Annotated in this window: 39 protein-coding genes (2 of these 39 running past the window's edge); 17 read left to right on the plus strand and 22 right to left on the minus strand. The window is 74.8% G+C overall.

The features are described 5' to 3' along the window. Positions 1-917, minus strand: the 5' portion of a protein-coding gene (locus CP977_RS03845; protein ID WP_152369611.1) for an ArsB/NhaD family transporter. The gene continues 382 nt to the left of window position 1, outside the view; only the first 917 of its 1,299 coding nucleotides appear in the window; its start codon is at positions 915-917; its stop codon lies beyond the left edge, outside the window. A gap of 349 nt (positions 918-1,266) precedes the next feature. Here CP977_RS03845 and CP977_RS03850 point away from each other — a divergent pair, with 349 nt between their 5' ends. The 5 genes from CP977_RS03850 (at position 1,267) to CP977_RS03870 (ending at position 4,844) form a co-directional block, all read left to right on the plus strand. Further along, positions 1,267-2,235: an LLM class F420-dependent oxidoreductase gene (locus CP977_RS03850; RefSeq protein ID WP_062757505.1), complete on the plus strand. Its 969-nt coding sequence runs from the start codon at positions 1,267-1,269 to the stop codon at positions 2,233-2,235. Between the two features lie 114 nt (positions 2,236-2,349). Continuing rightward, positions 2,350-2,592, plus strand: coding sequence for a DUF6479 family protein (locus CP977_RS03855; protein WP_152369612.1), 243 nt, complete (start codon positions 2,350-2,352; stop codon positions 2,590-2,592). A 103-nt stretch (positions 2,593-2,695) separates the two neighbouring features. After that, a complete protein-coding gene (locus CP977_RS03860) occupies positions 2,696-3,418 on the plus strand; it encodes a HemK2/MTQ2 family protein methyltransferase (RefSeq protein WP_152369613.1) in 723 nt (240 codons plus the stop codon). Positions 3,419-3,516: 98 nt separating this feature from the next. Next, positions 3,517-3,807, plus strand: a complete 291-nt coding sequence (locus CP977_RS03865) for a CDGSH iron-sulfur domain-containing protein (protein WP_152369614.1) — start codon at positions 3,517-3,519, stop codon at positions 3,805-3,807. After that, on the plus strand, positions 3,804-4,844 hold the full coding sequence (locus CP977_RS03870) for an iron-containing redox enzyme family protein (protein WP_062757510.1): 1,041 nt from the start codon (positions 3,804-3,806) through the stop codon (positions 4,842-4,844). Before CP977_RS03865 ends, CP977_RS03870 begins: the two co-directional genes overlap by 4 nt. 6 nt (positions 4,845-4,850) lie before the next feature. Here CP977_RS03870 and CP977_RS03875 read toward each other — a convergent pair whose 3' ends face one another. Then, positions 4,851-5,858: a TY-Chap domain-containing protein gene (locus tag CP977_RS03875; RefSeq protein WP_152369615.1), complete on the minus strand. Its 1,008-nt coding sequence runs from the start codon at positions 5,856-5,858 to the stop codon at positions 4,851-4,853. A gap of 110 nt (positions 5,859-5,968) precedes the next feature. Between CP977_RS03875 and CP977_RS03880 the strand changes: the two genes are divergently transcribed. Continuing rightward, positions 5,969-6,427: a hypothetical protein gene (locus CP977_RS03880; protein WP_062757517.1), complete on the plus strand. Its 459-nt coding sequence runs from the start codon at positions 5,969-5,971 to the stop codon at positions 6,425-6,427. Positions 6,428-6,545: 118 nt separating this feature from the next. On the opposite strand, the gene CP977_RS03885 is transcribed toward CP977_RS03880, so the two are convergent. The 3 genes from CP977_RS03885 to CP977_RS03895 all read right to left on the minus strand — a co-directional run bounded on the left by CP977_RS03885 (position 6,546) and on the right by CP977_RS03895 (position 9,652). Continuing rightward, complete coding sequence (locus CP977_RS03885) at positions 6,546-6,824, minus strand: helix-turn-helix domain-containing protein (RefSeq protein WP_229991547.1); 279 nt, start codon at positions 6,822-6,824, stop codon at positions 6,546-6,548. After that, positions 6,824-7,321, minus strand: coding sequence for a DUF2975 domain-containing protein (locus tag CP977_RS03890; protein ID WP_030213580.1), 498 nt, complete (start codon positions 7,319-7,321; stop codon positions 6,824-6,826). Before CP977_RS03890 ends, CP977_RS03885 begins: the two co-directional genes overlap by 1 nt. A gap of 90 nt (positions 7,322-7,411) precedes the next feature. Beyond that, positions 7,412-9,652 (minus strand): PP2C family protein-serine/threonine phosphatase, encoded by a 2,241-nt coding sequence (locus CP977_RS03895; protein WP_152369616.1) that lies wholly within the window; start codon positions 9,650-9,652, stop codon positions 7,412-7,414. A 467-nt stretch (positions 9,653-10,119) separates the two neighbouring features. Between CP977_RS03895 and argC the strand changes: the two genes are divergently transcribed. From argC to CP977_RS03915, 4 genes are read left to right on the plus strand one after another with little or no spacing between them, the layout of a single operon-like run. Further along, entirely contained in the window at positions 10,120-11,157 is a 1,038-nt protein-coding gene (gene argC / locus CP977_RS03900; protein WP_062757527.1) for an N-acetyl-gamma-glutamyl-phosphate reductase, read from the plus strand. Next, positions 11,154-12,305 (plus strand): bifunctional glutamate N-acetyltransferase/amino-acid acetyltransferase ArgJ, encoded by a 1,152-nt coding sequence (gene argJ, locus CP977_RS03905; RefSeq protein WP_152369617.1) that lies wholly within the window; start codon positions 11,154-11,156, stop codon positions 12,303-12,305. The genes argC and argJ overlap by 4 nt, the downstream gene beginning before the upstream one ends. Then, positions 12,302-13,294: an acetylglutamate kinase gene (argB, locus tag CP977_RS03910; RefSeq protein WP_079131381.1), complete on the plus strand. Its 993-nt coding sequence runs from the start codon at positions 12,302-12,304 to the stop codon at positions 13,292-13,294. The genes argJ and argB overlap by 4 nt, the downstream gene beginning before the upstream one ends. A 47-nt stretch (positions 13,295-13,341) precedes the next feature. After that, positions 13,342-14,472, plus strand: a complete 1,131-nt coding sequence (locus CP977_RS03915) for an acetylornithine transaminase (RefSeq protein ID WP_208421460.1) — start codon at positions 13,342-13,344, stop codon at positions 14,470-14,472. Positions 14,473-14,556: 84 nt separating this feature from the next. Here CP977_RS03915 and CP977_RS03920 read toward each other — a convergent pair whose 3' ends face one another. From CP977_RS03920 to CP977_RS03940, 5 genes are all read right to left on the minus strand, one after another. After that, positions 14,557-15,711, minus strand: a complete 1,155-nt coding sequence (locus CP977_RS03920) for a serine hydrolase domain-containing protein (RefSeq protein ID WP_152369619.1) — start codon at positions 15,709-15,711, stop codon at positions 14,557-14,559. Between the two features lie 316 nt (positions 15,712-16,027). Further along, positions 16,028-17,608 (minus strand): amidohydrolase, encoded by a 1,581-nt coding sequence (locus CP977_RS03925; RefSeq protein ID WP_062759184.1) that lies wholly within the window; start codon positions 17,606-17,608, stop codon positions 16,028-16,030. 83 nt (positions 17,609-17,691) lie between these two features. Continuing rightward, complete coding sequence (locus CP977_RS03930) at positions 17,692-18,546, minus strand: ABC transporter ATP-binding protein (protein WP_062757537.1); 855 nt, start codon at positions 18,544-18,546, stop codon at positions 17,692-17,694. After that, positions 18,543-19,625, minus strand: a complete 1,083-nt coding sequence (locus CP977_RS03935) for a FecCD family ABC transporter permease (RefSeq protein WP_152369620.1) — start codon at positions 19,623-19,625, stop codon at positions 18,543-18,545. Before CP977_RS03935 ends, CP977_RS03930 begins: the two co-directional genes overlap by 4 nt. Continuing rightward, a complete protein-coding gene (locus CP977_RS03940; protein ID WP_208421381.1) occupies positions 19,622-20,701 on the minus strand; it encodes a FecCD family ABC transporter permease in 1,080 nt (359 codons plus the stop codon). The genes CP977_RS03935 and CP977_RS03940 overlap by 4 nt, the downstream gene beginning before the upstream one ends. Positions 20,702-20,960: 259 nt before the next feature. Between CP977_RS03940 and CP977_RS03945 the strand changes: the two genes are divergently transcribed. Next, positions 20,961-22,658, plus strand: a complete 1,698-nt coding sequence (locus CP977_RS03945) for an ABC transporter ATP-binding protein (protein ID WP_167308993.1) — start codon at positions 20,961-20,963, stop codon at positions 22,656-22,658. Between the two features lie 62 nt (positions 22,659-22,720). After that, positions 22,721-24,577, plus strand: coding sequence for an ABC transporter ATP-binding protein (locus CP977_RS03950; protein ID WP_079131455.1), 1,857 nt, complete (start codon positions 22,721-22,723; stop codon positions 24,575-24,577). 120 nt (positions 24,578-24,697) lie between these two features. Here the strand turns inward: CP977_RS03950 and CP977_RS03955 are convergent, their stop codons facing one another. From CP977_RS03955 to CP977_RS03965, 3 genes are all read right to left on the minus strand, one after another. Further along, entirely contained in the window at positions 24,698-38,953 is a 14,256-nt protein-coding gene (locus CP977_RS03955) for a non-ribosomal peptide synthetase (RefSeq protein WP_152369621.1), read from the minus strand. A gap of 133 nt (positions 38,954-39,086) precedes the next feature. Then, positions 39,087-40,142: an iron-siderophore ABC transporter substrate-binding protein gene (locus CP977_RS03960; protein ID WP_062757544.1), complete on the minus strand. Its 1,056-nt coding sequence runs from the start codon at positions 40,140-40,142 to the stop codon at positions 39,087-39,089. Between the two features lie 162 nt (positions 40,143-40,304). After that, positions 40,305-41,657, minus strand: a complete 1,353-nt coding sequence (locus CP977_RS03965) for a lysine N(6)-hydroxylase/L-ornithine N(5)-oxygenase family protein (protein ID WP_152369622.1) — start codon at positions 41,655-41,657, stop codon at positions 40,305-40,307. Between the two features lie 265 nt (positions 41,658-41,922). Between CP977_RS03965 and CP977_RS03970 the strand changes: the two genes are divergently transcribed. Further along, positions 41,923-42,870, plus strand: coding sequence for a methionyl-tRNA formyltransferase (locus tag CP977_RS03970; protein ID WP_062757549.1), 948 nt, complete (start codon positions 41,923-41,925; stop codon positions 42,868-42,870). A gap of 149 nt (positions 42,871-43,019) precedes the next feature. Beyond that, positions 43,020-43,718: a MarR family winged helix-turn-helix transcriptional regulator gene (locus tag CP977_RS03975; protein ID WP_183953340.1), complete on the plus strand. Its 699-nt coding sequence runs from the start codon at positions 43,020-43,022 to the stop codon at positions 43,716-43,718. A 36-nt stretch (positions 43,719-43,754) separates the two neighbouring features. Here the strand turns inward: CP977_RS03975 and CP977_RS03980 are convergent, their stop codons facing one another. The 3 genes from CP977_RS03980 to CP977_RS03990 are packed head-to-tail and all read right to left on the minus strand — an operon-like array spanning position 43,755 to position 47,663. Next, positions 43,755-45,821 (minus strand): iron ABC transporter permease, encoded by a 2,067-nt coding sequence (locus CP977_RS03980; protein WP_152369623.1) that lies wholly within the window; start codon positions 45,819-45,821, stop codon positions 43,755-43,757. Between the two features lie 4 nt (positions 45,822-45,825). After that, positions 45,826-46,806 carry an iron-siderophore ABC transporter substrate-binding protein gene (locus tag CP977_RS03985; RefSeq protein ID WP_152369624.1) on the minus strand — a complete coding sequence of 327 codons (981 nt, stop codon included), beginning with the start codon at positions 46,804-46,806 and terminating at the stop codon, positions 45,826-45,828. Further along, complete coding sequence (locus CP977_RS03990) at positions 46,803-47,663, minus strand: ABC transporter ATP-binding protein (protein WP_152369625.1); 861 nt, start codon at positions 47,661-47,663, stop codon at positions 46,803-46,805. The genes CP977_RS03985 and CP977_RS03990 overlap by 4 nt, the downstream gene beginning before the upstream one ends. A 150-nt stretch (positions 47,664-47,813) precedes the next feature. Here CP977_RS03990 and CP977_RS03995 point away from each other — a divergent pair, with 150 nt between their 5' ends. Beyond that, positions 47,814-48,572: a uracil-DNA glycosylase gene (locus CP977_RS03995; protein ID WP_109186452.1), complete on the plus strand. Its 759-nt coding sequence runs from the start codon at positions 47,814-47,816 to the stop codon at positions 48,570-48,572. Between the two features lie 33 nt (positions 48,573-48,605). Here the strand turns inward: CP977_RS03995 and CP977_RS04000 are convergent, their stop codons facing one another. After that, a complete protein-coding gene (locus CP977_RS04000; protein ID WP_062757566.1) occupies positions 48,606-50,015 on the minus strand; it encodes an amidase in 1,410 nt (469 codons plus the stop codon). Between the two features lie 187 nt (positions 50,016-50,202). Here CP977_RS04000 and CP977_RS04005 point away from each other — a divergent pair, with 187 nt between their 5' ends. Next, entirely contained in the window at positions 50,203-50,847 is a 645-nt protein-coding gene (locus tag CP977_RS04005) for an isochorismatase family protein (RefSeq protein WP_062757568.1), read from the plus strand. Between the two features lie 43 nt (positions 50,848-50,890). Here the strand turns inward: CP977_RS04005 and CP977_RS04010 are convergent, their stop codons facing one another. The 5 genes from CP977_RS04010 to CP977_RS04030 form a co-directional block, all read right to left on the minus strand. Beyond that, positions 50,891-52,753, minus strand: coding sequence for an SIP domain-containing protein (locus CP977_RS04010; protein WP_152369626.1), 1,863 nt, complete (start codon positions 52,751-52,753; stop codon positions 50,891-50,893). A gap of 96 nt (positions 52,754-52,849) precedes the next feature. Further along, a complete protein-coding gene (locus CP977_RS04015) occupies positions 52,850-53,908 on the minus strand; it encodes an ABC transporter substrate-binding protein (RefSeq protein ID WP_152369627.1) in 1,059 nt (352 codons plus the stop codon). A gap of 2 nt (positions 53,909-53,910) precedes the next feature. Beyond that, positions 53,911-54,759, minus strand: coding sequence for an ABC transporter ATP-binding protein (locus tag CP977_RS04020; protein WP_280117709.1), 849 nt, complete (start codon positions 54,757-54,759; stop codon positions 53,911-53,913). After that, positions 54,756-55,832, minus strand: coding sequence for a FecCD family ABC transporter permease (locus tag CP977_RS04025; RefSeq protein ID WP_062757573.1), 1,077 nt, complete (start codon positions 55,830-55,832; stop codon positions 54,756-54,758). Before CP977_RS04025 ends, CP977_RS04020 begins: the two co-directional genes overlap by 4 nt. Beyond that, entirely contained in the window at positions 55,832-56,902 is a 1,071-nt protein-coding gene (locus CP977_RS04030) for a FecCD family ABC transporter permease (protein ID WP_109186456.1), read from the minus strand. The genes CP977_RS04025 and CP977_RS04030 overlap by 1 nt, the downstream gene beginning before the upstream one ends. Positions 56,903-57,039: 137 nt before the next feature. Here CP977_RS04030 and CP977_RS04035 point away from each other — a divergent pair, with 137 nt between their 5' ends. Continuing rightward, positions 57,040-57,671, plus strand: the 5' portion of a protein-coding gene (locus CP977_RS04035) for a helix-turn-helix transcriptional regulator (protein WP_229991546.1). It continues 115 nt past the right edge of the window; 632 of the gene's 747 nt are visible here — the first part of the coding sequence; the start codon lies at positions 57,040-57,042; its stop codon lies beyond the right edge, outside the window.

The raw sequence follows: 57,671 nt of genomic DNA on the forward strand, positions 1-57,671 counted from the left end.
CCGATGTCGGTGATGACCCCGGTCTGCACCATGGCCCCGACCATGACGAAGAGCCCGGCGAAGAACGCCAGCGTCTGCCACTCGACGTCCGCCACCACCTTCTCGGGCTTCAGCCGGGAGACGGCGAGCAGGATCAGCCCTCCGCTGACGGCCACGACGGAGGGCTCCAGGTGCAGGGCGGTGTGCAGAACGAAGCAGACCATCACCAGGCCGATGACGACGCCGCTGACGATCAGCAGCCGCTTGTCGGTGATCGCCTCCCGTTCGTTCATCGCCATGACCTCCTCGGCCCGTTCCGGGTCGTAGGAGAAGGACTTGCGGAACATCCAGCGGGCCATCACCGCGAACACCAGGACCAGGAAGGTGGTGATGGGTGCCATGTGGAGCAGGAAGTCGTTGAAGGAGAGGCCGGCCCGCGAGCCGATCATGATGTTGGGCGGGTCGCCGATCAGGGTGGCGGCGCCCCCGATGTTGCAGGCCATGACCTCGGCGATCAGATAGGGCACGACGGGGAGGCCGAGCTTGCCGCAGACCGCGATCGTGACCGGGGCGATCAGGAGGACGGTGGTGACGTTGTCCAGCCACGCCGACAGGACGGCGGTGGTGAGGATCAGGAGCACCATGAGGCGGTACGGGCGTCCCCGCGAACGTTTCGCCGCCCAGACGGCGACGTACTCGAACACGCCGGTGCGTTTGAGGACGGAGACGATCAGCATCATGCCGAGGAGCAGGAAGAGGACGTTCCAGTCGATGCCCGTGTGCTCGGAGAAGAAGGCGTCCTCCGGACTGGTCGCCCCGATGAGCAGCATGGCGACCGCGCCGCCGAGGGCCGCGGCGACCCGGTGGATCCACTCCGTGGCGATCAGTACGTAGACGGCCGCGAACACCGCGACGGTCGCCCACGTGGTCACGCTCACGGCGGACCCGCCCGGCGGGGGCGGCGGCCGGGCGCGGGCGGCGCGTCCGGCGCGGCGAGGGGGCTCCGTGGTCTCCGGGAGGGACGTGTCATGGGCGCGGACTCCGTTCGTGCCATGGCGCGGAACACCGGCGTCACCGGCCGGCCCCGCGCTCCGCGCGTCCCGCCCCGCGCTCCGGCGCGGCGACCGGGCCGCCGGGTACTCCTCCACCCCACCGTCCCCCGGGGCACCACCCGCCCGCATCGGGGTCGGCACCCATTTTCGACCGTCGCGCGCCGTTGCGGACACCCTCGACAGAAGTGTCCGTCATGCCCGTTTCAAGGGGCGTGTTCGCGGCAAGTCGCCCGGCATGATGCAGATCGGCTACACGATGATGACCGAGCAGGCCGGGCCCCGTGAGCTGGTGGAGCACGTGGTCGAGGCGGAGCGCGTCGGGTTCGACTTCTCCGTGATCTCGGACCACTCCTTCCCGTGGCTGGACTCCCAGGGCCACGCCCCGTACGCGTGGAGCGTCCTGGGGGCGGCGGCGCAGGCGACCTCCCGCATCCCCCTGATGACGTACGTGACCTGTCCGACCTTCCGCTACCACCCGGCGGTCGTGGCGCAGAAGGCGGCGACCGTGCAGCTGCTCTCCGAGGGCCGGTTCCGGCTCGGGCTCGGCTCGGGCGAGATCCTGAACGAGCACGTCGTCGGCGAGGGCTGGCCCTCGGCGGGCGTCCGCCTGGAGATGCTGGACGAGGCGGCCGGGATCATCCGCGACCTGTTCTCCGGCGAGTACGTGACCCACCGCGGGACCCACTTCCAGGTCGAGAACGCCAAGCTGTGGGACGTCCCCGACGCTCCCCCGCCCATCGGGATCGCCGTGTCGGGCCCGCACTCCTGCAAGGTGGCCGGGCGCCGGGCGGACCTGGTGATCGCCACGGAGCCGAAGGGGGAGCTGCTCGACGCCTTCGACGAGCACGGCGGCGCGGGCAAGCCGCGCGTCGGCCAGATGCCGGTCTGCTACGACCCCGACCGGGACGCGGCGGTGGCGCGCGCCCACGACCAGTTCCGCTGGGCGCTGGGCGGCTGGGGCGTCAACTCCGAGCTTCCGCTGCCCTCCGGCTTCGCCCAGGCCACCGAGACGGTCCGCCCCGAGGACGTGGCGGAGGGCATCCCGTGCGGCGACGACGTCGACGCGTTCGTGGAGGCCGCCCGGCCGTACGCCGAGGCCGGGTTCACCGAGCTGGCCCTCGTCCAGATCGGCGGCGGGCACCAGGAGCCGTTCTTCCGCTGGGCGGAGAAGGAACTCCTCCCGGCCCTGCGCGACCGGCTCTGAGGGCGGATCGCCCCTCCGGGGGCGGGGGCGCGGACCGTGAGCGAATGGATCTTCTCCGGGCGGGTACCCGCCGTTCCGAACCGGACTGCCCCGTCTCCGACAGGAAGGGCGATCATGCTTCTCTCCCCTCTGGCCGCCGTGCCGGCCTCCCCCCTGGCCGCCGAAGGCTCCTCCTCCCTCCTGCTGATCGCGGTCGGAGTGGTGGTGGCGGCCCTGCTCCTCGGCGCTTTCTGGTGGGGTTCCCGGCGGGTGGCCCGGCGGAAGCGGACCGCCGGCGTGGCCCAGCCCCCGGCTGCGGAGGCGCGACGGGAGTCCTGGCAGCCGCCGGAGGAATCCCAGCGCGGACGGGACCGCTGAGGAGCCGGGCCATGAGGATCCCGACGCGGAACGCCACGAGCGCCCCGATACGGAACTCCGGGGAGGCGCCCGGCGCCCCGTCCCGGGCGGGAGGTCGGCCGCGATGACCCAGGTGACCCCTCCCGTCGGCGGGGACCTCGCCGACGCACCGTCCGGGGACGGACGGGCGGACGTGCCGCGCGTCTACCGGCTCCCCGGGGTGTACGCCCCCCAGGGGGACACCGAGCTGCTGCTCGCGAACCTGGCGCGCGAGGAGCTCCGGGCCGGCGCGCGGTCGCTCGACCTGTGCACCGGGACCGGTGTCGTCGCGGTCGCCTCCGCCCTGCGGGGCGCGCGGGCCACCGCCGTGGACGTCTCGCGCGCCGCCGTCACCGCGGCCCGGCTCAACGCGCTGCGGCACCGCTGCCGGGTGCGGCTGTTCCGGGGCGACCTGGAGGCCCCGGTGGCGCACGAGCGCTTCGACCTGATCACCGTGAACCCGCCGTACGTGCCCTGCGAGGACCCCGCGCTGCCCGCGCGCGGCCCCCGGCGCGCCTGGGACGCGGGGACGGACGGGCGACTCCTCCTCGACCGGGTCTGCGTCCGGGTGCCCCGGCTGCTCACCTCCTCCGGGACCCTCCTCGTCGTGCAGTCGTCGCTCTCCGGCGTCACCGCCACCCTGGACGGTCTGCGCCGGGCCGGGCTGCGCGCCCGGGTGGCCGACCGCCGCGCCCAGCCCTTCGGCCCGGTGATGTCCTCCCGCGAGGACTGGTTCGCCGCCCGGGGGCTCGTCCCGCCCGGGACGCGCACGGAGGACCTGGTCGTGATCCGCGCGTCCCGCGCGTGACCCCCGGCCCCCCTCCCGCCGCACCGCCCGCGCATGGGCGCGGCCCGGCGGGGCAGCCGCGCAGCAGAGGAAACGAGACAGCCGATGGGCGGTGTGTGATGTCCCCTTCCCCGGACGTACGGCCCGGGGCCGTGCCCCCGGCGCGGGCGGAAGGCCCCGCGCGGGGCGCGCCGACCCTGGTCCGCCCCCTGGACGACGGGCCGATGCTCGTCGAGGGGCCGGTGGACGTCGTCATGCCCGACGGGTCGGTACGGCACTGCGAGCGGCCGATGGTCGCCCTGTGCACGTGCCGGCGGAGCAAGCGGGCCCCGTTCTGCGACACCAGCCACCGCCACCGGCAGCGGCGCCCCCGCCCGGCGGCCGACTCCCCGGAGGACCCGACCCCATGACCGTCGCCCCGCAGACCGTCCGTACGACCTCCGGCGCGCCCGGGGTCCCCGAGGCCCGCGGCGAGGTGTCGCGGGCGGTCCGGCAGCGGCTGCTCGGCGACCCCGGGACGCTGCCGGACGGCCCGGAGATCGCGCGCTGCGACCCGTACGGCGAGGACCTCCAACTGGCCCTGCACCTCTGCTACGCCCTGCACTACCGGGGGTACGACGGGGTTCCCGAGACCCTCGAATGGGATCCGCACCTGCTGAGGACCCGCGCCCTCCTGGAGCACCGCTTCGAGAGCGCGCTGCGGCACGACTGCCGGCACCGGGGGGACGTGGACGAGGAGCTGGGCGCCCTCCTGGTGGAGCCCGCCGAGGCCACCGGCGTCTCCGCGTTCCTCGCCTCGCGGGGCGAGCGGTGGCAGGTGCGGGAGTACGCGGCGCTCCGCTCCGTGTCGCAGCTCCGGGAGGCCGACCCGTACCTCTGGGTGATCCCCCGGCTGCGCGGCCGCGCCAAGGCGGCGATGGTGGCGATCGAGTACGACGAGTTCGGCTGCGGACGGGCCGACCGGATGCACGAGCGGCTCTACGCCGACCTCATGGTCGACCTGGGGCTCGACCCGGAGTACGGGCGGTACGTGGACGCGGTGGGGGCCGAGACGCTGGCGGCCGTGAACCTGTCGACCTTCCTCGCCCTGCACCGGCGGCTGCGCGGCGCGCTGGTGGGGCACTTCGCCGTGGTCGAGGTGACCTCGCCGCCGGCCGCCGCCCGGCTCGTCGCGGCGATGCGGCGGACGGGCGCGGGTCCGGCGGCGGAGCGGTACTACGACGAGCACGTGGAGGCCGACGCCGTCCACGAGCAGCTGGTGCGCCGGGAAGCCGTGGGCGGCCTCCTGGAGGACGAGCCGGACCTCGCGTCCGACGTCGCCCTCGGCGTCGCGGCGACCGTCCTCCTGGAGGACCGGCTCGGGGACCGGGTGCTGGCGGCCTGGGCGGAGGGCCGGAGCGCGCTCCGGACGCCGCTCGATCCCGCGGAGCGCGTCCGGAGCGCTTAGGGCCGGTCAGGCCCGGGGGTCGCGGCGGGCGCCCAGGCCGGGCAGGTCGAGGTGGAAGTTGTGTCCGCGGCCGGACACGGTCCCGCTGTGGACGAGATCGGCCGGGTCGACGCCCAGGTTCCCGAGTTCCCCGACGAGCATGTGGGCGGCCGTCTTCGCGCAGCTCGCCTCCCCCATGGCGTCGGGGAAGCGGCGCTGCCAGAGCGAGTGGGGCGACTGCCAGCCGCTCTCCGCCAGGCGGGCGGGGTCGGCCAGCTCCGGGTGGTGCAGGTAGCCGGTGGCCTCGATCACGAGTTCCAGGCCTTCGTTCCAGCACTGGACGAACCGCTGGGGGTCTTGGGCAGACCCCAGGTGCAGGATGAACATGCCGGGGAGGAACGGGGTGTCGTGAGCGAGGGCGCGCAACGCCCGGTACAGACGCTTCTCCATCGCGTCCCAGTCGGCGGCGGGGTCGGCCGGCGCGGCGGGGGGCAGGTGCTCCGGGTCGGCGGCGCGCCAGGAGCCGCGGGAGTCGGTCCGCCCGGCGGCGTCGGGGTCGGCGTCGGTGTTCACGAGCTCGAAGTCCACCTGGCCCTCGGAGTCCGCGTGCACGACGAGGCTGCTTCCGGGGCGCCGCCACAGCATCCACGGCCCGACGCCCCCTCCCCAGAGGGTCGGCGGGCCCAGCTCCTCCTCCATGACCCACCAGGCGGCGCGGACCATATCGGCGGCGGTGCGGACGTCCTCGGGAGGCATGTCCACGACGGGGACGCGCAGTTTGAGGATCCGCTCGGGCTCCTCGGGGTCGGAGTCCACGCTGCCGTAGCCGCCCCAGGGGCCCTTCCGGAAGACGAACCGGCGCCGGACCTGGCCCGCGAACTCGTCGGGCTCGTCGAGTTCCCAGCCGAGGGCCGAGACGGCGTCCTCGAACTCCGGAAGGCTCCACCCGCCCGGTCGCAGGGGAACGGTCTGCCGCACCAACTCGCGGAAGGCGTCGTCTTCGAACCAACTCCCGCGCGGAATCCTCTTGTCCATCCGGCAGACGATAACAACCCTCCTCGCGGCACCGCGCCGCCCGGGCCGGCACGTGCGACGATCGGGGGCGGGTGGACGGACGACCGACGATCTCTTGGGGGCGGGCCCGGATGGACGACGACGCGGTGCGCGCGAGTTTCGACGGACGGAGCCGCGTCGAGCTGCGGCCCCACCGCGTCACGGCGGCCGGGCGGCAGCGGATCGAGGAGATCGCCCATGCGCTCGGCTACCGCCTGCTCGCGGTCGAGCCCAACGGTTTCTACGGCGTCCGGCTCGTCTTCGAGCGCGACGAGGCCCCTCACACGCGCCGCCGGCGCGAACTGACCGTCGCCCGGCTGCGCGCGGGCGGTCCTCTCCTGCCGGCGTCGGAACCGCCGTCCCCGCCCCCGCCGTCACCGCCGCCCCCGGCCCCCTCGTCGCCGCCGGTGCGGCAGCGGCGGCCCGGGGGCATCCCCTCGGGGCCGCCTCCGCCGCCGCCCGTCGCGGCTCCCGCCGGGCCGCGGATCCCGCCCCCGCCGGCGTACCCTCCGCCGCCTCCTCCCCCGCCGCCCGTCGCGCCGGGCACCTGACGGAACCGGCCGCGCGGGCCCGGGGCTCGGCCGGCCGGGCCCCGGTCCGGGGCGGTACTCGCGACCGCCGCCCGTCCCTTCTCGCGTACGGCTCCGGATTCGGTGGGCCGGCCCTCCGTCAGGCGTTCTCCCCGACCGCCGCCACGGTGTCCCCGGCCGTGCCCGCCTCCGTCCGGGTCTCCTGCTGCCCGGTCTCCGGCTCCCAGCGGAGCAGGTCGCCCGGCTGGCAGTCGAGGACCTCGCAGAGGGCGGCGAGGGTGGCGAAGCGGACCGCCTTGGCGCGCCCGTTCTTGAGCACGGCGAGGTTGGCCGGGGTGATGCCCACGCGTTCCGCGAGTTCGCCCACGGACATCTTGCGCCGGGCCAGCATCACGTCGACGTCCACGACGATCGGCATCAGATCACCTCGGCGAGCTCGGCCCGCATCCGCTTCGCCTCGGCCTCGCGCTCGACGGCCTGGGCGAGCAGCATCCGCAGCACGAGCACGATCAGGGCCACGCCCAGGACCGCCAGGCTCGCCCCGCAGATCAGGAGCACGACGCCCGGGGCGGCGGCCTCGCCGGGCGCGAGGAGCACGGCGAACGCGAAGACCAGGGCGGCGCCCGCGGCGAAGGCGCCGGTGACGACGTCCACGTACCGGAAGGCCGCGTGCGAGAACACCGTGCCGCGCCGCACCATCGTCACGAGCCGCCACACGCAGACCAGGACGGTCTGTGCCGTCAGCGCGCCCAGGACCAGGAGCACGAGCACCGGTGTGCGGAGGTACGCGTACTCCGGCCTCAGCCCGTTCAGGTCGGCGGCCAGGAGCGGCACCATCACCGCCTCCACGAAGACCGAACCCGCGAGCAGTCCCGCGAGCACGGCGCGCAGCGCGAGCACCGTCAGCTTTCCCATGACATCCCCTTCGATCGAAAACCGATAACAAGCTATCGATATTCGATAGGTACGGCAAGAGAGGGGCCCTGCCGGGGAGGGGGACGGGGGTCAGATCTCGCGGCGGACGAGCAGGAGGGCGACGTCGTCGGTGCGGTGCGCGGGGTCCTTCACGTGCCGGATCAGGTCGTCCGCGAGCGCGTCCAGGTCCCTCGGCCGGGACCGCGCGAGGCGGCCGGACAGCTCCGCCGTGGCCGTGCCGATGTCGACGCCGGGCGCCTCGACGAGGCCGTCGGTGTAGAGGGCGAGGACCGAACCGGCCTCCCAGGGCACCTCCGTGGTGGCGTACTCGACGTCCGGGGCGATCCCGAGGAGGAGGCCCGGCGGGGCCTCCAGGAGGCGGGTCCGGCCGTCGGGCGCGCGCAGGAGCGGCGGCGGATGGCCCGCCGTGGCGAGCCGGAGGCGGTGGCGGGCCAGGTCGAGTCCGACGATCAGGCAGCTGGTGAAGCGGTCCGGGTCCAGGTCGTTCAGGAGCCGGTTGGTGCGGGCCAGGATGTCGCCGGGGGACGCGCCGGCCGTCGCGTGCGCGTGGACGGCGGTGCGCGCCTGCCCCATGAGGGCGGCGGCGTTCGGGTCGTGCCCCTGGACGTCGCCGATGACGGCGATGACGGTGTCGGGCGCGGCGCGGATGAGGTCGTAGAAGTCGCCGCCGACGTCCATGCCGTGACCCGCCGGCAGATAGCGGGCGGCGACCTCGACGCCCGGGAGCGGGACCAGGCCGTGCGGGAGCAGGCTGGTCTGGAGGCTGTGCGCGAGGGAGTGCTTGGCGTCGTAGAGCCGGGCCCGGGCGAGGGCCTGGGCGATCAGGCCCGCCAGGGAGGTGAGCATGGCCCGCTCGGCCGCCGGGAAGGGGCGCGGCCGGGCGTACGAGAGGATCAGGGAGCCCACCGGGCGGCCGGAGGCGATCAGCGGCAGGAACGCCCAGGCGGAGCGGCTCTCGTAGCGCGGGGCGTGGGGGTGGGCGCGGTACAGGTCCTCGGGGCTGGTGAAGAAGAGGGGGACGCCGGTGGCGAGGACCTGGGCGTCGGCGACCTCGGCCGTCAGGGGCGTGCCGTCGTACCGGTCCACGAACTCCTGGCTGTAGCCGCGGTGTCCGATGATCCGCAGCCGTCCCTCGTCCGCGCTCATCAGGACGAGGCCCTGCGGCCCGAAGGCGGGCACGATCTGGTCGGCGACGAGCTCCACGACGTCGTGGACGCCGGCCGCCTCCGCCAGGGTCGCCGCCATGTGCATGAGGTGGTACACGGCCCCGGCGCCCACGGGTTCGGTGGGACGGGAGGGCGGGGCCTGTCCCCCGGCGGTCTCCTCCGGGGGCTCGGGCGGATCCGGGGTCCGGTGCGGTGCGGCCCGGGTGCCGGGCGGGGCCGCCGCGCCCGCGCCGGGCTCCCTGCCGGCCCCCTCCCCCTCGTCCGTCACGGAGGGCCCCGCCAGCCGGGTGACGTGGACGCTGATGCCGGTGGCGTCCGGGTACAGCTCGAACAGCAGCCGGGTCGCCGGCTGCCGCACGACGGTGAACGACGTCGGCCGGCGGGTGACGACCGCCGCGCGGTAGCGGTCCTCGAAGACGGGGTCGTTCAGCCAGAGCAGCACCTCCCACGGGCGCTTGCCGAGCAGCGCCGCCGCGCCCGCCTGGAGCAGCTCGGCGGCGGCGGTGTTGAGGAAGGTGAGGCGCCCGTCGAGGTCCAGGGAACAGCACCCGACGGGCAGCCGCTCGGCGAAGCGGAGGGCGGACCGGGCCAGGACGGGGTCGGCCTCCGGGGGCCGGGCCGGGTGCACGACGCGCGGTTCGGCGGGGTAGGAGGCCGGCTCCCGCTCCGCCGCCCGGCGCAGCAGGCGGGCCGCCCGGCGGCTGCAGGCGTCGAGCGCCGCGCGTTCGTGCTCGTCGAGGTGGGGCGGGTGCCAGACCGGCCAGAGCAGGACGATCCCGCCCCGTACGGCGACGTCGTCGGCGATCGGGGCGGCGGCGAGGAGGAAGTCGTACGGCAGCACGATCCCCAGGCGCGGGTAGCGGCGGGCGATCTCCTGCTGCCCGCCGCCCAGCCACACGAGCGCGCGGTCGCGCATGGCGTCGACCACCGGGATCGGCGCGTCGGCCGGGATGCGGACCCAGGGGGCCGCGATCTCCTGGGAGACGCCCGACACCAGCGCCAGGCGCAGCATGTCCTCCCCCGGGACCCGGAGATACACCAGGCCGACCGAGGCGCCGGTGTCGCGCATCACGTCGGCGAGGACGGCGTCCAACCGTCCCGCGCCGAAGACGTCCTCGGCGTCCGCGCCCGCGGGCTCTCCCATATGCGGACCCTACGCCGGGCCCGTCCGGGGCGCTCGACAGGACCGGCCCATCGGCGGACCGGGCCGGCGCACCCCACGAAAGCTCAACTTAGGTTAGGCTCAGCTAAGTCCCGATCGAAGGGTGAGGGGGTGCGGGCACATCCGCTTTTCGCGTTCTTCCCGAAGGACGCGAACGATTCCACGGCCGAGGACACGGCCGAGGACGCGAACGGCGGACGGGCGGGGACGCGAACCGGGCCGCGAACGGCGTTCGGCCCGCGGCGCTCCCCGCCCCGCGAGGGCCGGAGGCGCGCGGGGCCGGGCCCCGGGCGCGCGGCCCCCGTCCGTCGGGACGCCGCGAGGCGTTCGCCGGGACGCACGGCCGAGGGCCCGCGCCGGCAACCCCGCGCCCCCACCCTGGAACGGCACTCCGCGGCCCCCTCCCCGGGGCGGCGTCCCCCACACGTACGGCAGAGAGACGGAAGAACATGACCGTAAGGGTCGCGGTGGCCGGTGCGAGCGGCTACGCGGGCGGGGAGACACTCCGCCTGCTGCTGTCGCATCCCGGCGTGGAGATCGGCGCGGTGACCGCGCACAGCAGCGCGGGCCGGACGCTCGGCTCCGTACAACCGCAGCTGGCGGAGCTGGCGGACCGGGTCCTCGGCAAGACCTCGGCGGCCGCCCTGCGCGGCCACGACGTGGTCTTCCTGGCCCTGCCGCACGGGCAGTCCGCCGCGTACGCGCGGGAGTTGGGCTCCGAGACGCTGATCGTGGACTGCGGGGCGGACTTCCGTCTGCGCGACCCGGCCGCCTGGGAGCGCTTCTACGGCTCCGAGCACGCCGGGACCTGGCCGTACGGCCTCCCGGAACTCCCGGGCGCGCGCGAGGAGTTGAAGGGCTCCACGCGGATCGCCGTGCCCGGCTGCTACCCCACGGCGGTCACGCTCGCGCTGTTCCCCGCGCACGCGGCCCGGCTCGTGGAGCCGGAGGTCGTGGTCGTCGCGGCCAGCGGGACGTCGGGCGCCGGACGGGCCCTCGAATCGCACCTGCTCGGCGCCGAGGTGATGGGCTCCATGAGCCCGTACGGGGTCGGCGGCGGCCACCGGCACACCCCCGAACTCGTCCAGAACCTCTCCCTGGTGGCCGGTGAACGGGTCACCGTCTCCTTCACCCCGACGCTCGCCCCCATGCCCCGGGGCATCCTCGCCACCTGCTCGGCGCGGCTCCGCCCCGAGGCGCTGGCGGCGGGCCCGGACGCGGTGCGCGAGGCATACGCATCCGCCTACGCCGACGAGCCGTTCGTCCGGCTGCTGCCGCCCGGACAGTGGCCCTCGACCGCCGCCGTCCTCGGCTCCAACACGGTCCAGGTACAGATCGCCGTGGACCCGGACGCCGGCCGGCTGGTCTGCGTGAGCGCCGTGGACAACCTGACGAAGGGCACCGCGGGTGGCGCGGTGCAGAGCATGAACGTCGCCCTCGGCCTGCCGGAACGGCTGGGCCTGCCCATGAATGGAGTCACTCCGTGAGTGTGACCGCTGCACAGGGGTTCCTCGCCTGCGGCATCGCCGCGGGCATCAAGGAGTCCGGTGACCGCGATCTGGCCCTGGTGGTGAACCGGGGGCCGTCGCGCGCCGCCGCCGGCGTCTTCACCTCCAACCGCGTCCAGGCCGCGCCCGTCCGCTGGTCCCGGCGCGTCCTGGCCGACGGCCGGATATCGGCCGTCGCCCTCAACTCCGGCGGCGCCAACGCCTGTACGGGACAGGCCGGCGCCGTCGACACGCGCCTGACGGCCGAGCGGACGGCGGACGCGGTGGGCGTGGACCCGCACGAGGTCGCGGTCTGCTCCACCGGCCTGATCGGCGTACGGCTGCCGATGGACCGCGTCCTCGCGGGCGTCGCCGCCGCCGGGGAGCTCCTGTCGCCGGACGGCGGTGAGGACGCGGCCGTCGCGATCAGGACGACGGACTCGGTCCACAAGACCGCCGTGGTGACCCGGGACGGCTGGACGGTCGGCGGCATGGCCAAGGGCGCCGGCATGCTCGCCCCCGGCCTCGCCACCATGCTGGTCGTCCTCACCACCGACGCCGACGTGGACGCCGGGCGTCTGGACGAGACCCTGCGGGACGCCACCCGCGTCACCTTCGACCGGGTGGACTCGGACGGCTGCATGTCCACCAACGACACCGTCCTGCTCCTCGCCTCCGGCGCCTCCGGCCTCACCCCCGCCCCGGAGGCCTTCGCCGAGGCCGTGCACGCGGTCTGCCGGGACCTGGCCGGGCAGCTGGTGGCGGACGCCGAGGGCGCCTCCAAGGAGATCGAGGTGCGCGTCGTCGGCGCGGCCTCCGAGGAGGACGCCGTCGAGGTGGGCCGCTCCATCGCCCGCAACAACCTCCTCAAGTGCGCCCTGCACGGCGAGGACCCCAACTGGGGCCGGGTGCTCTCCGCCATCGGCACCACGGCGGCCGTCTTCGACCCGGACCGGCTCGACGTGGCGATCAACGGCGTGTGGGTGTGCCGGGACGGCGCGGCGGGCGAGTCCCGGGACGAGGTCGACCTGTCGGACCGGCGGATCACGATCACCGCCGACCTGCGCTCCGGCGACGCGTCGGCGGTCCTCTGGACCAACGACCTGACGGCCGAGTACGTCCACGAGAACAGCGCGTACAGCTCATGAGCGGGCCCGGGACGACACGGACGGGGACGCTTCCCCACGCGCGGCCGGGCGAGACCCCGGCCAACAAGGCCACCGCGGCCGCCGACACGGTCACCGCCGCCGCCGACCTGCCCTGGGCCGAGGAGCTGCGGGGCCGGACGGTCGTCGTCAAGTTCGGCGGCAACGCCATGGTGGACCCGGCGCTGCACCGGACCTTCGCGCAGGACGTCGTGGAGCTGTGGCACGCGGGCCTGCGGCCGGTCGTCGTGCACGGCGGCGGGCCGCAGATCAGCGCCATGCTCGACCGGCTCGACCTGGAGGTCCGCTTCGAGGCGGGCCTGCGGGTGACCACGCCCGAGACCATGGACGTGGTCCGCATGGTGCTGACCGGGCAGGTGCAGCGGGAGCTGGTCGGCGCCCTCAACGCCCACGGGCCCTTCGCCGTGGGCCTGTCGGGCGAGGACGCGCACACCATGACCGCCGTGCGGCGCCCCGCGTGGGTGGACGGCCGGTCCGTGGACATCGGTCTCGTCGGCGAGGTCGTGGGCGTGGAGACCGCCGCCGTGCGCGCCCTCCTGGAGGCGGGCCGCATCCCCGTCGTCTCGCCCGTCGCGCGGGGCGAGGACGGGGAGGTCTACAACGTCAACGCCGACCTCGCGGCCTCCGCGCTCGCCGTGGCGCTGGGCGCGGACCGGCTCGTGGTCCTGACCGACGTCGAGGGCCTGTACGCGGACTGGCCGCGCAGCACCGAGGTCGTCGCCCGGCTGACGGCCGGTGAACTGGACGCGCTGCTCCCGGACCTGGCGAGCGGCATGCTCCCGAAGATGGAGGGCTGCCTGCGGGCGGTCCGCGGGGGCGTGCGCGCGGCCCGGGTCGTCGACGGGCGGGTGCCGCACGCGCTCCTCGGCGGCGTCTTCGCCACCGACGGGCCGGGCACGACCGTGGTCCCGGACCCCGAGACCCCCTCCGCCCCCGTACCCGCTTCCCCGTCCGAGGAGGACGACGCGTGACCGCCGCCGACAGCACGAGGACCCTCACGGACCGCTGGCGCGCGGTCATGATGGACACGTACGGCACTCCCCCGCTGGCCCTGGTCCGGGGCGAGGGCAGCACCGTGGAGGACGAGTCGGGCCGTACGTACACCGACTTCACCGGCGGGATCGCGGTCAACACCCTGGGCCACGCCCACCCGGCCGTCGTCGCGGCCGTCCGGGAGCAGGCCGAACGGCTCGGCCACGTGTCGAACCTGTTCGTCGCCGAGCCGCCCGTCGCCCTGGCCGAGGAGCTGCTCCGGCTCTTCGGCCGGCGGGGCGGGGTCTTCTTCGCGAACTCGGGCGCGGAGGCGCTGGAGGCGGCCTTCAAGATCGCCCGCCGGACGGGCCGGCCGCACGTGGTCGCCGCCGAGGGCGGGTTCCACGGGCGCACCATGGGGGCGCTCGCGCTGACCGGCCAGCCGGCGAAGCGCGAGCCGTTCCTGCCGCTGCCCGACGGGGTGACGCACGTCCCGTTCGGGGACGTCGAGGCGCTGCGCGCGGCCGTCACGGAGGAGACGGCGGCGGTCGTCCTCGAACCGGTCCAGGGCGAGGGCGGGGTCGTGCCCGCGCCCGAGGGGTATCTGCGGGCCGCGCGGGAGATCACCCGGGCGACCGGCACGCTGCTCGTCCTGGACGAGGTGCAGACCGGCATCGGCCGGACCGGCCACTGGTTCGCGCACCAGGCGGACTGGGACGTGGACCCCGACGTGGTCGCCCTCGCGAAGGGTCTGGGCGGCGGGCTCCCGATCGGCGCGACGGTGGCCTTCGGGTCGGCGGCCGGGCTCCTGCGGCCCGGTCAGCACGGCTCCACGTTCGGCGGCAACCCGATCGCCTGCGCGGCCGGGCTCGCCGTCCTGCGGACCGTCGAGGCCGAGGGCCTGCTCGCCCGTGCCGTACGGGCGGGCGAGCGGCTGCGCCGGGGCGTCGAAGGGCTGGAGCACCCCCGCGTCGCCGAAGTACGCGGCGCCGGCCTCCTCCTGGGCGTCGTCCTCACCGAGCCGCGGGCCGCGCAGGTCCAGCGGGCGGCCCAGGACGCCGGCTTCCTGGTCAACGCGGCGGGCCCGGCCACCGTACGGCTCGCTCCCGCCCTGACGGTGACGGACGGGCAGATCGACGGGCTGGTGGGGGCGCTGGCGAAGGCGCTGGACCCCTGAGCGCGACCGGAGGGCGGGCCCGGGGCCGCAACCGGCGTCCCGGGCCCGCCCTTCGTCGTGACGTACCGGTGTCCCCGAAGGCCCTCAGAGGGCGCAGAGGGCGTCGACGGCGGCGTCGGTCAGGTTCTGGACTCCGGCCCCCGCGGGGCCGGCCATGTTGTACTGGTTGGTGGCGACGGCGGCCTGGGCACCGTCCTCACGGGTGAGGACGGCGGTGTAGTACCCGTAGATGGCGCCGCCCTTCGTCCAGACCTTGCCGCAGTCGCCCGGGCCGTTCATCACCTCGTGGGCGAGCCCGAAGGACAGGTTGGACCGGCCGGGGTAGGCGACGAGGGTCTTGAGCTGCTCCAGCGTCGCCGGGGAGAGCAGGGTGCCGTCGAGCAGCGCTTCGTGGAGGGTCGCCAGGTCGTCCAGGGTCGACACCATCGCGCCCGCCGCGCCGGAGAACTGGACGTTCAGGGTGGTGACGTCGACGTAGGGGCGCTCGCCCCAGTAGTAGAGGGGAACGGCGTACCCCCGGACGTGGTTGCCGTACAGCTTCGGGTCCGAGGCCGGGTAGCTCGTGCCGGTGAGGCCGAGCCGGTCGATGAGGCGGGTCCGCACCTCGACGGCTGGTTCGTTGCCCGTCACCGACTTGATGATCATCCCGAGCAGGATGAAGTTGGTGTTGCTGTACTTGACGCTCGTGCCCGGCGCGAACAGCGGGGCCCGCTGCATGGCCTGTCGCACCAGCTGTGCGGGCGGGAAGGGCTTGTTCGGGTTCTCGTACGCGTCGACGGTGACCTTGTCGAGGTACTCGGGCACGCCCGAGGTGTGGTTCAGCAGCTGGCGGACCGTGATCTTCCTGCCGTCGTTGCCGTTGCCGGTCACCACGCCCGGCAGCCACCGGTCCACGGTGTCGTCGAGCGACAGCGCGCCCTGATCGGCCAGCATCATGGTGACGGCGCCGATGAACGGCTTGGTGTTGCTCCCGATGCGGACCTGCGCCTTCGGGTCGGTCGGCGTCCGGGTGGCCCGGTCGCCGACGCCGGCCGTCAGGTACCGGCGCGCTCCGTCCTCGCGGAGCAGGGCCGTGGCACCCGGGTATCCGGCGGCGACCGCCGCGTCGAGCCCGTCCCGCATCACCTGGTCGGCGGTCCGGGCCGACGTGCCGTGCACCGGTCCGGCAGCCGTGAACGTGAGCGCGGCCGCCACGGCCAGGGCCGCTCCGGCCTTGCGGGTGAACAGAGAAAGGGGCACGGGAAATCTCCTTGGTCCGCTGTACAGCCGCTCTCGCGAAGAGGCCTGCTGTGGATGCGTTGCGGGGCGTCGGGCGCCACGACTCGGACGGAACGGTCCGGGAGGCGGCCGTCGGGCGTCGTCAGCGGCACCGCCGGGTCGGTCGTCGCGCGTGCGGATTTTTGACCGCACGGCTCCTCACCGGCCCGGTCGACTCTCCCGCGACCCGCTGCTTTTCCGGTGAAGTCCCGTTGAAGCAAGGCGAGTTCCGCCGATCGCTTCGGTGGCGTCGGCGCGTCGGAGGACCCGGCGGGGAGGCGTCACGCGGGGGCCGTGATCACAGTTCCTTCCCCTCCGTCGCCTCGCGTCCGTCCACGAAGGTCGCCACGACCTCGATGTCCCCGATCCGGGAGGTGTCGACCGCGTGCGGGTCGTCGCCGAGGACGACGAGGTCCGCGCGCTTGCCCGGGGTCAGGCTGCCCGCGCTGTCGTCCCACCGGCAGGCGTACGCGCCGGCGACCGTATAGGCGTGCAGGGCCTCGCCGACGGTGATCGCCTCGCCCGGGCCGATCGGGCGGCCGGAGAGGGAGGTGCGCTCGACCATGAACTGGATCGCCCGCAGCGGCGATCCGTCGGTGACGGGCCGGTCGGAGCTGCCGACGAGCGGGACGCCGTGGTCGAGGAAGCCGCGCCCCCGGTACATCCAGGGCGCCCGGCGCGGGCCCATGACCGTGGCGTAGTCGTCGCCGAAGTACCGCAGGAAGTTGGGCTGGACGACGGCGCTGAGGCCGAGCCGGGCGAAGCGCGGGAGCTGGTCGGGCCGGATCAGGCCGGCGTGCTCGATGCGGTGGCGGGCGTCGGGGCGGGGCCGCAGCTCCTGGGCCCGTTCCAGGGCGTCCAGGGCGAGGTCGGCGGCGCGGTCCCCGATGGCGTGGACGGCGAGCTGCCAGCCGGCGAGGTGCCCGTCCACGATCAGGGAGGCGAGGTGTTCGGGGTCGGCCTGGAGCTGCCCGGTGCCGTCCGTGCCCTCGTACGGCTCGGTGAGCGCGGCCGTGCGGGCCATCATGCCGCCGTCGGTGTAGATCTTGAGGGCGCCGACGGACAGCCAGTCGTCGCCGAAGCCGGTGCGCAGGCCGAGGTCGAGGCCGCGGGGGATGCCGTCCCGCTCGTGGGCGCCGAGCGGCTTGAGGGTGTCGGCGCCCGGCATGAGCTGGACGCGCAGGGGCAGCCGCCCCCGGTCGCGCAGGAGTTGGTAGGCGCCCAGCTCGGCGGGGCTGTGGCCGAGCAGGCCGCCGCCGATGCCGGCCTCGGCGCAGGCGGTGACGCCCTCGGCGAGGCAGGCGCGCCCGGCGTGCTCGACGGCGTCGGCCAACTCCTCCTGCGCGTACGGGAGCCGGAGCCGGCGCACGGCGCCCATCGCGCCCTCCACGAGGAGGCCGTCGTCGTGGGGGACGTCGGCGGGGAGCAGGTCGAGGACGGCGCTGTTGACGACGCAGGCGTGGCCGGAGGTGTGCATGAGGAAGATCCGGTGCCCGGCGGCGACCCGGTCGAGGTCGGCGGCGGTCAGGTGCCGGCCGAGGGCGCGCTGGTCGTAGTCGCCGACGTGGATCCACGCGCCGGGCGCGTTCCTGCGGGCGGCCGCGTCCGCGACGACGGCGAGGGCGTCCTCGATCCGTTCGACGCCGGCGAGGCTCGGCGCGATCGCCTTGAGGCCCGTCCACGCCAGGTGCACGTGGCTGTCGATGAAGCCGGGGAGCACGGTGGCGCCCTGGAGGTCGACTACCTCGCGCGCGGGCAGACCGCTCACGGCCTCGTCCAGGCCGACGATCCGGCCGTGCCAGACGCCCAGGTCGTGGGCGACCGGATGGTCGGGGTCCATGGTGAGGAAGCGCGCGTTGGTGAGTCGGGTGCACAGCATCATGGGCGGGTCCCGTCCCTAGGGGGGTCGTGCCTCGGTCGTGCCTCGGTGCCGCAGGGGGTGTCGTCCCGGAGCGTCCTGTCTCAGGGCGTCTTGGTGAGCACCGTGCCGTCGGTGCCCTCCGCTTCGTACCGCCTGGGCGCTGCGGGCACCATGAGCGGGGTGCCGGTCTCCGGGTCGTCGATGATCCGGCAGGGCAGTCCGAAGACGTCCTCGACCAGTTCGGCGGTCATGACGCCGGCCGGGTCGCCCTGGGCGGCGACGACACCGCCGGGGCGCATCACGATGAGGTGGGTGGCGTAGCGGCAGGCCTGGTTGAGGTCGTGCAGGACGGCCACGACGGTGTGGCCCCTGCGGGCGTGGAGTTCGGCGCACAGGTCGAGCACCTCGACCTGGTGGGCGATGTCGAGGAAGGTGGTGGGCTCGTCGAGGAGCAGGACGGAGGTCTGCTGTGCCAGGACCATGGAGAGCCAGACGCGCTGGCGCTGGCCGCCGCTGAGGTCGTCGACGGGCCGGTCGGCGAGGTCGAGGACGCCGGTCTGGCGCATGGCCTCGGTGACGGCCGCCTCGTCCTCGGCGGACCACTGCTTCAGGAGCCGCTGGTGCGGGTAGCGGCCGCGGGCGACGAGGTCGCCGACGGTGATGCCGCCGGGCGCGCTGGAGGACTGCGGGAGCAGGCCGAGGCGGCGGGCGACCTCACGGGAGCGGTACGAGGAGATGGCCGCGCCGTCGAGGTAGACCTGTCCGGCCTTGGGCGTGAGCATCCGGGCGAGGGCCGAGAGGAGGGTGGACTTGCCGCAGGCGTTGGGGCCGACGATCACCGTGAAGGAGTGGTCGGGGATGTCGACGCTGAGGGAGGTGGCCACCGTCCGCCGGTCGTAGGAGAGGGTGAGGTCCTCGGCGCGCAGCCGGGGGCCGGAGGGGTTCTTCACGGTCATGCGCGGCTCTTTCGCGACTCGGTGATCAGCAGCCAGATGAGGTAGATCCCGCCGAGGGCGCCGGTCGCCGTGCCGACGGGGAGGAGCGCGGGCGCGAAGGCCCGCTGGACGACGAGGTCGCTCAGGGCGAGCAGGACGGCGCCCATGAGGGCGGAGGAGAGCAGGGCGGGCGCGGGCGATCCGGTGAGCCGGCGGACCACCTGGGGGGCGGCCAGGGCGACGAACCAGATGGGGCCGGTCACGGCGGTGGCGAACGCGGCGAGGGCGACGCCGATGACGAGGAGGGCCGTACGGGTGCGGTGGACGTTCACGCCGAGGGCGGTGGCGGTGAGGTCGCCCATCTCCACCACGGCGAGGCGGCGGGAGAGGAGGAGGGCGGGGGGCAGCAGGACGGCGAGGGCGAGGCCGATCGCGTTGGCGTGCGTCCACGTCCGGTTGCCGAGGCTGCCGATCAGCCACGACTGGGCCTCCAGGGCCTCCTGGAAGGTGGCCCTGGTGATCAGGTACGAGTTGACGGCGAGGAGCAGGGCGCTGACGCCGACGCCGATGACGACGAGGCGGAAGCCCTGGAGTCCGCGCCCGATCATCAGGAGGTGGACGGCGAGGGCGGTGGCGAGGCCGCCGGCCAGGGCGCCGAGGGCGATCTGGGTCATGCTGCCGTGCAGGAGGACGATGACGACGAGGGCGCCGACGGCGGAGCCGTTGGTGAAGCCGATGATGTCGGGGCTGCCCAGGGAGTTGCGGGTGAGGCTCTGCAGGATCGCCCCGCTCACGGCGAGGGCGGCGCCGACGAACACGGCGGTCAGGACGCGGGGCAGGCGGAGGGTGTTGACGACGAAGTCGGCGGCCCCGGAGTCGTTGCCGGTGAGGGCGCGGAGGACCTCGCCGACGGTGAGCGGGAAGTCCCCGGTGGTGAGGGTGGTGCCGACGACGAGCACCAGGGCGGCGAGCAGCAGGGCGGTGACGGCGACGGTGCGGCCCCGCACGCGCAGGGAGACGGCGCCGCGGCCGAGCCGGACGACCCGGCCGCCGACGGCGCGGGGCGCGGGGGCCTTCGGCTCCCGTACGGGGACGCTCACAGCATGACCAGCTTCCGTCGGCGGCAGAGCGCGATGAACAGGGGGGCGCCGATGAAGGCGGTGACGATGCCGACCTGCACCTCGCCGGGGGCGCCGAGGACGCGGCCGAGGACGTCCGACCCGATGAGCAGGACGGGCGCGAGGAGCATCGAGTACGTGAGGACCCAGCGCTGGTCGGGGCCGACGACGAAGCGGGCGATGTGCGGGACGGCCAGGCCGACGAAGCCGATCGGTCCGGCGGCGGCGGTGGCGGCTCCGCACAGCAGCATCACGGCGAGGGCGGCGAGGATCCGGGTGCGGCCGACGTTCACGCCGAGGGCGCGCCCCACCTGGTCGCCCATGGCGAGGGCGTTGAGGGAGGGGGCGAGGAGGAGCGCGACGACCAGGCCGGTGACGACGAACGGCAGGACCAGGAGCACGATGTCCTGGTAGCGGCCGGCGAGGGAGCCGACCGTCCAGAAGCGGAACTGGTCGAAGGCCTCCGGGTCGAAGAGCAGCACGCCCCAGTTGAAGGCGTACAGGACGGCGGTGACGGCCGCTCCGGCGACGACGAGCCGGTCGGGTGTGGCGAGCTTCCGGCCGGAGGAGCCGAGCAGGTAGACGCCGACCGAGGCGGCGGCGGCCCCGGCGAGGGCGAACCAGACGTAGCCGAGGGGCGAGGCCACGCCCAGGAAGGCGATGGCCACGACGACGCCGGCGGAGGCGCCCAGGTTGACGCCGAGCAGTCCGGGGTCGGCGAGCGGATTGCGCGTCAGGGCCTGCATGAGCGCGCCCGACAGGCCGAGCGCCACCCCGACGAGGAGGCCGAGGAGGGTGCGGGGGACGCGGTAGTCGTGGACGATGACGGAGGCCTCGGAGCCGTCGGGGTGCCACAGCAGTTCCCAGGTGGAGGCGAAGGGGATGCCCCGGGTGCCCACCCAGACGCTGAGCAGGGAGACGAGGAGCAGCGCTCCGAGCGTCACGAGGAGCCCCAGGCCGCGCAGGGCGACGGTGGCCGGGCGCGCGGGGGGCGGGGCGGCGGGCCCGTCGGGGCCGCCGGTCCTTCCTCCGGACGCCGTCTGGATTTCGACGGACAACGGCCACTCCCCCTGACGGCGGTTCGCGCCCCCGTCCGGCCGTGGGGCCCAAGGCGGTTGCGCCGCACGTGACTTGACGTGCCGAACAGGTCGACTTAGGCGAGCCTAACCGGATCGCCCCGGCAGGTCAACGCGCCCTCCGGGCCGCCGGTCGCGCACGCACCCCCGGTACGCTGCGGTGTCCTGTTCGGTCCCCTTGGCAGCACCCCTCATTAAGGTAGCCTTACCTAACCATCCTCTCTCTTCGTGGAGGCTCCGCATGCCCGCTGGAGGACCAACGGGGGGCCACGTCCTCCGGAGAGCGCTCGGCGACCAGCGCCGCCGGGTCGGCGGGGCGTCGCTCCTCGCCATGGCCCACCAGGCGTGCGAGGCTCTCGTGCCGGTCGTCATCGGCCTGACCATCGACGAGGCGGTGGGCACCGGGTCCGCCGGAGCGCTGCTGCGCTGGCTGCTCGTCCTCGCCGGGCTCTTCCTCGTCCTCTCCACCTGCTACCGGATCTCCGCCCGGTTCGCCGAGGGGGCGGGCGAGAGCGCCGCGCACCGGATCCGGCAGGACCTCGCCGCCCGGGTCCTCGACCCCAGGGGCGGCGCCGACACCGGGCGGCTCCCGGGCGCGCTGACCGCCGTCGCGACCGGCGACGCCCGCCGGGTCGGCTCGGTCGCCTCCGCCCTGCCGTACGCGCTGTCCGCGCTCACCGGACTCGCCGTCAGCGCGGTGGCCCTGCTCCGCACCTCCGTCCCGCTCGGGCTGCTCGTCCTCCTCGGCGTGCCGCCCCTGCTGTGGATCGGGCACCTCATCAGCCGGCCGCTGGAGCGGCGCAGCGAGGCCGAGCAGGAGCACGCCGCCCACGCGTCCGGAGTCGCCGCCGACCTGGTGGCGGGGCTGCGCGTCCTGAAGGGCATCGGCGCCGAGGGCGCGGCGGTCGCCCGGTACCGGGAGACGAGCCGCAGCTCGCTCGCCTCGGCGCTGCGGGCGGCGAACAGCCGGGCCTGGCACGACGGGGCCATCCTCGCCCTGACGGGCGTCTTCATCGCGGTGATCGGCCTGGTCGGCGCCCATCTGGCGATGCGCGGCACGATCAGCGTGGGCGACCTGGTGGCGGCCGTCGGCCTCGCCCAGTACCTCCTGGGCCCCTTCCAGCTCCTCACCTACGTCAACGGCGAGTTCGCCCAGGCCCGCGCCTCGGCCGACCGGATCGCCGAGGTGCTCGCCTCTCCCCCGGCCGTCGCCGCCGGTACGACCCCGCTCCCCTCCCCCGTCGCCGGGCGGCTGCGGCTGCGGGGCCTGACCCACGGCGCGCTGCGCGGCCTCGACCTCGACGTCGCGCCCGGCAGCGTCGTCGGCGTGGTCTCCCGCGACCCGGCCGCCGCGAACGACCTGCTGCTCTGCCTGGGCCGCGAACGGGAGCCCGACGCCGGGACCGTGGAGCTCGACGGCGTCCCGCTGGCCGACCTCGATCCCGGCGAGGCCCGCCGGGCGGTCCTGGTCGCCCACCACGACGCCGACCTGTTCGAGGACAGCCTCCTCGCCAACGTACGGGCCGGGGCGGACGACGACGCGGCGGACGTCGCCCCCGCGCTCGCCGCCGCGGCGGCGGACGACGTCGCCGAGGCCCTGCCCGACGGCGTGCACACCGTCCTCGCCGAGCGGGGCCGCTCGCTCTCCGGCGGCCAGCGCCAGCGGGTCGCGCTCGCCCGCGCCCTGGCCGCCGACCCCCCGGTCCTGGTCGTCCACGACCCGACCACGGCCGTCGACACGGTCACCGAGGCCCGCATCGCCGTCCGGCTGCGGGAGCTGCGCCGGGGCCGCACCACCCTCCTGGTCACCACCAGCCCGGCCCTGCTCGCCGGGACCGACGTCGTGGTGGTGCTCGACGGGGGGACGGTGGTCGCCGAAGGCAGCCACCCGGAACTCGCCGCCTCCCACGAGACGTACCGCTCGGCGGTGCTGGCGTGACGGCCGGCCGCGACGCGACCGCCCCGGGCGCCGGCGCGAAGGACGAGGACGAAGGACGGACGATGAGCGGACCCGGTACGCCCGAGCACGCGCCCCTGCCCACCGCGACCGGCACGACCGACGGCGCGCCCGCGACCGACACGCCCGAGCGCGCGCTCCTGCCCACCGCGACCGGCGCGCGGACCCTCGCCGTCGTGCGCGGGCTGCTGCGCCGGCACCGGCTGCTCGCCGTGACCTCGCTGGCCGTCCTGGTCGCCGGCACCGGCATCGGACTGCTGACCGCCCCGCTGCTGGGCAGGATCGTGGACCTGGTCGTGGACCGCGGCGGCACGGCCGCGCTGACCGTGCCGATGGTGCTGCTCCTCGCGGTGGCCGTGGCCCGGGGCGTGGCGACCGCCGTCGGCAAGTCGCTGGTGGCCCGGCTCGGCGAGACGGTCCTCGCGGACCTGCGGGAGCGGTTCATCGCCCGGGCGCTGCGGCTGCCGCTCGAACGGGTCGAGAAGGCCGGCTCGGGCGATCTGACGGCCCGGGTGACGGGCGACGTGACGCTGATCGCGCGGGCGGTCCGGCAGGCGCTGCCCGAGTTCGCGAACGCCTTCCTGACCATCGTCCTGACCCTGGTGGGGCTCGCCGTCCTCGACTGGCGGTTCCTGCTCGCCGTCCTCGTCGCCGTCCCGGTGCACGTCCTGACCGTGCGCTGGTACATCCCGCGCGCGGCGCGGATCTACGCCGAGCACCGGGTGGCGACCGGCGCCCTCCAGCACCAGCTGCTCGACAGCGTCGGCGGCGTCCGCACCGTACGGGCGTTCCGGCTGACCGACCGCCACGCCGACCTGCTGGAGAAGCGGTCGGGGGCGGCCGTCGACCTGGCGGCGAGCGGCATGCGCCTGGTCTCCGGCTTCTTCTCGCGTCTGAACGCCGCCGAGTTCCTGGGCATGGCCTCGATCCTCGTCACCGGCTTCCTCCTGGTCGACGCCGGTTCGGTGAGCATCGGCACGGCCACGGCGGCGGCGCTCTACTTCCACGGCCTGTTCAACCCGATCAACGCCGCGCTCTTCCTCATCGACGACGCCCAGTCCGCCGGGGCGAGCCTGGCCCGCCTCGTCGGCGTGTCGAGCCTGCCGGCCGAGCGGGAGCCCGAGGGCCGGCCCGCCGCGCCCGTGGACGGCTCGGTCAAGGTGACCGGCCTCGGCCACGCCTACGTGGACGGCCACCCGGTGCTCCACGAGGTGGACCTCGACGTGCGGTGCGGCGAGCGCGTCGCCCTGGTCGGCGCCAGCGGCGCGGGCAAGACCACGCTCGCCAAACTGATCGCGGGCGTCCACGAGCCGGCGTCCGGCACGATCTCCCTGGGCGGCGTGGACACCCGCGAGCTGGGCCCCGCCGGGGTGCGCCGGGCCGTCACCCTGATCAGCCAGGAGGTCCACGTCTTCTCGGGCACCCTCGCCGAGGACCTGCGCCTGGCCCGCCCGGAGGCCACGGACGAGGAGCTGCGCGCGGCCCTGGACCACGTCGGCGCCCTGGAGTGGGCCGACGCGCTCCCCGAGGGACTTGCGACGGTCGTGGGCGAGGGCGGCCACCGGCTCACGGTGACCCAGGCCCAGCACCTGGCGCTGGCCCGGCTCGTCCTCACGGACGCGCCGGTCGCCCTCCTCGACGAGGCGACCGCCGACGCGGGCAGCGCCGGCGCCCGCGTCCTGGAGACCGCCGCGCTGCGCGCCCTGGAGGGCCGTACGGGCCTGATGGTGGCCCACCGGCTGCCGCAGGCCGCCACGGCGGACCGGATCGTCGTCCTCGACGGGGGTCGGGTGGTCGAGACCGGTACCCACGACGAACTGGTCGCGGCGGGCGGGCACTACGCCGAGCTGTGGTCGGCCTGGTCCGACAGCCGCCGGGAGCCGGCCGCCGTACGGGACTGACGGAAAAGGGTGATGGCCCCCTCCCACCGGGGAGGGGGCCATCACCCGTTTCCGGGCCTCAGTTCCGCCCGGCCGCCGGGCGCGGGTCGGTCCGGCGGGTCTCCCCGTACGGGCCGGCGGTCATGCGTCGTCACTCCTCGTGGACAGGGCGGTGAACAGCTCCGAGAGCGGCTGTTCCGGGTCGGTGACCGCGGCCCGTAGCAGACCCAGGAGTTCGTCGGCGAGCCGGCGCGCCTCGGCGGCGCCGAGCAGGTCGGTCGCGTGGATGAGGGCGCAGTGGACCGGGCCCTCGCCCAGCGGCTCGTAGAAGCTGAGGGTGAGCCGGGCCCGGGTGGAGCCGGTCGGCACGGCGTCGAGGGAGCCGACGCCGCCCTCCAGGCGGTCCAGGTCCGCCTGTTCGTGGTGGATCACCATGACCTGCGGGCCCTCCGGGGGCAGTCCGGCCGCCCGGGCCACCTCCTCGAAGGGGACCTCCTGGTGGTCGAGGGCGCTCAGGGTGGTCTCCCGCACCCGGGCGAGGAGTTCGGCGAAGGTGGGGTCCCCGGCCGTGTCGGTGCGCAGCACGAGCGTGTTGAAGAAGCAGCCCACCAGGTCCGCGAGCCGGTCGTCCGTACGGCCCGCAACCATCGTGCCGAGCGGCAGGTCCGTGCCCGCGCCGTGGGCGGTGAGCAGGGCGGCCAGGGCGGAGTGCAGGACCATGAACATGCTGGTGCCGGTGGTCCGGGCCAGCTCGTCCACGGCCGCGTGCAGCTCCTCGTCCAGGACGAATCCGACGTGGCCCGCGCCGGACGCGGGCGCGTGCGGGGCGCCGGCCGGGGAGGCGGGGAGGGCCGGCTCGGCCGGCGCGTCCTTCAAGGCCCGCCGCCAGTACGCGAGCTGGCCGGCCGCCCTGCTGTCCGGGTCGGCCGGGTCGCCGAGGACCTCGCGGGCCCAGCGGGCGTAGTCGGTGTACGAGACGGGCAGCGGCTCCCAGTCGGGCGCCCGGCCCTCCGTACGGGCCGTGTACGCGGACGTCAGGTCGCGGAAGAGGGGGACGACCGACCATTCGTCGACGGCCAGGTAGTGCAGGGCCAGGAGCAGCGCCTGCCGTCCGTCGGGGCCGGTCAGGAGGTGGGCCCGCAGCGGTGCCTCGCGGTCCGCCACGGGGGCTCCCCCGGCCAGTTCGCGCAGCCGGGCCTCCGGGTCCGCGCTCTCCTCCCGTACGAGGACCGGCGGTGCGGCGTCGGTGAGGTGCAGGACGCCGTCGCGCTCGGCGAAGGCGGTGCGCAGCGGTTCGTGGCGGGCCGCCACGTCGGCGAGCGCGGCCGCCAGGGCCTCCGCGTCCAGGCCGCCGGGCGAGCGGAGCACCAGGGCGTGGTCGAAGGCGGGGGCACGGCGGTACGCGTCCCACTGGAGGCGCTGGACGGGCGCGGCGGGCCGGAGGCCCTCGGGGGCCCCGGCGGGCAGCAGCGCCGGGCGGGCCGCGGCCGCGCCCTTCAGCTTGGCCTCCAGGCCGGCGACCGTGAGGGCGTCGAAGACGTCGCGGATGCTCAGCTCGACCCCGAACTCGGCGCGGATGCGGCCCAGGAGCCGCATCGAGGCCATGGAGTGGCCGCCGAGCGCGAAGAAGTTGTCGTGGACGCCGACCCGGTCGAGGCGCAGGATCTCGCGGAACAGCTCCGCGAGCTTCTCCTGCGTCGCGTTCGCCGGGCGGGTGTCGCCGGTCATGGCGGCCCAGTCCGGCGCGGGCAGCGCCTTCCGGTCGAGCTTGCCGTTGGGGGTGAGGGGCAGCGGGCCGTCGAGCGGGACGACGAGCGCCGGGACCATGTACTCCGGCAGGAGGCCGGCCACGTGGGCGCGCAGCTCCTGCGGGTCGGGCTCCCCCTCCCCCGCCTCCGGGACCGCGTAGCCGACCAGGCGCACGATGTCGCCGGCGCGGTCGGCCACCACGGCGGCCTGGGCCACCGACGGGTGGGAGGTGAGCGCCGCCTCGATCTCGCCGAGTTCGATGCGGAAGCCGCGCACCTTCACCTGGGTGTCGACGCGGCCGAGGAAGTCGACGTTGCCGTCGGCGCGCCAGCGGGCGCGGTCGCCGGTGCGGTACATGCGGCTGCCGGGCGGGCCGTACGGGTCGGCCACGAACCGCTCCGAGGTCAGGCCCGGCTTGCCGAGGTAGCCGCGCGCGAGGCCGCGCCCGGAGACGTACAGCTCGCCCGCGACGCCGGGCGGGACCGGCCTGAGGCGCTCGTCCAGGACGTAGCAGCGGGTGTTGGGGTCGGGCCGGCCGATGGGGACCCGGCCGGACGGGCGGCCCGGGTGCTCGCGGGCGGGCCACAGGGTGGAGTTGACGGTCGCCTCGGTCAGCCCGTACGCGCAGATCAGGTGGGCGGTGGTGCCGAAGCGCTCGAAGAGGTCCGGCGGCACGGTCTCGGTGCCGACGAGGACCGTCGACCCCTCGGGCAGCGCGCAGCCGGGCGGCAGGGCGGAGACGAGGGACGGCGGCAGGATCATGTGGGTGATCCGCTGGTCGGCGAGGAAGTCGGTGAGGGCGGGGCCCGCGACCCGGGCCTCGTCGGTGATCAGGACGAGCCGGCCGCCGTGGCAGAGGGCCATGGCCAGTTCGAAGACGAAGACGTCGAAGCCGACGGAGGCGAACTGCAGGACGCGGCTGTCGCGTTCCAGGCCCATCCGGTCGACGGCGGTGGCGACCAGGCTGGCGATCCCCTCGTGGGGGACGACGACGCCCTTGGGGCGGCCGGTGGAGCCGGAGGTGTAGATGACGTACGCGGCCGAGTCCCGGGCGGCGGGTCCGCCGCCGAGGGGGGTGTCCGGCAGGTCGCGCAGGGCGGTGGCGGTCTCCGGCGCGTCGAGCAGCAGCACCGGGACGCCCGGCACGTCGGGGATCTTGCCCGCGACCGGTTCGGTGCCGACGACCAGGGCCGCGCGCGCGTCCTCGATCATGTACGCGAGCCGGTCGGCCGGGTGGGCGAGGTCGAGCGGCAGGAACGCGGCGCCCAGCCTCATCGCGGCGAGGACCGTGGCGACGGTGTCGACCGAGCGGGGCACGGCCACGCCGACGACGCTCTCGGGCCCGACGCCCCGGGCGGCCAGGAGGGCGGCGACGCGGTCGGCGCGGGCGTCGAGTTCGGCGTACGTCACGGAGCGGGAGCGCTCCACGACGGCGACCGCGTCGGGGCGTTCGGCGCGCCGCCGCGCGAAGAGGGCCGGGAACGTCTCCTCGTCCACCGTGCGGGCCGTGGCGTTGAACTCCTCCAGGACCAGGCGCCGTTCGGCGTCGTCCAGGATCTCGGCCCGGGAGACGGGCCGGTCGGGGGCGGCGACCAGGGCCGCGACGAGGGTCCGGAGGCGTTCGCCGATCCGCTCGGCGGTCTCCCGGTCGAAGAGTTCCGTGGCGTACTCCAGGCGGCAGCCCAGGGAGCCGGGGCCGCCGTCGGCCGGGGTGTGCTCGGTGAAGGAGAAGACCAGGTCGAACTTGGCGGAGCGGATGCGGAAGGGCAGGTACGCGGCGGTCAGGCCGGGCAGGGCGAGGGCGTCGCCGGTGCGGGCGTGGTAGCCGACCATCACCTGGAAGAGGGGGTTGCGGGACAGCGACCGGGTGGGGTTGAGCTTCTCCACCACCGCCTCGAAGGGCACGTCGGCGTGCGAGAACGCGGCGAGGTCGGTCTCCCTGACCCGGGCGAGGAGCGCGGTGAAGCTCGGGTCGCCGCTCAGGTCGGTGCGGAGCACCAGGGTGTTGACGAAGAAGCCGACGAGGTCGTCCAGGGCCTCGTCGCCCCGGCCCGCGATGGGCGCGCCGAGGGGGATGTCGGTGCCGGCGCCCAGGCGGTGCAGGAGGGCGGCCACGGCGGCGTGCGCCACCATGAACATGCTGGAGCCGGTCTCCCGGGCGAGCCGCTTGAGGCCTTCGTGGACGTCGGGGTCGAAGGCGACGTCGAGTTCGGCGCCGGTGAAGGCGGGGCGGGCCGGGCGCGGCCGGTCCGCGGGCAGCTCCAGCTCCTCGGGGGCGCCGTCCAGGGCCGTGCGCCAGTGCTCCAGCTGCCGGGCGGCCCTGCTGTCCGGGTCGGCGGGGTCGCCGAGGAGGCGCTGCTGCCACAGGGCGTAGTCGGCGTACTGGACGGGCAGCGGCTCCCACTCGGGTGCCGTGCCGGCGGTCCGGGCCGCGTAGGCGGTGGCGAGGTCGCGGAGGAAGGGGCGGTCGGACCACTCGTCGGTGGTGATGTGGTGGAGCAGCAGGATCGCGGCGTGGTCCTCGGGGCCGAGTTCCACGAGGGCGGCGCGCAGCGGAAGTTCGGCGGCGAGGTCGAAGGGCCGGTTGACGGCCGTGTCGACCAGGCCGGGCAGCTCGTCCTCGGTGGCGGTGAGCCGTTCGACGGCGGGCCGTGCCTCCCCGGCGGGCAGCACCCGCTGGAACACCCGGCCGTCGCGCTCCGCGAAGACGGTGCGCAGGGCCTCGTGCCGGGCGGTGACGTCGGCCAGGGCGGTCTCCCAGGCGTCGGCGTCGAGGGGGCCGCGCAGCCGCAGGACGAGCGGAAAGTTGTAGGCGGCGGAGGTGGACTCGATCCGCTGGACGACCCAGAGGCGCTGCTGGGCGTGGGAGAGCGGCAGTTCGTCGGGGCGCTCGCCGGCGGTGAGGGCGGGCCGGGCGGGTCCCGCGGCCCGGTCGGCGCGCTCGATCAGCTCGGCGGCCGTGGGGGCCTCGAACAGGTCGCGGATGGCGAGTTCGGCGGCGAGCGCGGTACGGGCGCGGCTGACGAGGCGGGTGGCGAGGAGCGAGTGCCCGCCGAGGTCGAAGAAGTCGTCGTCGATGCCGACGGCGCCCTCGGGCAGTCCCAGGACCTCGGCGAAGAGGGCGCACAGCGTCTCCTCGCGCGGGGTGCGCGGGGCGCGGCCGGCTCCCGCGGCGCGGGCGAGGTCGGGGGCGGGCAGGGCGCGGACGTCGAGCTTGCCGTTGACGGTCAGCGGCAGGGTGTCCACGGCGACGAGCGCGGCCGGGACCATGTAGTCGGGCAGGGCGGCCTTGAGGTGGGAGCGGAGGGCCTGCGGGTCGGGCGCCTCCCGGTCCCCCTCCGGCACGTAGTAGCCGGCCAGGCGCTTCGTGCCGGTGTCGGTGTTGACGACGACCGCCGCGTGGGCGACTCCGGGGTGGGAGGACAGGGCCGTGGCGATCTCGCCGAGTTCTACGCGGTAGCCGCGGATCTTGACCTGGTCGTCGGTGCGGCCGAGGAAGTCGAGGAGTCCGTCGGGCCGCTGCCGCACCAGGTCGCCGGTGCGGTACATCCGCTCGCCGGGCGCCCCGAAGGGGTCCGCGACGAAGCGCTCGGCGGTGAGGCCGGGGCGGTCGTGGTAGCCGCGGGCCAGGCCGGTGCCCGCGATGTACAGCTCGCCGGGGCAGCCCGGCGGGACCGGGCGCAGCATGGAGTCGAGGACGTGGGCGCGGGTGTTGCGGATGGGCCGGCCGACCGTGGGGGTCGCGCTGTCGGCCGTCGAGCCGCCGAGGGTGTTGATGGTGTACTCGGTCGGCCCGTACAGGTTGTAGCCGTAGCAGCCGTCGGTGTCCCGCAGCCGGTTCCACACGGTGTCGGAGACGGCCTCGCCGCCGAGCAGGACCAGGGCGGGCCGGTGCCTGCCCGTGGCCCCGTCCTCGTCCAGGAGGCCCTCCTCCACGAGGAGTTGGGCGTAGGTGGGGGTGACGTTGACGACGTCGATCCGGTGCCGGTCGCAGTAGGCGACCAGGGCCTCGGCGTCGCGGCGCAGCTCCTCGTCGCAGACGTGCACCTCGTGGCCCTCGACGAGCCAGAGCAGCTCCTCCCAGGACATGTCGAAGGCGAAGGAGACGGTGTGCGCGATGCGCAGGCGCCGTCCGCCGGCCGAGGCGACGGCCGGGGCGAAGACCTCCTCCTGGTGGTTGAGCTGCATGTTCGTCAGGCCCCGGTAGGGGGTGACGACGCCCTTGGGACGGCCGGTGGAGCCGGAGGTGTAGATGACGTACGCCGGGTGCTCCAGCCGGTCCGGCACGTCGTGGGCGAACGCGGGCCGTTCGGCGTCCGCGAGCGGGCCGCCGTCCAGGGCGTCGAGTTCGGCGGCGACGGCCGGGTCGTCCAGGAGGACCGCGGGCGCGCCGGCGTCCAGGGCGGTGGCGACGGACGCGGTGGAGACCAGGCAGAGGGGGCCGGTGTCCTCGACCATGAGGCGCAGCCGGTCGGCCGGGTGGTCGAGGTCGAGCGGCAGGTAGGCGGCGCCGGTGCGCAGGACGGCGAAGAGGGCGGCGACCATGTCGAGGGAGCGGGGCAGCGCGAGCGCCACGACCTTCTCGGGCCCGGCGCCCCGGGCGAGCAGCAGCCGGGCGATCCGGTTGACGCGCGCGTCGAGTTCCGCGTAGGTGAGGGAGCGCTCGCCGAAGACGAGGGCGGTGTCGTCGGGGGTGCGGGCGACCTGGGCCGCGAGCATGTCGGCGACGGTCTCGTTCGGCACGGGCTCGCGTCCGGCGGCGAGTCCGGCCGTCAGGGCGGTGCGTTCGGCCGGGAGCAGCAGGTCGAGGGCGGCGGTGCGGACGGTGGCGGCGTCGGGGCCGTCGAGGAGGTTCGCGAGCCGTTCCAGGACGGCCGTGAACCGGTCGAGGACGGTGGTGGCGGCCTCGGCGTCGAACAGGTCGGGGCGGGCCGCCAGGGTGACCCGGAGCCGGGTGCCGGGGGTGACGATCAGGGTCAGCGGGAAGTGGGTGCCGTCGACGTTGGAGACGCCGGTGATGCCGTGGCGGCGCCGGAGTTCGGCGGCCCGGTCCTCGCCGTCGGCGGAGCGCAGTACGAAGAGGGTGTCGAAGAGGCGCCGGTGGCCGGTCTCCCGCTGGAGGGTGCCGAGGCCGACGTACTCGTACGGCATGACGGCGGCGCGCTCGGTCTGGAGGCGGCGCAGCAGGTCGAGCAGCGGCTCGTCGGGGGCGAACGCGGTGCGGGCCGGGACGGTGTTGAGGAACATACCGATGATGCCGGCGGCGTTCGGCAGGTCGGCGGGGCGGCCGGCGACCGCCGTGCCGAAGGCGACGTCGGGGCGGCCGGTGGTGGTGGAGAGGACCAGGCCCCAGGCGGCGTTGAGGACCGTGTTCGGGGTGAGGCCGTGGCGGCGGGTGGCGGCCCGCAGCCGGTCGGTCGTCGCCTCCGTGAGGACCGCGTCGTGGTCGGCCGGGATGACCGGGCCCGCGTCGCGGCCGGTGGGGGCGACCAGGGTCGGTTCGCCGAAACCGGCGAGGGCGCCGCGCCAGGCGTCGACGGCCTCGGCGGTGTCCTGGCCGTCCAGCCAGGCGAGGTAGTCGCGGTACGAGCCGGGGGCGGGCAGCCCGGTGGGGTCGCCGCCGTTCTCGTACAGGGTGAACAGCTCCTCCAGGAAGAGCCAGGCGGACCAGCCGTCCCACAGGATGAGGTGGTGGGTGACGACGAGCCGGTCCCGGCCTTCGGGGAGGCGGATCAGGCGGAGGCGGCAGAGCGGCGGGGCCGCCAGGTCGAAGCGCCGGCGCCGGTCGGCCGCGAGGAGTTCCTCCACGCGCGCGTGGCCCTCGTCGGCGGACAGCGCGGACAGGTCGGTCTCGGTCAGCGGGATCTCGGCGCCGTCCACGACGAACTGGACGGGCCGGGGCAGGCCGTCGCCGGTGAATCCGGCGCGCAGGCCCTCGTTGCGGTCGAGGAGCGTCCGGCAGGCGGCGCGCAGCCGGTCGGCGTCGAGGCGGTGGTCGAGGTCCAGGGTCTCCTGCGACAGGTAGACGTCGAGGGCGTCCCCGGTGTCGTAGGTGGCGTGGAAGTACATGCCCTCCTGGAGCGGGGAGAGCGGCCAGACGTCGGCGACGGGCAGCCCCGCGGTCTCGGCGACGCGGGCGGTCTCCTCGTCGGTCAGCTCCAGGCCGCCGAGCGGGGCGGCCGGGACCGGGGACTCCTGGGGGGTGTCCGCGGCGGCGGTGAGCCGGTCGAGGAGGGCCTGGAGGGCGGGATCGACCTGGTTCTGCTGGGCGAGGACGGCCCGGAGCGCGGCGGCGGCCTGTCCGGCGTCGGTGGCGGTGACGGTCACGGCCGGGGGCTCGGGGCCTTCCACCGGCTCGGGTGCGGCCGGGGCCGCCGCCGCGAGGGCGGCGGGCGTGCGGTGCCGGAAGACGTCGCGCGGGCTGATCGTGAGTCCCCTCTCGCGGGCCCCGGTCGCGACGGCGATCGAGGTGAGGCTGTCGCCGCCGAGCACGAAGAAGTCGTCGTCGGCGCCGATGTCCGGGATGCCGAGGACGGCGGCGAAGACCTCGCACAGGGCGCGTTCGCGGGCGTCGCGGGGCGGGCGTCCGCCGGCCCGGGGGGCGACGGAGGGCGCGGGCAGGGCGTTCTGGTCGAGCTTGCCGCTGGGCGTCAGGGGCAGCGCGTCGAGGACGACGACGGCGCCCGGCACCAGGGGGGCGGGCAGGGCGCCGGCGAGCGCGTCGCGCAGGGCGTCGGCGTCCGGCGCGGGCGCGCCGGGGGCGGGCACGGCGTAGCCGACGAGGGCGCCGTCGCGGACGATCACGGCCGCGCGGGCCACGCCGGGCAGGCCGGCGAGGGCGGTCTCGATCTCGCCGGGCTCGACGCGGTTGCCCCGGATCTTGACCTGCCGGTCGGTGCGGCCGAGGTACTCGACGGCGCCGTCGGCCCGGCGGCGGACGAGGTCGCCGGTCCGGTACATCCGCTCGCCGGGCGCCCCGAAGGGGTCGGCGACGAACCGTTCGGCGGTCAGGGCGGGCCGGCCGTGGTAGCCGCGCGCCAGCTGGACCCCGGCGAGGTACAGCTCGCCGGGCACGCCGTCCGGGACGGGCCGCAGGAAGGGGTCGAGCACGTGCAGGCGCGTGTTCCAGACGGGTCGGCCGATCGGGACGGCGGGCTCGTCGGCGCCCTCGTACGGGAAGTGCGTGACGTCGACGGCGGCCTCGGTGGGCCCGTACAGGTTGTGCAGCGGTACGGGTCCCCGGCCGGGCCGGGTCGTCAGCTCCGCCCAGCGGCGGGCGTCGGGGCCGGTGAGCGCCTCGCCGCTGCAGAAGACCCTGCGCGGGGTCGCCGCCCAGTCGGGGCCGCCGGGCGCGGCCTCCAGGGCCTGGACGAAGGCGGCCAGCATCGAGGGGACGAAGTGCAGGGTGGTGATCCGCTCGGCGCGGACCAGTTCGGCCAGGTAGCCGGGGTCGCGGTGGCCGTCGGGGCGGGCGAGGACGACGGTGGCGCCCTCGGTCAGGGCCCAGAAGAACTCCCACACGGACACGTCGAAGCTCGCCGGGGTCTTCTGGAGGACCCGGTCGTCGGCGGTCAGCCCGTACTCCCCCTGCATCCAGGCGAGGCGGTTGACGATCGCCCGGTGGGTGACGGCGACGCCCTTGGGGCGGCCGGTGGAGCCGGAGGTGTGGATCAGGTACGCGGGGTGGTCGGGGCCCGCCTCCGTGCGGGGCGGATCCGTGTGGGGTGCGTCGGGGGCCTCCTCCTCGCGGTCCACGAGGACGGGGGCGAGGCCCGGGACGCCGGGGAGCCGGCCGACGGCCCCCGTGGTGGTGACGACCGTGCGCGCGCCGGAGTCGGCGAGCACGAACGCGACCCGGTCGGCGGGGTGGTCGAGGTCGACGGGCACGTAGGCGGCGCCCGCCTTGTGGACGCCGAGGAGCGCGACCATCAGCTCGGCCGAGCGGGGCACCGCGACGGCGACGAACTCCTCGGGGCCCGCGCCCCGGGCCCGCAGCCGCCGGGCCAGGGCCTCGGCGCGCCGGTCGAGTTCCGCGTACGTGAGGGTGGCGCCCTCGTACACGACGGCGGGCGCGTCGGGGGTCCGGGCCGCCTGGGCGGCGAAGAGCGAGGCGAGGGTGGCGTCCGGGTCGGGCAGCGGGTGGTCGGTGGCGTTCAGCGCGGCGAGGCGGTCCGTCTCCCGGTCGGAGAGGAGTCCGATCCGGGCGGTCGGGCGGGCGGGGTCGGTGGCGAAGGTGCGCAGCAGCGCCTCGAAGCGGCGCGCGAGGACGGCGACGGTCAGCCGGTCGAGGCGGTCCGGGTCGTGGGTGAAGCGGAGCGACAGGTGTCCGTCGCGGGGCTCGGCGACGAGCGCGAGCGGGTAGTGGACGGCGTCGATCACCTCGGTGCCGGTGACGAGCGGTTCACGGGCGGGGGCGTCGGCCGGGTGGTTCTCCAGGACGACGAGGGTGTCGAAGAGTTCGCCGCCGCCCGCGAGCCGCTGGATGTCGGCGAGGCCGAGGTGCTGGTGGTCGAGGAGCGCCGCGTGGGCGTCCTGGACGCGCCGCAGCAGCTCCGCGAGCGGTTCTTCGGGGCGCGGCCGGACGCGGACGGGGACGGTGTTGACGAAGAGGCCCACGGCCGCGTCCAGGCCCTCGACCTCGGTGGTGCGGCCGGAGACGGTGGTGCCGAAGACGACGTCCCGGCTGCCGGTCAGGCCGCCGAGGAGGAGGGCCCAGGCGCCGTTGAGGACGGTGCTCAGGGTGAGGCCCTCGCGGCGGGCGCGGGCGGTCAGTTCGGCGGTGAGGGCCTCGGGCAGGCGCACGTCGACGCGCTCGGTCCGGGCGCGCGGCGCCTGCTCGCCGTCCCCCGCGGCGGTCCCGGCGAGGGCGGGCAGCCGGGTCGGTTCCTCCAGGCCGGCCAGCGCCTCGCGCCAGGCGGCGCGGGCGGCGTCGCGGTCGCGCGTGGCCAGCCAGGCCAGGTAGGGGCGCGGGTCGGCGGGCGCGGGCAGGGTCTCCCCCGCGTACGCGGCGGTCAGTTCGCGCAGCAGGACGGTGACGGACCAGGCGTCGGCGACGATGTGGTGCAGGGTGAGCAGGAGCCGGTGGCGGTGTCCGTCGCGGACCAGGGTGGCGCGCAGCAGCGGCGGTGCGGCAAGGTCGAAGCCCCGGTCCCGGTCCTGTCGCAGGATCTCGTCCAGGCCGGTGCGGGCCGTGTCCGCCTCGTACCAGGGGAGGGTCGCGCGGTCCGCGAGGCGCTGGACGACCTCGCCGCCGGGCAGCTGCCGGAAGGAGGCGCGCAGCAGCGGGTGGCGGTCGAGGAGCAGCTGGAGGGCGGCGCGCAGCCGGTCCGGGGCGACGGGCTCCGCGAGGTCCAGGAGTTCCTGGACCACGTACAGGTCGTCGGCGTCCTCGTCGTACACCGCGTGGAAGAAGAAGCCTTCCTGGAGCGGTGAGACGGGCAGGGCGTCCTCGTCGAGGGCGGGGGCCGGGAGCGGCGCGGGTCCGGTGGCGACGGGGGCGGCGTGCGCGGCGAGGGCGGCGACCGTGCGGAGCCGGAAGACGTCGCGCGGGGTGAGCGCGAGGCCGGTGGCGCGGGCGCGGTTGACGAGCTGGATGGCGACGATGCTGTCGCCGCCCAGTTCGAAGAAGCTGTCGTGGACGCCGACCGACGGCAGGCCGAGGACCTCGGCGAAGAGCGCGGCGAGCGCGGTCTCGGCGGGGGTGGTGGGGGCGTCGTCGCCGGCCATGGCCGTCCACCGGGGTTCGGGCAGGGCGCGGCGGTCGAGCTTGCCGTTGGGGGTGAGCGGCAGGGGTCCGTCGAGGCGGACGAGGGCGGAGGGGACCATGGGGTCGGGGAGGGTCGCGGCGATCCGGGTACGGGCCTCGGCGACGGCGGCGTCGGCCGCCTCGGTGTCCGTGCCCGCCTCGGCCACGAGGTAGCCGACGAGGCGCTTGACGCCCCGGTGGTCGTCGCGGACGAGGACGGCGGCCTGGGCGATGCCGGGGCAGGCCATGAAGGCGCTCTCGACCTCGCCGGGTTCGACGCGGTGGCCGCGGATCTTGATCTGGCCGTCGGCGCGGCCGAGGAATTCGAGGTTGCCGTCGGCGCTCCAGCGGACCCGGTCGCCGGTGCGGTACATGCGGGCGCCGGGCTCGTCGGCGTACGGGTCGGCGACGAAGCGCTCCGAGGTGAGCCCCGGGCGTCCCAGGTAGCCGCGGGCGAGGCCGCGCCCGCCGACGTACAGCTCGCCCTCGGCGCCGGCGGGGACGGGCCGCAGGGCCGAGTCGAGGACGTAGGCGCGGGTGTTGGGGTCGGGGCGGCCGATGGGGGCGGGTCCCGGCCGGTCGGCGTCGGCGGGCCAGAGGGTGGAGTTGACGGTGGCCTCGGTGAGGCCGTAGGCGACGACGACGCGGACGCGTCCGGCCCAGCGGGCGACGAGTTCGCCGGGGACCGCCTCGGTGCCGACGACGAGGACGGAGCCGTCGGGCAGGTCGCACTCCGGCGGCAGCGCGGAGACGAGGGAGGGCGGCAGGATCATGTGGGTGGCGCGGTGGCGGGCGATGTAGTCCGTGAGGGCCGGTCCGGCGACGCGGCGCTCGGTGGGGACGAGGATCACCCGGCCGCCGACGCACAGGGACATGACGAGGTCCCAGACGGTCACGTCGAAGCCGGCGGAGGCGAACTGCACGATCCGGCTGTCGGCGGTGACGCCGATGCGGTCGGTGGCGGTGGCGATCAGGCTGCCGACGCCGTCGTGGGAGACGACGACGCCCTTGGGGCGGCCGGTGGAGCCCGAGGTGTAGATGACGTACGCGGCGTGGTCGAGCGTCACCGGGACGGCGGGGTCCGCCGGGTCGAGGGCGTCGCGTTCGGCGGCCGTGGCCGGGTCGTCGAGCAGGACGCGGGCGACACCCGGCGCGTCGGGCAGGGCGTCGGACAGTTCGCGGGTGGTGACGACCGTGCGGGCGCCCGCGTCCTCCAGCATGTAGGCGATGCGGTCCCGGGGGTGGTCGGCGTCGAGCGGCAGGTAGGCGGCGCCGGCCTTCATGACGGCGAGGAGGGCGACGACCAGGTCCGGGGAGCGGGGCAGGGCGACGGCGACGACGTCCTCGGGGCCCGCGCCCCGGGCGGCGAGGAGCCGGGCGAGGCGGTTCGCGGCGGCGTCCAGCCCGGCGTACGTCAGCTCCTCGTCCTCGCAGACGAGGGCGACGGCGTCGGGGGCGAGGCGGACCCGCTCGGCGAAGGCGGCGGGCCAGGTCGTCTCGGGGGCGGGCCGGGGCGAGACGCCGAACTCGCCGAGCAGCCGGGCGCGTTCCTCCGGGGAGGTCAGTTCGATGTGGCCGACGGGCCGGTCGGGGTCCTCGGTGAGGGCGTCCAGGACGGCGAGGAAGTGCCGCCGGTGCCCGGCGAGGGCCGCCTCGTCGCAGGCGTCGGCGTCCGCGTCGAAGTGGACGCGGAGGCCTTCGGGGTCCCCGAGGTCCCCGAAGGTGAGGGTCAGGTCGCCGACCGGGCCGAGCCAGTGCGGGACGAACTCGGCCTCGGCGCCGTCGAAGCGGACGCCGTCGGGCTGGGGCAGGACGTTGACGGTGGGGCCGACGAGTTCCCGTACGCCGTCGGTGAGGCCGAGGTCCCTGGCGAGGTCCTCGGCGCGGTAGCGGCTGTGGGCGAGGAGTTCGGAGACGGCCGTGGCGACGGTGTCCAGGAGCCGGTCGGCGGTGGTGTCGGGGCGGACGGCGAGGCGCAGCGGCAGGATGTTGGAGACCATGCCGGGGACGTCCCGCGTCGCGGGGTCCCGGCGGGCGGTGACGGGGAGGCCGAGGACGAGGTCCCGTTCGCCGGTGGCGCGGTGCAGGTGGACGGCGGCGGCGGTGAGCAGGAGGCGGGACGGGGGCACGCCGGCCTCGTCCGCGCGGGCGCGCAGCCGGGCGACGGCCTCGGGGCCGAGGACGGCGGTGTCGCGGACGCGGCGGCGCATGGGGGCGGTCGCGCGCGGGACGAGGCGGACCGGCTCGGGCCGGCCGGCCATCCGCTCCCGCCAGTACGCGCGGTCCGCCGCGTGCTGCTCGGAGGAGGCGTACGCGGCGTCGGCGGCGACGAGCCGGGTCAGGGACCAGTCGGGGGCCGGGGCCGCGTCGCCGAGGGTGTGCAGGTCGCCGGCGCGGCGGCTGATCAGGGCGACGCCGGCGCCGTCGATCAGGAGGTGGTGGTAGCGCTGGTACCACCAGATCCGGTCGTCGGCGAGCCTCAGGAGGGCCTGGGCGAACAGCGGGCCGCCGGCCGGGTCGGCGGGGCGGTCGGGGCCGGCGAGGGGGTCAAGGCCGGCAGGGCGGTCGCGGTCGGCCTCCATCCAGCGGTGGGCGGCCGCCTCCGGGTCGGTCTCGCCCCGCAGGTCGACGTGGGCCACCTCGACGGGGAAGCGGGTGGGGATCTGGCGCGGGGTGCCGTCGGCGTCGGTGACGCGGACGTGCAGGCTCTCCGCCTCCTCCACGGCCCGCCGGACGGCGGTCGCGAGGCGGTCGGGGTCGACGTCTCCGCGGAGTCTCAGGACGAACGCGATGTGGTAGGCCGAGCCGTCCGGCTCGATCTGCTGGGCCAGCCAGATTCCGGACTGTCCGCCCGTGAGGGGGAGTCCGGCGGCGGTCGTCCGGTCCGACTCGGCGTCAAACATCGTTCGAGGGTGCCTTTCCCTGGTGGTGCGTCGGTGGGGTGGAGCGGGGCGCGGGAGCCCGTGCGCACTCCGCCCGTCCGCCGGCCGGTGGCGGGCGACGGACGGGCGGAGGGGTGCGGAAGGGGGCCGACGGTTACTTGACGGCCGTCAGGAGCGGCTCGATCTCGTCGATCGCGTAGGGGATCGAGAGGACCGTGTTGAAGGAGAAGGCGGCGCCGACGTCCGGGTCCTGGTAGGGCACGAACAGGTCGCGCTTCTCCTGGTTGACCTTCAGCTTCTTGTAGAGCGGCTCGGCCTTGATGCGCTCGTTGGCCTCGGTGCTGGAGGTGACCCAGACGAGGCGGTCGGCCTCCAGCACGTTCAGCTTCTCGGCGCTGAGCTCGGCGACGTTCCAGCCCGGCTTGGCGAGGGCGTCGATCTCGGGCTTCAGCTCGAAGCCGAGCTCGGAGAAGAAGATCGCCTTGGGGTCGGTCTTGGTGAAGGCCGAGTACTTGCCGGCCTCGAAGCTGTCGGCCACGGTCAGGGTCTTGCCCGCCCACTCGGGGTGCTTGTCCCGGACGGCCTTGAAGCGGGCGTCGACGTCGGTGATCAGCTTCTCGGTCTCGGGGGTCCTGCCGAGCGCCTTGCCGATCTGGCGGGTCATGACCTGCCAGGGGGCGCCGTAGTCCGGGTGCTCCTTGGGCTGGGCGACGACCTTGGCGATCTTGGAGAGGGTGTCGTACTGCTCCTTCTTCATGCCCGAGTACTGGGCGACGATCAGGTCCGGCTTGAGCGCCGCGATCTTCTCGATGTTGTACTCGTCGCGCTCGCCGACGATCTGCGGCGGGGTCGAGCCCCACTTGTCCTTGGTCCACGGCCACTTGCCGTACGGCTCCTCCTTGAACCAGTCCACCGAGCCGACCGGCTTGACGCCCAGGGCGAGCACCGCGTCCTGGTCGGAGAGGCCGAGCGTGACGACCTTCTTCGGCTCGGCGTCGATCGTCGTGCTGCCGTACTTGTGCTCGACGGTCACCGGGAAGGCGCCGGCGGACGACGTGCTCGCGCTCGACCCGCCCGACGGCTCGGCCCCCTCGGTCTTCTCCGTGCCGCTCCCACAGGCGGCCAGAGCGAGCGCGGCGGCGACGGCGACGGCCGCGCGGGGGACGTTTCCGGCGAACCGCGCCAGGGCGGGGCGTGTACCAGTGGACACGTGTGTTCCTTTCACGGGGACTTCACGGTGCTGCCGCGCGTCCGGCGCGAGGCGCGGCCGGTGGTGCGCGGCGGTGTGGGGGGTGGAACCAAGGGGGGCCGCCCGGGGCCGTACGGCCGGTGCTCGGCCGACTGCCGACTGCCAGCGGCTAGCGGCCGGCGGCTAGCGGCTCGTGCCGATGCCGCCGGCGATCGGGCGGACCGGGTCGGAGGAGCCTTCCAGTCCCCGTTCGAGGATCGACTCCAGGATCTCGCCGACCCTGATCGCGGTGTTGGAGAGCAGGGACGACGTGATGCCGTGGGTGTGCTCGGTGCCGCCCTGGAGATAGATGCCGCAGCGCAGTGCGGGGACGGTGGCGACGCGGTAGTCGCGCTCGACGCGGACGCGGCCCAGGTCGTCGCGGTGGCAGCGGTCCGCGATGTCGCCGAGGAGGCCGAGGCCGTCGGCCTGCCGGTAGCCGGTGGCGAAGACCACGACGTCGGCGTCGAGGACGGCGTCCTCGCCGGTGACGAGGTTGGCGACGGTGGCGCGGACGCCGTCCGGGTGCTCCTCGACGCCGGTGAGGCGGGACACGTTGACGAAGCGCAGCCGCTCGGTGCCGAGGACCTTCTCCCGGTAGGCCTGCCGGTAGAGGTCGTCGATGAGGTCGATGTCCACCACGGAGTAGTTGGTGTTGCCGTGGTAGTCCATCAGCTTGCGCTTGATGTCGTCGGGCGCCGTGTAGTACTCGTCGACCGCCGCGGGGTCGAAGATGCGGTTGGCGAAGCCGCTGTCGTCGGCGGGGCTGTAGCCGTAGCGCGAGAAGACGGCGCAGATCTCCGCGTCCGGGAAGCGGCGGTGGAGGTAGGCGACGTTCTCGGCGGCGCTCTGGCCGGCGCCGACGACGACGAAGCGGGCGGGGTCGGTGCCCTCCAGGCCGTCGACCCTGGCGAGCAGTTCGGAGTTGTGCCAGACGCGGTCGCCGCGCTCGACGCCCTCGGGCATGAGCGGGCGCAGGCCGGTGCCGACGACGAGGTTGCGGGCCCGGTGGACCACGGTCTCGGTGCCGGAGCGGGCGGTCACGTCCAGGTACTCGATCACGCCGTCGCGGACGACGGGTTCCACGGAGACGACCTCGTGGCCGTAGGAGACCATGTCGTCGACCTTGGCCGCCGCCCACTCGAAGTAGTCGTGGAACTCGACGCGCAGCGGGAAGAGGTTCTTGTGGTTGACGAAGTCGATCAGCCGGCCCCTGCTCTGCAGGTAGCGCAGGAAGGTGTACTCGCTGCTCGGGTTCCGCAGGGTCACCAGGTCCTTGAGGAAGGAGACCTGCATGGTGGCGTCGTCGATGAGCATGCCGCGGTGCCAGCCGAAGCGGGGCTGCCGCTCGAAGAAGTGGGCGGTGACCGCGTCCTCTCTTCCGACGCTCGCGTTGTGCTCGCTGAGCGCGATCGCCATGGCCACGTTGGACGGCCCGAAGCCGATTCCTATGAGGTCGTGGATCGGCGGTGCGTCGTCAGGAAGAGCCTGAGACATGTGACTCCCATCGTGCGGGACAGCCGCCTGTCAGGCGCGCTGTCAGGCGTGGGGAACGGCGGAGCCCGGACACGCCGGCGGCATCGCACCACCGGCCCGAACTTAGGTAAAGCTAACCTGAACCACCGGGACTGTCGACGGGACGAATCGGACATGAGCCAAGTCGGGCCGTTCAACTGGCCGATAAATACGCCTCGTTGCATCCTTAGGTTAGCCTTGCTTTACTTGGGAGTGATCCACCGCTCTCCCGAGGAGGAACTTGCCCATGCGGGTCGTCATGTTCGGCTATCAGACCTGGGGCCATCGCACCCTGCAGGCGCTCCTGGACTCCGAGCACGACGTCGTGACGGTGGTGACCCACCCGAAGAGCGAGCACGCCTACGAGAAGATCTGGAGCGACTCCGTCGCCGACCTGGCCGAGGAGCACGGCGTCCCCGTGGTCATCCGCAACCGGCCCGACGACGAGGAGTTGTTCCAGCTCCTCAAGGAGGCCGACCCGGACGTCATCGTCGCCAACAACTGGCGCACCTGGATCCCGCCGCGCGTCTACACGCTGCCCCGGCACGGCACCCTGAACGTCCACGACTCCCTCCTGCCGAAGTACGCCGGCTTCTCCCCGCTCATCTGGGCCCTGATCAACGGCGAGGCCGAAGTCGGCGTCACCGCCCACATGATGGACGAGGTGCTGGACGCCGGCGACATCGTCCTCCAGCGGGCGGTCGCGGTCGGGCCGAAGGACACGGCCACCGACCTCTTCCACAAGACCGTCGACCTCATCGCCCCGGTCACCGTCGGCGCGCTCGACCTGATCGCCTCGGGGCGGGCGGAGTTCACCCCGCAGGACCGCTCCCTGGCCACCTTCTTCCACAAGCGGGCCGAGGAGGACATCCGGATCGACTGGACCTGGCCCGCCGAGGTCCTGGAGCGCCTGGTCCGCGCCCAGTCCGCGCCGTACCCCAGCGCCTTCACCTTCCACCGGGGCGAGCGGCTCGAAGTCGTCTCCGCCACCGTCTCCGAGGGGCGCTACGGCGGCACCCCGGGGCGGATCTTCTACCGGGAGGGCGAGGGCGTGGTGATCGTCGCCGGCGCCGACGCCCGCACCGGCCGCAACCACGGCCTCGCGATCACCCGCGTCCGGACCGCGGACGGCCGGGAGCTGCCCGCCACGGAGTACTTCACCTCCATGGGGGGCTATCTGACCGCCCGCCCCTGACGAGCGGTCAGCAGGAGCTCCGGCCCGCCCCGGACGGTCCCGGGGCGGGCCGGTACCGTGGGACGACATTGGGTTAGGAACACCCAACCCCCAAGAAAAACAAGGTAGTTGGGGGGCTTCCCACCGCACGTGGACAGCGAGGAACAGCAATGGAGCAACCGGTCTACTCCGGCACCGCACACGGCCCGGACGGCGCGCGGTTCGCCGTCGTCGGCATATCGAACATGCCGACCGACTGGGCGCAGGTGCTCAAGGGCCTCGCGGGCGCCGACCTGACGCTCCTCACCGCCCCGCCCGCCACCGGCGTCGCCGCCACCGCCGCTGTCGCCGGGGCCGCGGCCCCGGAGGCCGGCGCGGACCGCCCGGCGGCCGCGGGACCGCCCTCCATGAGCATGACGCCGCCCAGTGTGCTCGGCCTCAACGCGTACCTGATGTACGCGCTCGGCAAGGCCGCGCGGCGCAGGCTCCAGGACCGGCTGACCGCACGGGGGTTAAGGCTCTGGCACCTCACCGTGCTCGCCCTCCTCTCCGACCTGGGTCCCCAGATGAAGACCGTCCTCGCCGCGCGGCTGGACATGAACGCCAGCGACCTGGTGCGGATCGTCAACGACCTCGTGAAGACGGGGTACGTGGAGTGCGACCGCGACCCCGAGGACCGGCGCCGGGTCGTGGTGCGCCTGACCCCCGACGGCGGCTCCGCCCTGGCCGAACTCGGCGCGGACATCGCCTCGGCGGACGACGAGGTCCTCGCCCCCCTCGACGCGGAGGAGCGCCTGCTCCTCTCCTCACTGCTGCGCCGTGTGCACACCCACCTGGAGGGGGGAACGAGAACGGCCGCGCGCCCCTGACCGGGGCCGCGCGGCCGTCCCGTACCCGAAGGGCCCTCAGCGGCGGCTGCGGACGAGCAGGTACAGGAAGTACGGCGTGCCGATGACGGCCGTCATCATGCCGGCGCCGAGCTGGGCCGGCGCGATCACCGTCCGGCCCACCAGGTCTGCGGCACAGACGAGCGCCGCGCCGAGGAGCACCGCCACCGGCACCACGCGCACGTGCCGTCGGCCCACCAGGGCGCGGGCGGCGTGCGGGGCGACGAGTCCGACGAAGCCGATCGTGCCGGCGGCGGCCACGGCGGTGGCGCTGAGCAGGACGCTCAGCACGAGGAAGCCCAGGCGTCCGCGGCCGAGGTCGAGCCCGAGGAGCCGGGGGGTGTCCTCGTCGAGCGAGACGAGGTCGAGCTCCGCGCGCCGCAGGAAGGCCACGACCAGACCCGCGGTCAGGACCACGGCGAGGGGCAGGGCGTCGGGCAGGGTCCGCCCGTAGGTGGAGCCCGAGAGCCAGGTGAGCGCCTTCGTCGCGTTGAACGGGTCGGTGAGGACGATGAGCAGGCTGATCAGGGCGGCGCTCGCGGTGGCGACGCCGAAGCCGACCAGGACGAGCCGGTTCTGCTGGAACCCGCCGCGCGCGGCGAGGCCGAAGACCAGGACGGAGCCGAGGGCGGCGCCCGCGAACGCGGCGCCGGCCATGCCCCAGGAACCGGCCAGCGGCACCGTGGTGACGAAGAGGACGGCGCCGAGCGCGGCGCTGTGGGAGACGCCGAGGATGCCGGGCTCCGCGAGCGGGTTGCGGGTGACGGCCTGGACGAGCGTGCCGGACAGGGCGAGGGCCGCGCCCGCCAGGAGCGCCGCGACGACCCGGGGCACCCGGGTGTCGAGCACGAAGGAGACGGTCCGGCCGGCCCGGCCCTGGGCCCAGTTCGCGACGTCGCCCAGGAGCAGCTTGGAGTCGCCGAGCAGCACGCCGGCGACGACCGCTCCCACGACCACGGCGACGAGCGCGCCGGTGGTGACGAGGAAGACGGTGCGGCTCCTGATGCGCAGCCGGTCGACCGGCGGGGCGCCGGCGGTGTCCTTGACCCGGGTGGCCATGGCGATCAGGAAGGCGCCGCCGACCAGGCTGGTGACGACGCCGGTGGGCACGGCGACGGCGAGGTCCGCGGGGACGAGGGCGCGCAGCAGCACGTCCGAGCCGAGGACGAGGGCGGCGCCGGTCAGGCCCGCGACCGGCAGGCCCGTGCGGGCGCGGTGGAGCCGCTGGGCCCGGCGCGCGAGGCCGCGGACGAGCGCGGGGGCGCACAGGCCTACGAAGCCGATCGGCCCGGCGAGCGTGACCGCGGCCGCCGAGAGGAGCGCGGCGAGGACGACGGCCGTGACCCGGGTGGTGCGGACGGGGACGCCGAGGCCGCGGGCCGCGTCGTCGCCGAGGGCCAGGGCGTCGACCCGGCGGGCGAGGAGGAGCAGTCCGGCGAGGGCGACGAGGGCGACGGGCGCCATCTGCAGGACGCCGTCGAAGCCGCTCTGCGCGATGCTGCCCTGGTTCCACGTGTAGAGGCCCTCCGTCTCCCTCGGGTAGAGGAGGAGGAGGCCCTCGGCGACGGCGGTGAGGCCGAGGGTGAGGGCGCTTCCGGCGAGGACGAGGCGGACGGTGCCGGCGCCGAGGCCGGAGAGGCCGAGGACGACGGCGGCCGCGGCCAGGCCGCCGGCGAAGGCGATCCCGGAGGTGGCGAAGAGCGGGAGCGAGACGCCGGTGACGGCGGCGAGGCCGAGCGCCAGGTAGGAGCCGGCGTTGACCGCGAGGGTGTCGGGTGAGGCGACGACGTTGCGGCTGACGGCCTGGAGGGCGGAGCCGGCCATGCCGAGGGCGGCGCCGACGAGCAGTCCGGCGACCGCCCTGGGCAGCCGGGAGGCGACGACGACGGACGCGTCGGTGGGGTCTGCCCCGCCGGTGAGCGCCTTCCAGACCTCGGCGGCGCCGACGGCGGCCGTGCCCTGGGTGAGGTCGACGAGGGCGAGGCCCGCGACGAGGAGGACCAGTGCGGCCGTCACCGCGGCCGCGCTCCTCCGGGACGTGACCGTCGTCGGACGGGTGGAGGGTGTGGTTGCGGTGACGGCCATGGTGTTACTTCGTCAGCTCCGTGACGGCGGAGTCGATGTACTGGTTCATCGACGCGGGTCCGCCGAACATCCAGATGCCGTCGGGCAGGCGGTGGACGTTGCCCTTCTTGACGAACGGCAGGGAGGTCCAGACCTTGTCCTTGGTGAGGACGCCGGTGAACGGGGTGCTGCTCGGGTCCTGCTCGTTGGCGATGTAGGCGAAGTGCACGTCGCCGAGCTTGGTGAGGCCCTCGACGTCGGTGGCGCCGAGGCCGTAGGCCGGGTCGCCCTGGACGGTCCAGGCGTTCTTCAGGCCGAGCCTCTCGTTGACGGCGCCGATGAGCGAGCCGCCGGTGTAGGGCCGGATGGAGACCTGGTTGGAGACGAGGTAGCCGTCGGCGAAGGCGTACTTCGCGCCGGCGAGACCGGCGGCGGCGAGCTTCTTCTTGCCGTCCTCGATCTTGGCGTCGAAGTCCTTCTTGAGCTGGTCGGCCTTGGCGGTGGTGCCGGTGGCCTGCGCGATGAGGTCGAGGTTCTTCGTCATCTGCCCGATCGGGTCGGTCCCGTCGGCGGCCTTGAGCTCCAGGACGGGCGCCACCGCGCGCAGCTGCTTCACGACGGCCGGCTTCAGGTCGTTGGTGGCGACGATGAGGTCGGGCGCGAGGCCGGCGACGGTCTCCACGCTCGGCTCGCCGCGGGTGCCGATGTCCTTGGCGTCGTTCTTCAGCGGGGCGGCGGTGTCCCAGGCCTTGTAGCCCTTGACGTCCGCGACGCCGACGGGGTCGACGCCGAGGGAGATCAGGCTCTCGACGACGTTCCACTCGGTGCCGACGACCTTCTCGGCCGGGCCGTCGAGGACGACTTCGGTGCCGGTGGAGTCGGTGAGGGTGATGCTCTCGGCGGTCTTCTCCGCCTTCTTGTCCGCGGCGGGCTCGGTGGTGCCGCAGGCGGTCAGGGCGAGGGCCGCGGCGGTGGCGGCGGCCGCGGTGAGGAGGAGGCGTCTCATGAGGGGGTCGTGAGCCTTTCGCTTCGCGTGTGGTGCCGGCCGATGGCGCGGGTGCGCAGCCGGCCGGTCAGGGGGTCGGTGTCGACTTCGATGCGGATGCCGTACGTGTCGGTCAGCCGCTCCCCCGTCAGGACGTCCCGGGGGGAGCCGTCGGCGACGACCCGGCCCGAGTGGAGGAGCACGACCCGGTCGGCGACGGCGGCCGCCTGGTCGAGGTCGTGCAGGACGGCTCCGACGGCGATGCCGTGGTCGTCCGCCAGGTCGCGGACGAGGTCCAGGAGTTCGACCTGGTAGCGCAGGTCGAGGTAGGTGGTGGGTTCGTCGAGGAGGAGGACGCCGGTCTCCTGGGCGAGGCAGCTCGCGAGCCAGACGCGCTGGAGCTGTCCGCCGGAGAGGTGCTCGGCGCCCCGGTCGGCGAACCCGGCGACGCCGGTCAGGGCGAGGGCGCGGTCCACGGCGGCGCGGCCGTCCGGGTCGGTCTTGCCCCAGCGGCCCCGGTAGGGGTAGCGGCCGAACTCGACCACGTCCCGCACGGTCAGGCCGCCGGGGGTGGGGCGGCCCTGGGTGAGGAGGGCGACGTGGCGCGAGAAGTCGCGGAGGGAGAGCGCGAGGCCGTCGGTGTGCCCGTCGATGACGAGCGTGGCGGTCCGGGGCTTCTGGAGCCGCGAGATCGTCCGCAGGAGCGTCGACTTCCCGCTGCCGTTCGGGCCGACGAGGACGGTGACCTCGCCGGGGCGCAGGGTCAGCGCCGCGTCGTGGACGACGTCGACGTCCTCGTAGGCCACGGTGACGCCCGTGGCCGACAGTTCATGGCCGCGGGGGACGCCGGCCGCGGATCTCTCTTCTCCAGCTCGCACAGCCGTAGGTTAGCCTAACCTAAGTGTTAGGCGAAACGGGGGTTGCCTCCGCGTGCACAAGAAGAGAATCCGCCAATCCGTCGGCCATCGGCGCACGGCGGGTAGGGGGTCCGGAGAGGAACTTCCCCTTCCGGACGGAGCGGATCGACCGTGTGCACTGCCGAGGACCATCCCGCACGGGCCGCCGCCCGGGCGCGCACCACCGCCGGTCTCGACGCGCGGCTCGTGCGGTGCCGGGCCTGCCCGCGCCTGGTGGCGTGGCGCGAGGAGACCGCCCGCACCGGGCGCGCCGCGTTCCGGGGCCAGGAGTACTGGGGGCGCCCGGTGCCCGGGTTCGGGCCGCCGGACGCCGCGCTGCTGATCAGCGGCCTGGCGCCCGCCGCGCACGGCGGGAACCGGACCGGCCGGATGTTCACCGGGGACCGGGCCGGCGACCTGCTGTACGCGACGCTGTACGAACTCGGCCTGGCCTCGCGGGAGACGGTCACGGGCCGCGACGACGGGCTCGAACTGTACGGGGTGAGGGTGACGGCGCCGGTGCACTGCGCCCCGCCCGACAACCGCCCCACGCCCGGCGAGCGGGACGCCTGCCGCCCCTGGCTGGCCCGCGAGGCGCGGCTGCTGCGCCCGACGCTGCGGTCCGTCGTGGTCCTGGGCGGCTTCGGCTGGCAGGCCGCGCTGCCCGCCCTGGCGGAGGCCGGGTGGCTGGTGCCCCGGCCGCGCCCGAAGTTCGGGCACGGCGTGCGGACGGTCCTGGCGCCGGCCTCCCCCGGGGACCCGCCGCTCACGGTGTTCGGCAGCTACCACGTGAGCCAGCGGAACGTGTTCACCGGCCGGCTGACGCGGGAGATGCTGCGCGAGGTGCTCGCGGAGGCCGCCCGCACGGCGGGCCTCCCCGTGGCGGAGTGACCCGGGCCCGCGGGGCGTCGCGCGTTTGGGACGTCACACGTCCTGGACGCGCCGGAAGGGCCGGTCCGCCTCCAGCTCGAACGCGAGCTCCAGGAGGGTCCGTTCGGCACCGGGGCGCCCCGCGAACATGACGCCGACGGGCAGCCCGTCCTCCGTCGCGCCCACGGGCAGCGAGAGCGACGGCGTGCCCACGACGTTGTCGATCGGCGTGAACGCGACGTACGCGAGGATCCGTTCGACCAGCGCCGGATACGGGACGCTCGGGGCGAGGTGGCCGAGCCGGGGCGCGGGGTGGGCGAGCACCGGGGAGAGGACGAGGTCGAGGCCGCGGAAGGCCGCCGCGTACGCCTCCTTCGTGCGCCGCAGCCTCCGCAGGACGCCGGGGGTGCTCCGCCAGTTCTCCAGGTAGGTCGCGCGCAGGCCCCGGCTGAGGCCGTCCATGCGGCGGCGGTCGAAGTCGGCGCCGAGGGTGCGGCCCGTGGTGCCGAGGAGGAAGGACAGGAAGCCCCAGTAGGTGAGGAAGTCGTCGGTGAAGCGGGGATCGACGGCGATCTCCACCGGTTCCACGGTGTGGCCGAGCCGTTCGAGCCGGGCCGCGGTCTCCGTGACGGCGGCCCGGGTCGCGGCGTCGGAGGTGACGCCGGTCGGCGAGTCGAGGAGGAAGCCGACGCGCAGCCGGCGCTCCGAGGGGCCCTCCACCAGGCCCAGGGGCGGCATCTTCGGGTTGCGCCAGTGCTGCTCGGCGGCGGCGAGGAAGGCGGCGGAGTCGCGCACGGAGCGGCTGACGATCCCGTCGGAGACGATGTCGAGCGGGAGTTGGCGGCCCTGGGCGCTGGGCACGACCCGGCCCCGGCTCGGCTTGAGCCCGACGAGTCCGCAGCAGGCGGCCGGGATCCGGATGGAGCCGCCGCCGTCGTTGGCGTGCGCGATCGGCACCGCTCCGGCGGCCACGAGGGCCGCGCTGCCGCCCGAGGAGCCGCCCGCCGAGTGCCCGGTGTCCCAGGGGTTGCGGACGGGTTCGGCGTCCTCGTACTCGGTGGACGGGCTGAAGCCGAACTCCGGGAGCCTGGTCTTGCCGAGGACGGTGACGCCGCTGCTGAGGAACTGGCGGGTGAAGGCCGCGTGGCGGCGGGCGGGGCGCGGCGTGAAGGCGGCGCTGCCGTGGCCGGTGGGCAGTCCCCGGTAGTCGGTGTTGTCCTTGACGAAGGTCGGCACCCCGGCGAGGAGGCCGGTTCCCGGCCCGGGCTCGGGGTGTTCGGCGTGCGCCTGGACGGCGTGGAGCCGTCCCTCCACGGCCCGTACCCGCTCGGCCGCGTCCCGGGCCGCCTCGGCGGCGCTCACCTCGCCCCGCCGGATCGCCGCCGCGAGGCCCACCGCGTCGTGCTCGCCCAGGGCGTCGTCCCGGAAGGCGTGCACCGTGGTCCGTTCGTCGAAAGTCGTCACCGCTGCCCCAGTCCCGCCGTGTGGTTGGTTGGCCGCCATCATCGCGTACCCACGGGTAACAGGCGAGGGCCGGAGGGGGTTCGGATTCCTTTCGACCACGCCGGAAAAGGAATGGTTAGGTTAGGCTAAGCTAACCGGATTTACGCGCGTTCGGCCCGCGGCCGCCGCGGCAGGGAGGGAAACAGCCATGGGACTGCCGGCCATCGACTCCTACGCCATGCCCGACCGGTCGGCCCTCCCCCGCTCCAACGCCCCGTGGCGCATCGACCCGGGGCGCGCCGCCCTGCTCGTCCACGACATGCAGAACCACTTCGTCGGGCGCTTCCCGGCCCGGCAGCCGCCCGTCGTGGACCTCGTCGGCAACATCGTGGCGCTGCGCGAACTGGCCGGGGCCCTCGGCCTGCCCGTGGTCTTCAGCGCCGAGCCGACCGTGCGGCGCGGGCTCGCCGCCGACGTCCGGTGGCCGGCGATCGACGACGGCCCCGGGGACGCCGCGATCATCGACGCCCTCACCCCGCGCCCCGGCGAGCACCTGCTCCCCAACGCACGGCAGAACGCCTTCCTCCGCAGCCACCTCGGCCGGCTGCTGCGCGAGGAGGGCCGCGACCAGCTCGTCATCTGCGGGGTCTACGCCCACCTCGGGGTGCTGCTGACCGCCGCCGACGCCTTCATGAACGACATACAGCCCTTCGTCGTCGCCGACGCCGTGGCCGACTACTCCGCCGAGGAGCACGAGATGGCCCTGCGCTGGGCCGCGCGCAGCGGTGTGGTCTGCACGACCGACGACCTGCTGCGCGGCCTGCTCCTCGGCAGGAACCGGTCCGACGCGTGACGCGGGTGGCGCCCCCTCGGAAGGGCGCCACCCGCCGGACCTCCTAGGAGGTCGCCCGCTCCAGGGTCCACAGGCGGTGGTCCCAGCCGACGTCGGTGCGGGAGCGCACGGTCAGGCCCGCGCGCGCGGCGAGGGCCTCGATCTCCCCGGCGTCGCGCACCCCGGAGCCGAAGGCGCACTTGAGGCGCAGGTGGTGCAGGACCGCCTCCATGTCCTCGGGGTCGCCGGTCGCGACCTGCTCGACCAGGAGCAGGGTGCCGTCCGGCGCGAGCGAGGCGGCGGCCTCGGAGAGGGTGTGCGCCGCGTCCTCGTCGTCCTGCCACTCCAGCTGACGCGACATCAGCAGGGTGCGGGTGCCGGCCGGTACGGCGCCGGAGCCGGCGACCAGGTCGATCCGGGGCAGCAGCTCCTCGTCGATGATCGCCTCGCGCAGCACCCGGAGCACCGAGGGCATGGCGACGATCCGCGCGCGCAGCTCGGGGAATTCCTTGACCAGGGTCTCCACGACGGTCGCGACCCCGTGGCCGGTGGCGGTCAGTTCGGTGACGGACGGCCAGTCGTGGGCGCGCAGCACGCCGGGGGCGATCCAGCGGGCCTCGTCCTCGACGGCCGCGCGGGCGGTGTCGGCGATCCGGGACTCCCGGGCCATCTCCTCGGTCAGGGTGCGCCCGGCGAGGGTGCGGTAGCCGGCCTTCCCGGTGCGGACGGTGTGCAGCAGACCGGAGAGGGAGGCGTCGAACGCGGCCTCGGCGCCCTCCAGGTGGTACTCCTCCGCCGAGTGGTCGTCCTCGACCAGCTCCTCGCTGATCGGGGTGAGGCTGTAGTTGCCCTCGCCGTCGGTGGCGAGCAGTTCGATCCCGACGAGGTAGTCCAGGAGGGCCCTGAGGGTGGCCGGGTGGGCCCCGGCGCCGCGGGCCAGCTCGGCGGCGTTCCGTACGCCCCGGTCGACCAGGTCGAAGACGCCGAGGGTGACGGCGGTGCGGATGGCGTAGGGGGGCGCGAGGTCGGTCAGTTCGTGGAGGCGCTCGTGCGCGTCGCCCTCGTCCTCCTCCGTCACCGCGGGGGCGTCGGGCAGTGCCTCGGCCGCGGCGGGGACGGCGGGCGCGGTGCGGCGCCAGTACCCCGTGATGTGGGTCTGCTCGCGCGGCACTCCGCGCTCGGTCGCCAGGTGGCGGCGGATGCCCTTGAGGGTGACGGCCTCGCCGGCGACCCAGGCGAAGACGGTGCCGGGCGGCCAGTCGGCGGCGCGGACGGCCTGCTCCAGGAGGTCGGTGGTACCGGCCGGGGCGCCGTTCCGGGAGAGCCAGACGATCTCGGCGTCGGCCTTGGTGGGCAGCTCCTGGCGGTGGCTGTCCTCGCCGATCTCGATGAAGACGCGGGCCTCGGTGCCCTCGGGCATCTCGGCGAGCCAGCGGCCGATGGCGGGCAGGGCGGTCTCGTCGCCGACGACGAGGATCCAGTCGGCGCCCTCGGGGTGGCTGTGGGACATCTTGGGTCCGGCGATCCAGGCGCTGTCGCCCGGGGCGGCGTTCTCGGCCCAGGTGGAGGCGACGCCGCCGTCGTGGCGGACGAAGTCGAAGACGATCTCGCCCTTCTCGGGGTCGTGGCTGACCGGGGTGTAGTCCTTGGCGACGGGCCGCCCGTCGGACCAGTCGAGGCTGCTCACCTGCTGCCGGGGCAGGACGAGGCGGCCGGTCTCGTCGGCGAAGAAGAACTTCACGTGGTCGTCGAAGCCCTCGGTGCGCAGGGCGGGCAGTTCCAGGCCGTCCTTGACGAAGGCGTCGAGCTGGGGCCCGCCGAGGGTGAGGCGGCGCATCCCGGGGGTGAGGTTCTCGGCGCGCAGCACGGTCAGCTCGCGCAGCACGATGGGGAAGGTGACGACCGAGCGGGGGCTGCGGGTGGGCATGGGTGCTGCTCCTTCGTGCGCGGTGCCGGGCGGGCGCCGCGGGACGGACCGGTGGGCCGGGCGGGTGGTGAGGTGCTCCCCGGCGGGGAGCGGGGGTCACTTGCCGGCGACGGCCCCGGCGAGGATCAGCGTCAGCTTCTCGACGATCCAGGGGGCGCTGAGGGCGTCCGGGTAGGCGACGGCGGAGGAGAGGGTGTTCTCCGAGGGGATGACCGCGTAGTGCTTGCCCTTGACGACCTGGAGGGACTGGAAGAGCTTGTTGCTCTCCAGCTCCTTGGCGCCGAGCAGGCCGTTGTCGCCGAAGGGGTACGTCATGAGGAGGACGTCGGCCTCCAGCTCGTCCAGGTTCTCCAGGCTGACGGCGTTCTTGTCGGCCTTGTAGTTCTTGGCCTTGTCCGTCTTCTTGAAGCCGAGCTGCTCGAAGACGCCCGGGTCCTGGTCGGCGTAGGACATGAAGGTGATCTGTTCGGGGTGGACGACCGCGTAGGTGTACGTCTTGCCCTTGAACTCGGGGTGGGCGGCGGCCGCGTCGGCGGTGGCCTTCTCGTTGGCGGCGATGACCTTCTCGGCCTCGGCGGTAAGGCCGAGCGCCTTGGCGGCGGTCTTCAGGCGCTCCTGCCAGGTGAGGGTGTCGGAGTGCGCCTTGTCGGTGAAGGTGACGACCGGGGCGATCGGCGACAGCTTGGCGTAGTCGGTGTCCATCGACCAGGTGTTCATGCCGAGGATGACGTCCGGCGCCTCGGCCGCGATGGCCTCGTAGTCGGTGCCGTCGGTGTCGTCGTACGTCTTGAGCTTGCCGGCGCCGAGCTTGGTGAGGGCGCGCTGCTTGTACTCGGGGACGGGGCCGCCGTCCTCGGCGTCGGGGGTGATGACCGGGACGAGGCCGAGGGCGAGGGCGATGTCGGTGTCGCCGTCGGAGACGGTGGCGACCTTGAGCGGCTTCTTCTCGACCTCCGTCTTGCCCCAGGCGTTGGTGAGCGTGACCGGGAAGGCGGCCTCGGCGGCGCTCGCGCCGGCCGACGGCTTGTCACCGCCGGTCTTCTCGCCCTTGTCGTCCTTGCCGCCGCAGCCGGCGAGCAGGGCGGCGCACGCGGCGGCGGCGATCAGGGTACGGGCGGTGGAGCGCCGTGCGAACGGTCCGGCGAGGCGGTTCATGGTCAGTTCTCCTGCGAGTGGTGACGGCGGCCGAGGGGGAAGATCTGCGGCCTGGCGTTGTAGGGGTGGGGTACGACGACGCACGTGAGGCCGAAGACCTCGGCCATGGTCCGTTCGTCGAGGACCTCTTCGGGCGGGCCCTGCCGGATGACGCGTCCGTCGCGCATGGCGACGATCGTCGAGGCGTACAGGGCGGCCTGGTTGAGGTCGTGGGAGACGAGCACGATGGTCTTGCCCGTCTGTTCGTTGAGGTCGGCGAGGAGGTCCATCACCTCGATCTGGTGCGCGACGTCCAGGTAGGTGGTGGGTTCGTCGAGCAGCAGGGTCGGGGTGTCCTGGGCGAGGGCGAGGGCGATCCACACGCGCTGCCGCTGGCCGCCGGAGAGCTGGTCGACGGGGCGGTCGACGAGTTCGGCGGTGCCGGTGGCCCGGAGCGCCTCGGCGATGATCGCGTCCTCGTGCTCGTCGCGGCGCCGGCCGAACCGGCTGTGCGGGTGGCGTCCGCGCCGGACCAGGTCGCCGACGGCGATGCTCTCGGGAGCGACCGGGGACTGCGGCAGGACGCCGAGCCTGCGGGCCACCTCGCGGGTGGGCAGGCGGTGGATGTCGGCGCCTTCGAGGAGGACCGATCCGGCGGCCAGGGGCAGCAGTCGGGCGATGGACTTGAGGAGGGTGGACTTGCCGCAGGCGTTGGGGCCGACGAGGGCGGTGATCCGGCCCTTCTCGATCCGCAGGGACAGGTCCTCGATGACGGGCGTCCTGCCGTACCCGGCGCTGATGCCGCGGGCTTCGAGCTGGTGGGGCGCGGTGGCCTCGGGGCTCTCGGTCTGCGGGGTCACGGTGTGTGTCACGAGGCTCCCTGCCTGCGTCGAAGGATCAGCCAGACGAAGTAGGGGGCGCCGAGCAGGGCGGTGAGGACACCGGTGGGCACCGGGCTGATCAGGGGGGCGTGCTGGGCGAGGACGTCGGCGCCGATGACGACGACGGCGCCGACGAGGGGGGCGAGGAGGGTGGAGCGTTCGGTTCCCACCAGGCGTACGGCGATGGGGCCGCTGATGAGGGAGACGAAGCCGATGGGGCCGACGACGCTGGTGGCGAGGGCCGCGGCGGCGGCGCCGAGGAGGAGGACGCCGACGCGGGAGGCGGTCACCCGGGTGCCGAGGCCGGAGGCGAAGTCGTCGCCCAGGGTGAGGGTGGCGAGGGGGCGGGCGAGGAAGAGCGCGGCGAGCGCGCAGGCGCCGAAGCCGACGGCGAGGGTGGTGACGCCGTCCCAGTCGGCGGCGTTGGTGCTGCCGACCGTCCAGCGCATGGCGATGGCGATGGTCTGCTGGTCCGCCACGGTGAACAGGTAGTTGGTGTAGGCGGTGCAGACCGCGCTGAGCCCGATGCCGACGAGGACGAGGCGGTACGTGTCGACCCCGCCGCGCCAGCTGAGCGCCTGGACGGCGGCGACGAGGACGAAGGAGCCGATGACGGCGGCGACCGGGACGCCGAGGGTGAAGGCGGCGGGCGCGTAGAGCAGCGCGGTCGCGGCTCCGGCGCCGGCTCCGGCGGAGATGCCGACGATGTCGGGGGTGGCGAGCGGGTTGCGGATCAGCCGCTGGTAGAGCGAGCCGGCCAGGCCGAAGAGGGCTCCGGCGAGGAGCGCGGAGAGCGCCCTCGGCATCCGCAGCTGGAAGATCATGTAGTCGGCGAGGCCGTCCCGCAGGCCGAGGGCGGCGGGGAGGACGTCGGCGGGGTCGAGCCGGCCGATGCCGCCGAGCAGGACGGAGGCGGTGGTGAGGGCGAGGAGCGCGACGGTGAGCACGGTGGCGGTCACGGCGGCGCGGCGGTTGCGGGCGCGGCGGTCGGAGCGCAGGTGCGCGACGACGGCGGGCGTGGTCGGGGTGTCCGGTCGCGGGGGCCGGGTGTCGAGTGCGGTCATCACATCCGCACCAGGTCGCGGCGGCGGGCCAGCCAGACGAAGAAGGGGGTGCCGACGACGGCGGTCATGAGGCCCACCTGGACCTCGCCGTGGTCGATGACCAGTCGGCCGGCCGTGTCGGCGCCGGTGAGGAGGACGGCGCCGACGGCCATGGAGATCGGCAGCGACCAGCGGTGGTCGGGGCCGACGAGGAGCCGGGCGCAGTGGGCGGCGACCAGGCCGACGAAGGCGACGGGGCCGACGGCGGCGGTGGCGGCGGCGCAGAGCAGGACGGCGACGGCCGCGGCGGTGAGGCGGGCGCGTTCGACCCGGACTCCGAGGGCGCGGGCGGTCTCGTCGCCGAGGCCGAGGATGTTGAGGGTGCGGCCCAGCGGCAGGGCGAGGCACAGGCCCGCGATCACGAAGGGCATGACCTGGCTCAGTACCTCGGCGCGGCCGGTGAGCTGGCCGACCGACCAGAAGCGGAGGTGGGCGAAGGCCTCCTTGTCGCGGACGACGAGGAGGGTGATGAGGGAGGACATGACGGCGGCCATGGCGACGCCGGCGAGGACGAGGCCGACGGCCGAACTCCCGGCGTCGGTGCGGGTCCCGATGAGGTAGACGAGGGCGGCGGCCACGGACGAGCCGAGGAGCGCGAGCCAGAAGTAGCCGCCGGCGTCGGTGACGCCGAGGAACAGGATGCCGAAGACGACGAACATCGAGGCGCCCTGTTCGACGCCGAGGATGCCCGGGTCCGCGAGGGGGTTGGCGGTGAGCGCCTGCATGACGAGGCCGGAGGCGCCGAGTGCCGCGCCCACCGCGAGGCCGAGGAAGGTCCGGGGGATGCGCTCGGTCCACAGGACGTGGGTGTCGAACGCCTGCTCCCCGGGGTTGAGCAGGATGCGGACGACCTCCAGGGGGGAGATGTCCCGGGCTCCGAGCCCGATGCCCGCGACGAGGGCCGCGACCACCGCCACGACGGCGAAGACGGCGACGGCCGTGCCCCGGGAGGCCCGGGTGCGGGCCCGTGGGGCGCCCCGACTCCCTTCCGGCACCGGGGCTTTCACCACCGACGTGGGCGGTTGTGTCATCTGTTGTCCTTGTTCTCACGGCTCGTGCGGCGACTTAGGTTACCCTTGCCTAACCTCCGGGCATCCAACCCGGGAGCCGACCGATCACAGCGAGGGGCCGGGGTCCGACCGGCGCCCGGACCCAGGGGGTGGCCCGCGTGGCCGACAGCGGAACGAAGACGGCGGACGAGGACCTCATCACGGCGACGGGGCACCCGACGCACGTGCACGACTTCCACCAGCTCCTGTACGCCCCCCTGGGGCGGATCACCGTCACCACGCCGGACGGCGAGCACGAGCTCGCCTCGCCCCTGGCCCTGTGGCTTCCGGCGGGCACCCCGCACAGCGCCCGGTTCGACCCCGAGTCCCTCGTCCTGGCGGAGCCGTTCGACCCCGCCGCGCACCGCCTGCCGTTCGCCCGGGCCACCGCGATCCGCCTGGACGACGCCGTCCGCCGGCAGCTGCTCGCCCGGACCCGCGGGGCGGGTGCGGAGGCCGACGACGCGGCGGTGTTCGCCGCGTTGACCTGCACCCGGCCCCGCCGGGACGCCCGGCTTCCGCTGCCCCGGCCGACCAGTGAGGCGGCCCGCGCCGTCGCCGGGACCCTGCTCCGCCGGCCCGACGACCAGCGCACCGCGACGGAGTGGGCCGAGAGCCTCTACGTCAGCTCGACCAGTCTGCGCCGGGCCTTCCGCACCGAGACCGGCATCGCCTTCTCCGAGTGGCGGACCCGGGTGCGCCTCAACCACTCGCTCGAACTGCTGAGCCGGGGACACCAGGTGGGCGCGGT

The organism is Streptomyces cinereoruber, assembly GCF_009299385.1.
GTDB lineage: Bacteria > Actinomycetota > Actinomycetes > Streptomycetales > Streptomycetaceae > Streptomyces > Streptomyces bikiniensis.

What these genes read in the sequence shown, in the direction of transcription:
- argC (WP_062757527.1), top strand. Translation starts at nt 10,120, where the DNA reads ATGACCGTAAGGGTCGCGGTGGCCGGTGCGAGCGGCTACGCGGGCGGG.
- CP977_RS03890 (WP_030213580.1), bottom strand. Translation starts at nt 7,321, where the DNA reads ATGGGAAAGCTGACGGTGCTCGCGCTGCGCGCCGTGCTCGCGGGACTG.
- CP977_RS04025 (WP_062757573.1), bottom strand. Translation starts at nt 55,832, where the DNA reads ATGACCGCACTCGACACCCGGCCCCCGCGACCGGACACCCCGACCACG.
- CP977_RS03950 (WP_079131455.1), top strand. Translation starts at nt 22,721, where the DNA reads ATGAGCGGACCCGGTACGCCCGAGCACGCGCCCCTGCCCACCGCGACC.
- CP977_RS03985 (WP_152369624.1), bottom strand. Translation starts at nt 46,806, where the DNA reads ATGAGACGCCTCCTCCTCACCGCGGCCGCCGCCACCGCCGCGGCCCTC.
- CP977_RS03955 (WP_152369621.1), bottom strand. Translation starts at nt 38,953, where the DNA reads ATGTTTGACGCCGAGTCGGACCGGACGACCGCCGCCGGACTCCCCCTC.
- CP977_RS04005 (WP_062757568.1), top strand. Translation starts at nt 50,203, where the DNA reads ATGGGACTGCCGGCCATCGACTCCTACGCCATGCCCGACCGGTCGGCC.
- CP977_RS03850 (WP_062757505.1), top strand. Translation starts at nt 1,267, where the DNA reads ATGATGCAGATCGGCTACACGATGATGACCGAGCAGGCCGGGCCCCGT.
- CP977_RS03880 (WP_062757517.1), top strand. Translation starts at nt 5,969, where the DNA reads ATGGACGACGACGCGGTGCGCGCGAGTTTCGACGGACGGAGCCGCGTC.
- CP977_RS04015 (WP_152369627.1), bottom strand. Translation starts at nt 53,908, where the DNA reads ATGAACCGCCTCGCCGGACCGTTCGCACGGCGCTCCACCGCCCGTACC.
- CP977_RS03870 (WP_062757510.1), top strand. Translation starts at nt 3,804, where the DNA reads ATGACCGTCGCCCCGCAGACCGTCCGTACGACCTCCGGCGCGCCCGGG.
- CP977_RS03980 (WP_152369623.1), bottom strand. Translation starts at nt 45,821, where the DNA reads ATGGCCGTCACCGCAACCACACCCTCCACCCGTCCGACGACGGTCACG.
- CP977_RS03895 (WP_152369616.1), bottom strand. Translation starts at nt 9,652, where the DNA reads ATGGGAGAGCCCGCGGGCGCGGACGCCGAGGACGTCTTCGGCGCGGGA.
- CP977_RS04010 (WP_152369626.1), bottom strand. Translation starts at nt 52,753, where the DNA reads ATGCCCACCCGCAGCCCCCGCTCGGTCGTCACCTTCCCCATCGTGCTG.
- CP977_RS03915 (WP_208421460.1), top strand. Translation starts at nt 13,342, where the DNA reads ATGATGGACACGTACGGCACTCCCCCGCTGGCCCTGGTCCGGGGCGAG.
- CP977_RS03975 (WP_183953340.1), top strand. Translation starts at nt 43,020, where the DNA reads ATGGAGCAACCGGTCTACTCCGGCACCGCACACGGCCCGGACGGCGCG.
- CP977_RS03925 (WP_062759184.1), bottom strand. Translation starts at nt 17,608, where the DNA reads ATGCTGTGCACCCGACTCACCAACGCGCGCTTCCTCACCATGGACCCC.
- CP977_RS03885 (WP_229991547.1), bottom strand. Translation starts at nt 6,824, where the DNA reads ATGCCGATCGTCGTGGACGTCGACGTGATGCTGGCCCGGCGCAAGATG.
- CP977_RS03860 (WP_152369613.1), top strand. Translation starts at nt 2,696, where the DNA reads ATGACCCAGGTGACCCCTCCCGTCGGCGGGGACCTCGCCGACGCACCG.
- CP977_RS03865 (WP_152369614.1), top strand. Translation starts at nt 3,517, where the DNA reads ATGTCCCCTTCCCCGGACGTACGGCCCGGGGCCGTGCCCCCGGCGCGG.
- CP977_RS03965 (WP_152369622.1), bottom strand. Translation starts at nt 41,657, where the DNA reads ATGTCTCAGGCTCTTCCTGACGACGCACCGCCGATCCACGACCTCATA.
- CP977_RS03875 (WP_152369615.1), bottom strand. Translation starts at nt 5,858, where the DNA reads ATGGACAAGAGGATTCCGCGCGGGAGTTGGTTCGAAGACGACGCCTTC.
- CP977_RS03945 (WP_167308993.1), top strand. Translation starts at nt 20,961, where the DNA reads ATGCCCGCTGGAGGACCAACGGGGGGCCACGTCCTCCGGAGAGCGCTC.
- CP977_RS03855 (WP_152369612.1), top strand. Translation starts at nt 2,350, where the DNA reads ATGCTTCTCTCCCCTCTGGCCGCCGTGCCGGCCTCCCCCCTGGCCGCC.
- CP977_RS03930 (WP_062757537.1), bottom strand. Translation starts at nt 18,546, where the DNA reads ATGACCGTGAAGAACCCCTCCGGCCCCCGGCTGCGCGCCGAGGACCTC.
- CP977_RS03970 (WP_062757549.1), top strand. Translation starts at nt 41,923, where the DNA reads ATGCGGGTCGTCATGTTCGGCTATCAGACCTGGGGCCATCGCACCCTG.
- CP977_RS04030 (WP_109186456.1), bottom strand. Translation starts at nt 56,902, where the DNA reads ATGACACAACCGCCCACGTCGGTGGTGAAAGCCCCGGTGCCGGAAGGG.
- argB (WP_079131381.1), top strand. Translation starts at nt 12,302, where the DNA reads ATGAGCGGGCCCGGGACGACACGGACGGGGACGCTTCCCCACGCGCGG.